66 protein-coding genes and 2 pseudogenes (2 of these 68 cut by a window edge) are annotated in these 56,165 nt (G+C 41.5%); 46 read left to right on the top strand and 22 right to left on the bottom strand.

Going from position 1 to position 56,165, the window contains the following annotated elements; all coding sequences use genetic code 11:
* From ftsH to tsf, 4 genes are all read left to right on the top strand, one after another.
* Positions 1-583, top strand: the final stretch of a protein-coding gene (ftsH, locus tag B0185_RS02840) for an ATP-dependent zinc metalloprotease FtsH (RefSeq protein WP_005706348.1). The gene continues 1,346 nt to the left of window position 1, outside the view; 583 of the gene's 1,929 nt are visible here — the last part of the coding sequence; its start codon lies beyond the left edge, outside the window; its stop codon occupies positions 581-583.
* Between the two features lie 168 nt (positions 584-751).
* Complete coding sequence (locus tag B0185_RS02835; protein WP_005706293.1) at positions 752-2,530, top strand: ABC transporter ATP-binding protein/permease; 1,779 nt, start codon at positions 752-754, stop codon at positions 2,528-2,530.
* Positions 2,531-2,790: 260 nt separating this feature from the next.
* A complete protein-coding gene (gene rpsB / locus B0185_RS02830) occupies positions 2,791-3,507 on the top strand; it encodes a 30S ribosomal protein S2 (protein ID WP_005706354.1) in 717 nt (238 codons plus the stop codon).
* 105 nt (positions 3,508-3,612) lie between these two features.
* The gene (gene tsf / locus B0185_RS02825) at positions 3,613-4,464 is read left to right on the top strand and encodes a translation elongation factor Ts (protein WP_005706306.1); all 852 of its coding nucleotides are present in this window, start codon (positions 3,613-3,615) and stop codon (positions 4,462-4,464) included.
* Positions 4,465-4,515: 51 nt separating this feature from the next.
* On the opposite strand, the gene cmoA is transcribed toward tsf, so the two are convergent.
* A complete protein-coding gene (cmoA, locus tag B0185_RS02820; protein WP_005706350.1) occupies positions 4,516-5,238 on the bottom strand; it encodes a carboxy-S-adenosyl-L-methionine synthase CmoA in 723 nt (240 codons plus the stop codon).
* 14 nt (positions 5,239-5,252) lie between these two features.
* Positions 5,253-6,041 (bottom strand): alpha/beta fold hydrolase, encoded by a 789-nt coding sequence (locus tag B0185_RS02815; protein WP_005706336.1) that lies wholly within the window; start codon positions 6,039-6,041, stop codon positions 5,253-5,255.
* A gap of 114 nt (positions 6,042-6,155) precedes the next feature.
* On the opposite strand from B0185_RS02815, the gene seqA reads away from it, so the two are divergent.
* From seqA to B0185_RS02780, 7 genes are all read left to right on the top strand, one after another.
* Positions 6,156-6,719, top strand: coding sequence for a replication initiation negative regulator SeqA (gene seqA, locus B0185_RS02810; RefSeq protein ID WP_005706304.1), 564 nt, complete (start codon positions 6,156-6,158; stop codon positions 6,717-6,719).
* 6 nt (positions 6,720-6,725) lie between these two features.
* On the top strand, positions 6,726-8,180 hold the full coding sequence (gene menE, locus B0185_RS02805) for an o-succinylbenzoate--CoA ligase (protein WP_005706298.1): 1,455 nt from the start codon (positions 6,726-6,728) through the stop codon (positions 8,178-8,180).
* Positions 8,177-11,497, top strand: coding sequence for a mechanosensitive channel MscK (gene mscK, locus B0185_RS02800; protein WP_005706267.1), 3,321 nt, complete (start codon positions 8,177-8,179; stop codon positions 11,495-11,497). The genes menE and mscK (B0185_RS02800) overlap by 4 nt, the downstream gene beginning before the upstream one ends.
* Before the next feature lie 7 nt (positions 11,498-11,504).
* Positions 11,505-14,804: a mechanosensitive channel MscK gene (mscK, locus tag B0185_RS02795; RefSeq protein WP_005706278.1), complete on the top strand. Its 3,300-nt coding sequence runs from the start codon at positions 11,505-11,507 to the stop codon at positions 14,802-14,804.
* A gap of 32 nt (positions 14,805-14,836) precedes the next feature.
* Positions 14,837-15,919 carry a chorismate synthase gene (gene aroC / locus B0185_RS02790; RefSeq protein WP_005706281.1) on the top strand — a complete coding sequence of 361 codons (1,083 nt, stop codon included), beginning with the start codon at positions 14,837-14,839 and terminating at the stop codon, positions 15,917-15,919.
* Positions 15,920-16,113: 194 nt separating this feature from the next.
* Positions 16,114-18,714: a type I DNA topoisomerase gene (topA, locus tag B0185_RS02785; RefSeq protein WP_005706314.1), complete on the top strand. Its 2,601-nt coding sequence runs from the start codon at positions 16,114-16,116 to the stop codon at positions 18,712-18,714.
* A gap of 144 nt (positions 18,715-18,858) precedes the next feature.
* On the top strand, positions 18,859-19,050 hold the full coding sequence (locus tag B0185_RS02780) for an alternative ribosome-rescue factor A (protein WP_005706305.1): 192 nt from the start codon (positions 18,859-18,861) through the stop codon (positions 19,048-19,050).
* Positions 19,051-19,103: 53 nt separating this feature from the next.
* Here B0185_RS02780 and cysZ read toward each other — a convergent pair whose 3' ends face one another.
* Entirely contained in the window at positions 19,104-19,919 is an 816-nt protein-coding gene (gene cysZ, locus B0185_RS02775) for a sulfate transporter CysZ (protein ID WP_005706272.1), read from the bottom strand.
* Between the two features lie 105 nt (positions 19,920-20,024).
* On the opposite strand from cysZ, the gene zipA reads away from it, so the two are divergent.
* Positions 20,025-20,933: a cell division protein ZipA gene (gene zipA, locus B0185_RS02770; RefSeq protein ID WP_005706265.1), complete on the top strand. Its 909-nt coding sequence runs from the start codon at positions 20,025-20,027 to the stop codon at positions 20,931-20,933.
* Positions 20,934-21,013: 80 nt separating this feature from the next.
* Complete coding sequence (ligA, locus tag B0185_RS02765) at positions 21,014-23,056, top strand: NAD-dependent DNA ligase LigA (RefSeq protein ID WP_039863176.1); 2,043 nt, start codon at positions 21,014-21,016, stop codon at positions 23,054-23,056.
* A gap of 49 nt (positions 23,057-23,105) precedes the next feature.
* On the opposite strand, the gene gyrB is transcribed toward ligA, so the two are convergent.
* Positions 23,106-25,538: a DNA topoisomerase (ATP-hydrolyzing) subunit B gene (gyrB, locus tag B0185_RS02760; RefSeq protein ID WP_005706284.1), complete on the bottom strand. Its 2,433-nt coding sequence runs from the start codon at positions 25,536-25,538 to the stop codon at positions 23,106-23,108.
* A 173-nt stretch (positions 25,539-25,711) separates the two neighbouring features.
* On the opposite strand from gyrB, the gene B0185_RS02755 reads away from it, so the two are divergent.
* Positions 25,712-26,332 carry a hypothetical protein gene (locus B0185_RS02755; protein WP_005706329.1) on the top strand — a complete coding sequence of 207 codons (621 nt, stop codon included), beginning with the start codon at positions 25,712-25,714 and terminating at the stop codon, positions 26,330-26,332.
* Entirely contained in the window at positions 26,332-27,150 is an 819-nt protein-coding gene (locus tag B0185_RS02750) for a PHP domain-containing protein (protein ID WP_005706276.1), read from the top strand. The genes B0185_RS02755 and B0185_RS02750 overlap by 1 nt, the downstream gene beginning before the upstream one ends.
* A 174-nt stretch (positions 27,151-27,324) precedes the next feature.
* Here B0185_RS02750 and moaE read toward each other — a convergent pair.
* From moaE to B0185_RS02705, 9 genes and pseudogenes are all read right to left on the bottom strand, one after another.
* Positions 27,325-27,441 (bottom strand): annotated as a pseudogene (gene moaE / locus B0185_RS10115) (molybdopterin synthase catalytic subunit MoaE); the annotation flags it as partial.
* A gap of 124 nt (positions 27,442-27,565) precedes the next feature.
* Positions 27,566-28,576, bottom strand: coding sequence for a phage integrase (locus B0185_RS02740; protein ID WP_005706307.1), 1,011 nt, complete (start codon positions 28,574-28,576; stop codon positions 27,566-27,568).
* On the bottom strand, positions 28,557-28,754 hold the full coding sequence (locus B0185_RS02735; RefSeq protein WP_005706263.1) for a hypothetical protein: 198 nt from the start codon (positions 28,752-28,754) through the stop codon (positions 28,557-28,559). The genes B0185_RS02740 and B0185_RS02735 overlap by 20 nt, the downstream gene beginning before the upstream one ends.
* 18 nt (positions 28,755-28,772) lie before the next feature.
* Positions 28,773-29,165, bottom strand: coding sequence for a hypothetical protein (locus tag B0185_RS02730; RefSeq protein ID WP_005706291.1), 393 nt, complete (start codon positions 29,163-29,165; stop codon positions 28,773-28,775).
* Positions 29,158-29,370, bottom strand: coding sequence for a hypothetical protein (locus B0185_RS02725; protein ID WP_039863178.1), 213 nt, complete (start codon positions 29,368-29,370; stop codon positions 29,158-29,160). Before B0185_RS02725 ends, B0185_RS02730 begins: the two co-directional genes overlap by 8 nt.
* Positions 29,371-29,573: 203 nt before the next feature.
* Complete coding sequence (locus tag B0185_RS02720) at positions 29,574-30,353, bottom strand: DUF6414 family protein (protein WP_005706327.1); 780 nt, start codon at positions 30,351-30,353, stop codon at positions 29,574-29,576.
* Positions 30,304-30,483 (bottom strand): hypothetical protein, encoded by a 180-nt coding sequence (locus B0185_RS02715; RefSeq protein ID WP_005706271.1) that lies wholly within the window; start codon positions 30,481-30,483, stop codon positions 30,304-30,306. The genes B0185_RS02720 and B0185_RS02715 overlap by 50 nt, the downstream gene beginning before the upstream one ends.
* A gap of 126 nt (positions 30,484-30,609) precedes the next feature.
* Complete coding sequence (locus B0185_RS02710) at positions 30,610-31,179, bottom strand: hypothetical protein (protein ID WP_005706274.1); 570 nt, start codon at positions 31,177-31,179, stop codon at positions 30,610-30,612.
* 35 nt (positions 31,180-31,214) lie between these two features.
* Entirely contained in the window at positions 31,215-31,613 is a 399-nt protein-coding gene (locus B0185_RS02705) for a helix-turn-helix domain-containing protein (RefSeq protein WP_050855314.1), read from the bottom strand.
* A gap of 88 nt (positions 31,614-31,701) precedes the next feature.
* Between B0185_RS02705 and B0185_RS10210 the strand changes: the two genes are divergently transcribed.
* Together B0185_RS10210 and B0185_RS02695 are read left to right on the top strand one after the other, a co-directional pair.
* Positions 31,702-31,932, top strand: coding sequence for a hypothetical protein (locus B0185_RS10210; protein ID WP_039863180.1), 231 nt, complete (start codon positions 31,702-31,704; stop codon positions 31,930-31,932).
* A 109-nt stretch (positions 31,933-32,041) separates the two neighbouring features.
* Positions 32,042-32,254: a hypothetical protein gene (locus tag B0185_RS02695; RefSeq protein ID WP_005706283.1), complete on the top strand. Its 213-nt coding sequence runs from the start codon at positions 32,042-32,044 to the stop codon at positions 32,252-32,254.
* Here the strand turns inward: B0185_RS02695 and B0185_RS02690 are convergent.
* Positions 32,214-32,483, bottom strand: a complete 270-nt coding sequence (locus tag B0185_RS02690; RefSeq protein ID WP_005706303.1) for a hypothetical protein — start codon at positions 32,481-32,483, stop codon at positions 32,214-32,216. The genes B0185_RS02695 and B0185_RS02690 overlap by 41 nt on opposite strands.
* 60 nt (positions 32,484-32,543) lie before the next feature.
* On the opposite strand from B0185_RS02690, the gene B0185_RS02685 reads away from it, so the two are divergent.
* The 11 genes from B0185_RS02685 to B0185_RS02650 all read left to right on the top strand — a co-directional run bounded on the left by B0185_RS02685 (position 32,544) and on the right by B0185_RS02650 (position 37,742).
* Entirely contained in the window at positions 32,544-32,741 is a 198-nt protein-coding gene (locus B0185_RS02685) for a hypothetical protein (RefSeq protein WP_005706330.1), read from the top strand.
* A gap of 131 nt (positions 32,742-32,872) precedes the next feature.
* Positions 32,873-33,037: a MerR family transcriptional regulator gene (locus B0185_RS10110; protein ID WP_114987824.1), complete on the top strand. Its 165-nt coding sequence runs from the start codon at positions 32,873-32,875 to the stop codon at positions 33,035-33,037.
* A 19-nt stretch (positions 33,038-33,056) separates the two neighbouring features.
* Positions 33,057-33,179 (top strand): hypothetical protein, encoded by a 123-nt coding sequence (locus B0185_RS10420; RefSeq protein ID WP_005706262.1) that lies wholly within the window; start codon positions 33,057-33,059, stop codon positions 33,177-33,179.
* Between the two features lie 11 nt (positions 33,180-33,190).
* Positions 33,191-33,436: a hypothetical protein gene (locus B0185_RS02680; protein ID WP_005706349.1), complete on the top strand. Its 246-nt coding sequence runs from the start codon at positions 33,191-33,193 to the stop codon at positions 33,434-33,436.
* A gap of 9 nt (positions 33,437-33,445) precedes the next feature.
* On the top strand, positions 33,446-33,754 hold the full coding sequence (locus tag B0185_RS02675; protein ID WP_005706334.1) for a hypothetical protein: 309 nt from the start codon (positions 33,446-33,448) through the stop codon (positions 33,752-33,754).
* Complete coding sequence (locus B0185_RS10205) at positions 33,732-33,896, top strand: hypothetical protein (RefSeq protein WP_005706341.1); 165 nt, start codon at positions 33,732-33,734, stop codon at positions 33,894-33,896. Before B0185_RS02675 ends, B0185_RS10205 begins: the two co-directional genes overlap by 23 nt.
* A gap of 2 nt (positions 33,897-33,898) precedes the next feature.
* Positions 33,899-34,150, top strand: coding sequence for a hypothetical protein (locus tag B0185_RS02670; RefSeq protein WP_005706342.1), 252 nt, complete (start codon positions 33,899-33,901; stop codon positions 34,148-34,150).
* Between the two features lie 9 nt (positions 34,151-34,159).
* Positions 34,160-34,393: a hypothetical protein gene (locus B0185_RS02665; RefSeq protein ID WP_005706295.1), complete on the top strand. Its 234-nt coding sequence runs from the start codon at positions 34,160-34,162 to the stop codon at positions 34,391-34,393.
* 32 nt (positions 34,394-34,425) lie between these two features.
* Positions 34,426-36,969, top strand: a complete 2,544-nt coding sequence (locus tag B0185_RS02660) for a replication endonuclease (RefSeq protein WP_005706317.1) — start codon at positions 34,426-34,428, stop codon at positions 36,967-36,969.
* A 10-nt stretch (positions 36,970-36,979) separates the two neighbouring features.
* Complete coding sequence (locus B0185_RS02655; protein ID WP_005706269.1) at positions 36,980-37,510, top strand: phage N-6-adenine-methyltransferase; 531 nt, start codon at positions 36,980-36,982, stop codon at positions 37,508-37,510.
* 10 nt (positions 37,511-37,520) lie between these two features.
* Positions 37,521-37,742, top strand: a complete 222-nt coding sequence (locus B0185_RS02650) for a hypothetical protein (RefSeq protein WP_005706351.1) — start codon at positions 37,521-37,523, stop codon at positions 37,740-37,742.
* Between the two features lie 57 nt (positions 37,743-37,799).
* Here B0185_RS02650 and B0185_RS02645 read toward each other — a convergent pair whose 3' ends face one another.
* From B0185_RS02645 to B0185_RS02610, 8 genes and pseudogenes are all read right to left on the bottom strand, one after another.
* Entirely contained in the window at positions 37,800-38,210 is a 411-nt protein-coding gene (locus tag B0185_RS02645) for a type II toxin-antitoxin system HicB family antitoxin (RefSeq protein WP_005706322.1), read from the bottom strand.
* A 26-nt stretch (positions 38,211-38,236) separates the two neighbouring features.
* Positions 38,237-38,317: pseudogene (locus tag B0185_RS02640) on the bottom strand (type II toxin-antitoxin system HicA family toxin); the annotation flags it as partial.
* A 16-nt stretch (positions 38,318-38,333) separates the two neighbouring features.
* The gene (locus B0185_RS02635; protein WP_005706311.1) at positions 38,334-38,762 is read right to left on the bottom strand and encodes a type II toxin-antitoxin system HicB family antitoxin; all 429 of its coding nucleotides are present in this window, start codon (positions 38,760-38,762) and stop codon (positions 38,334-38,336) included.
* Positions 38,763-38,792: 30 nt separating this feature from the next.
* Complete coding sequence (locus tag B0185_RS02630) at positions 38,793-38,978, bottom strand: type II toxin-antitoxin system HicA family toxin (RefSeq protein WP_039863182.1); 186 nt, start codon at positions 38,976-38,978, stop codon at positions 38,793-38,795.
* Positions 38,979-39,210: 232 nt separating this feature from the next.
* Positions 39,211-39,393 (bottom strand): hypothetical protein, encoded by a 183-nt coding sequence (locus B0185_RS02625; protein ID WP_005706302.1) that lies wholly within the window; start codon positions 39,391-39,393, stop codon positions 39,211-39,213.
* Between the two features lie 289 nt (positions 39,394-39,682).
* Positions 39,683-39,970: an ogr/Delta-like zinc finger family protein gene (locus B0185_RS02620; protein WP_005706325.1), complete on the bottom strand. Its 288-nt coding sequence runs from the start codon at positions 39,968-39,970 to the stop codon at positions 39,683-39,685.
* Positions 39,971-40,039: 69 nt separating this feature from the next.
* Positions 40,040-41,074, bottom strand: a complete 1,035-nt coding sequence (locus B0185_RS02615; RefSeq protein WP_005706288.1) for a phage portal protein — start codon at positions 41,072-41,074, stop codon at positions 40,040-40,042.
* A 17-nt stretch (positions 41,075-41,091) separates the two neighbouring features.
* On the bottom strand, positions 41,092-42,900 hold the full coding sequence (locus B0185_RS02610) for a terminase large subunit domain-containing protein (RefSeq protein WP_005706296.1): 1,809 nt from the start codon (positions 42,898-42,900) through the stop codon (positions 41,092-41,094).
* Positions 42,901-43,082: 182 nt separating this feature from the next.
* Between B0185_RS02610 and B0185_RS02605 the strand changes: the two genes are divergently transcribed.
* The 18 genes from B0185_RS02605 to B0185_RS02525 all read left to right on the top strand — a co-directional run.
* Entirely contained in the window at positions 43,083-43,982 is a 900-nt protein-coding gene (locus B0185_RS02605; protein WP_039863202.1) for a capsid scaffolding protein, read from the top strand.
* 9 nt (positions 43,983-43,991) lie between these two features.
* A complete protein-coding gene (locus tag B0185_RS02600) occupies positions 43,992-44,993 on the top strand; it encodes a phage major capsid protein, P2 family (protein WP_005706313.1) in 1,002 nt (333 codons plus the stop codon).
* A gap of 7 nt (positions 44,994-45,000) precedes the next feature.
* Positions 45,001-45,882 (top strand): phage terminase small subunit, encoded by an 882-nt coding sequence (gpM, locus tag B0185_RS02595; RefSeq protein WP_005706308.1) that lies wholly within the window; start codon positions 45,001-45,003, stop codon positions 45,880-45,882.
* The gene (locus B0185_RS02590) at positions 45,875-46,342 is read left to right on the top strand and encodes a head completion/stabilization protein (protein WP_005706289.1); all 468 of its coding nucleotides are present in this window, start codon (positions 45,875-45,877) and stop codon (positions 46,340-46,342) included. Before gpM ends, B0185_RS02590 begins: the two co-directional genes overlap by 8 nt.
* A 14-nt stretch (positions 46,343-46,356) precedes the next feature.
* A complete protein-coding gene (locus tag B0185_RS02585) occupies positions 46,357-46,884 on the top strand; it encodes a phage tail protein (RefSeq protein WP_005706294.1) in 528 nt (175 codons plus the stop codon).
* A complete protein-coding gene (locus tag B0185_RS02580; RefSeq protein WP_039863187.1) occupies positions 46,881-47,261 on the top strand; it encodes a phage virion morphogenesis family protein in 381 nt (126 codons plus the stop codon). Before B0185_RS02585 ends, B0185_RS02580 begins: the two co-directional genes overlap by 4 nt.
* Positions 47,254-47,643: a hypothetical protein gene (locus B0185_RS02575; protein ID WP_039863189.1), complete on the top strand. Its 390-nt coding sequence runs from the start codon at positions 47,254-47,256 to the stop codon at positions 47,641-47,643. Before B0185_RS02580 ends, B0185_RS02575 begins: the two co-directional genes overlap by 8 nt.
* 46 nt (positions 47,644-47,689) lie before the next feature.
* Positions 47,690-48,826, top strand: coding sequence for a DUF2586 domain-containing protein (locus B0185_RS02570; protein WP_005706287.1), 1,137 nt, complete (start codon positions 47,690-47,692; stop codon positions 48,824-48,826).
* Positions 48,827-48,835: 9 nt separating this feature from the next.
* Positions 48,836-49,288, top strand: coding sequence for a phage protein (locus B0185_RS02565; RefSeq protein ID WP_005706285.1), 453 nt, complete (start codon positions 48,836-48,838; stop codon positions 49,286-49,288).
* An 11-nt stretch (positions 49,289-49,299) separates the two neighbouring features.
* Complete coding sequence (locus B0185_RS02560) at positions 49,300-49,764, top strand: lysozyme (RefSeq protein ID WP_005706328.1); 465 nt, start codon at positions 49,300-49,302, stop codon at positions 49,762-49,764.
* A gap of 3 nt (positions 49,765-49,767) precedes the next feature.
* Positions 49,768-50,082, top strand: coding sequence for a phage holin family protein (locus tag B0185_RS02555; protein WP_005706344.1), 315 nt, complete (start codon positions 49,768-49,770; stop codon positions 50,080-50,082).
* A gap of 98 nt (positions 50,083-50,180) precedes the next feature.
* Entirely contained in the window at positions 50,181-50,495 is a 315-nt protein-coding gene (locus tag B0185_RS02550; protein ID WP_005706323.1) for a putative phage tail assembly chaperone, read from the top strand.
* Between the two features lie 50 nt (positions 50,496-50,545).
* A complete protein-coding gene (locus B0185_RS10415) occupies positions 50,546-50,680 on the top strand; it encodes a DUF6890 family protein (RefSeq protein WP_005706260.1) in 135 nt (44 codons plus the stop codon).
* Between the two features lie 59 nt (positions 50,681-50,739).
* Positions 50,740-52,797 (top strand): phage tail tape measure protein, encoded by a 2,058-nt coding sequence (locus B0185_RS02545; protein ID WP_005706268.1) that lies wholly within the window; start codon positions 50,740-50,742, stop codon positions 52,795-52,797.
* A 3-nt stretch (positions 52,798-52,800) separates the two neighbouring features.
* Positions 52,801-53,145 (top strand): DUF2590 family protein, encoded by a 345-nt coding sequence (locus B0185_RS02540; RefSeq protein ID WP_005706335.1) that lies wholly within the window; start codon positions 52,801-52,803, stop codon positions 53,143-53,145.
* A gap of 42 nt (positions 53,146-53,187) precedes the next feature.
* Complete coding sequence (locus B0185_RS02535) at positions 53,188-54,357, top strand: baseplate J/gp47 family protein (protein WP_005705520.1); 1,170 nt, start codon at positions 53,188-53,190, stop codon at positions 54,355-54,357.
* Between the two features lie 4 nt (positions 54,358-54,361).
* Positions 54,362-54,886, top strand: a complete 525-nt coding sequence (locus tag B0185_RS02530) for a hypothetical protein (protein WP_005705474.1) — start codon at positions 54,362-54,364, stop codon at positions 54,884-54,886.
* Between the two features lie 8 nt (positions 54,887-54,894).
* A protein-coding gene (locus B0185_RS02525) for a phage tail-collar fiber domain-containing protein (RefSeq protein WP_005705568.1) crosses the window boundary here: on the top strand, positions 54,895-56,165 show its 5' portion. 19 nt of this gene lie beyond the right edge of the window; the window shows 1,271 of its 1,290 coding nt (coding positions 1-1,271); its start codon is at positions 54,895-54,897; the stop codon falls past the right edge of the window.

Genomic DNA, 56,165 nt, shown 5'->3' with positions numbered 1-56,165 from the left:
AGCATTAGGCTTTGCTCAATTTTTGCCAGAAGGCGACCGTGTGAGTGAAACATTTACCAAATTAGAAAGCCAACTTTCTACCTTATTTGCTGGTCGTATTGCGGAAGGCTTGATTTTCGGTGAAGATAAAATTACCACAGGGGCTTCATCAGATATTCATCGTGCAACTCAAATTGCCCGTGCGATGGTAACACAATGGGGCTTCTCAAAAGAGCTTGGTCCAATTTTCTATCAAAATGAAGATGGAATGGGTGCAATTAAAGGTGTTTCAGAAGAGTCGCAAAAATTGATTGATACGGAAATGCGTAAAATTATTGACCGTAACTATAACCGTGCGAAACAGACGTTAGAAGACAATATCGACATTTTACACGCAATGAAAGATGCTTTATTGAAATATGAAACGCTTGATCGCAAACAGATTGATGACTTAATGGCACGTCGCCCTGTGGGCGAACCATCCGGCTGGAATGATAAACCAACACAAGGCCCATCACACAATAATAAAGAAACGACAGAAAAACCTGTTCGAACAGATTTAGAAATCGATCCAAAAGAAGGTGATATGGCGGATAATTCATAATTCTTCTTTACTTTTCTTAAGCCAGAAATAGTGATATTTCTGGTTTTCTTTTTGCCTATATGTTGGTCGCTTTTGGGGCAGTAATTGACAATCGCATTTTACCCGATAAAATAAACTACTCGGAATTGTGAATTATTCGCAATTCCGTTCTTTTATTTAGGAAGCAGAATGAATTGGCAAACAGAATTAAATAACAGCTTTTCTTGGTTAATGAGTGCGTTGGTTTTCCTTTTAGTAGGATTATTCATCGCACTCTCTTTTTTGCGTAAAACGAAATTTGGCAAGCAATTTTGGCGAGTAGCACAGCCTGCTTGGGCGGTAAGTCATAAAGGGAAAACCTTAGGGCTGATTATTTTGCTCTTGCTTTTTGTACTGCTAGAAGTACGAATTAGCGTGCTCAACACCTATTTCTACAATGGTTTGTATAAATCTTTGCAAGATAAAGCGGTCGATGCGTTCTGGTTTTTTGCAGGCATTAATGCTTTACTTGTATTGGTTAAAATTACCCATTCCATTGTGAATTATTTGATCACGCAAGCCTTTGAAATTAAATGGCTTGAAAAATTGAATGCAGAAATGTTAAATCGTTGGCTCGATCATAAAAATTATTATCTGCTTCGTTACCAAAAAGATCTACCTGACAACATCGATCAACGTATCGAACAAGACGCCTCAGCATTTATTTCGGGCACGGTTTCAGCGGTAAAAGGCGTACTCAATGCGATTGTTGCGACCATTGAATTTACTATTATTTTGTGGGGGTTGTCAGGGTTGCTAATGCTGTTTGGGTTGGAAATTCCTAAAGGTGTGGTCTTTTTTATCTATATTTTTATTCTTGTTGCAACTGCACTTTCGGTTTGGATTGGTCGTCCGCTTATTCGTTTAAACTTTAATAAAGAGAAGTTACAAGGAGATTATCGTTATTCGCTTATTCGTGTGCGTGAAAATGCGGAAAGTATTGCGTTTTATTCTGGCGAAGAGAAAGAGAGAAATCACTTGCACGAGCGGTTTAATTTCATTATTCAAAATCGCTGGGAGATTGTACGAAGAATGTTAGGGTTGGACGGCTTTAATACAGGGGTAACTCAAACAGCGATGATTTTACCGTTAATGTTACAAGCACCTCGATTTTTTGCAGGGCAGGCAACACTTGGCGATATGCATCAAACTGTGCAATCTTTTAACCGTTTGATGCGTGCCCTGTCGTTCTTCCGTTTGTTTTATGAAGAATTTACGCTCTATCAGGCAAGACTAAACCGCCTGTACGGTTTCTTTACTACACTTGATTATTTGGATAGCCTTCCTAGTCAGCCAACTTATCCTTGCACAAAAGGGTTTTACTTACGTGACTTTGGAATCAAGGATGCAAGCGGTCAGATTTTGCTTTCAAATATCAATATTGAACTGCAGGCAGGTGATGCCTTGTTAATTCAAGGTGCGTCTGGGGCAGGGAAAACAACCTTGTTAAAGGCCTTAGCGGGAATTTATCCATTTGAGACTTTTGGTGTGGCAGAACAGGCTTGTTTAGATAAACCGCTGTTTTTACCTCAACGCCCTTATATGCCAGAGGGAACATTGCGTGAGGCAATTTGTTATCCAAATTTGAAGGTCACTGATTTTGAAATTCGTCAGGCAATGGAAGTCTGTTCATTGGATAAATACACTAATGCATTAGATGTGGATATGGATTGGCAAGCTACGCTCTCACCAGGGGAGTTACAACGTGTTGCTTTTGTCCGTATTGTGTTAGCAAAACCGCAACTGATTTTTTTAGATGAAACGACATCAGCATTAGATGAACCAACGGAGGCAATGTTATATCTCACAATTAAACATTGGTTGCCAGAGAGTATTATTATCAGCGTGGGGCATCGGTGCACGCTTCAGCAGTTCCATAATAAGCAGATAACCTTAGGTAAACCACGCTTTGAATGTACTTATAGCTAATTTATTTGCAAGCGGTTAAATTTTTTTGACCGCTTGTAAATTGTGCTAGATTTTCGCCATTTTTTTTGCCATAATACCGCCCGTTTTTTGTCTATATTAGATAGAAAACAGAACTTATTTTTCAACACAAAAACACACATCTATCATCAAACTAGAAATTGGGGTGCTACTTTGTGGTCGGTTTTCTAGGATAGATGGAGGCTAAACCCCGTCTTGTCTTTCATAAGTGGCAAGGCAAACAACTTTAAAGGAAAATTCTTATGGCACAAGTTTCTATGCGCGATATGCTTAATGCAGGCGTTCACTACGGTCACCAAACTCGTTACTGGAATCCAAAAATGAAACCATTCATTTTTGGTGCTCGTAATGGTGTTCACATCGTAAACCTTGAAAAAACATTACCATTATTCAACGAAGCATTAGCAGAATTAACTCGCATTGCAAGCAACAACGGTAAAGTATTATTCGTAGGTACAAAACGTGCAGCGTCTGAAGCAGTTAAAGCCGCAGCAGTAGATTGCCAACAATTCTACGTAAACCATCGTTGGTTAGGTGGTATGTTGACTAACTGGAAAACAGTACGTCAATCAATCAAACGTTTAAAAGATTTAGAAGCTCAAACTCAAGACGGTACTTTTGACAAAATCACTAAAAAAGAAGCGTTAATGCGTACTCGTGAGTTAGAAAAATTAGAGTTAAGCTTAGGCGGTATCAAAAACATGAACGGCTTACCAGATGCGATTTTCGTAATCGGTGCTGACCATGAACACATCGCTATTAAAGAAGCAAACAACTTAGGTATCCCTGTATTTGCTATCGTTGATACTAACTCTACACCAGATGGCGTAAACTACATCATCCCAGGTAACGATGACGCAACTCGTGCGATCCAACTTTACTTAGATTCAGCAGTAGCGGCAATCAAAGAAGGCAAAGGTTCAAACGTTGAAGCTGAATTAGCAGCAGACGCAGAATAATCGTTATTTTGAAATAAGGCATAGCCCTTAAATCATCTGAGAGCAGGGGCTGAAAAGTAATCCCTGCTTTCTCTTATCTAAAATTCATTTCTGAGGAATAGTAAAATGGCTGAGATCACAGCATCATTAGTAAAAGAACTTCGTGAACGTACTGGTGCAGGTATGATGGAATGTAAAAAAGCACTAGTTGAAGCGAACGGTGATATCGAATTAGCAATCGACAACATGCGTAAATCTGGTCAAGCTAAAGCAGCTAAAAAAGCAGGTAACACTGCAGCTGAAGGCGTTATCTTAGCACGTATCGCTAATGGTTTCGGTGTTTTAGTTGAAATGAACTGCCAAACTGACTTCGTAGCAAAAGATGCAGGTTTCGTAGGTTTAGCGAACGAAGTTGCAGACTACGCAGTAGCAAACAAAGGTATCTCAATCGAAGAATTAGCAGCGAAATTCGAAGAACAACGTGTTGCATTAGTAGCGAAAATCGGTGAGAACATGACAATCCGTCGCGTTCAATTCTTAGATGGTCAAGTAATTGCTCAATACTTACACGGTGCGAAAATCGGTGTATTAGTTGCTGGTGAAGGTTCTGAAGAAGAATTACGTAAAGTAGCAATGCACGTTGCAGCTTCTAAACCTGAATTCGTAAACCCAGAAGATGTTTCAGCAGATGTGGTTGAACACGAACGTCAAATCCAAATCGACATCGCAATCAACTCAGGTAAACCAAAAGAAATTGCTGAGAAAATGGTTGAAGGTCGTATGAAGAAATTCACAGGTGAAGTTTCATTAACTGGTCAAGCATTCGTAATGGATCCTTCACAAACTGTAGGTGACTACTTAAAATCAGTAAATACTAAAGTAACTAACTTCATTCGTTTAGAAGTGGGTGAAGGTATTGAGAAGAAAGAAGAAGATTTCGCAGCAGAAGTAGCGAAAATCACTGGCGGTAACGCTTAATTCTTTCTCTTATGAGAACTAAAAAAGCAGGCTTTATGCCTGCTTTTTCGCTTATTTGATGGCAACCATCGAACCAAAATTAAAGCATTGGAACCAGAGTTCAATTTGGCTAAAGCCTGCTTCTTGTAATCGTTTTTTGTGAGTTTCAATACTATCGGTGAGCATTACATTTTCCAGTGCGGTGCGTTTTTGGCTCACTTCTAACTCGCTATAGCCATTTGCACGCTTGAAAGTATGATGTAAATCAATCAGCAATTCATTCATCGTGTCATTTCCAAAGGTAAATTTCTCCGAAAGCACCAAAATTCCATTTGGATTTAAACCTTGGTGGATCTTTTTCAATAAAGTTAAACGATCAGCACGAGGTAAAAATTGCAGAGTAAAATTGAGCACAACCATTGAAGCATTTTTAATTTCTACTTGACGAATATCATCACATAAAATTTCAACGGGTACATCAGAGTGATAGGCATTGATATGAGCTCGGCAGCGTTCTACCATTGAAGGTGAGTTATCAATTCCGATGATTTGAGCTTGCTTACCTTGAATATTTCGACGGATAGATAAAATCCCAGCACCGCGAGAGCAGCCTAAATCATAAATATTAGAATGATTGGTCACAAAACGTTGAGCCAACATTCCAATTGCGGTAATGATATTGGAATAGCCAGGCACGGAGCGTTGGATCATATCAGGGAAAACTTCTGCCACTGCTTCATCAAAAGTAAAATCGCCCAATTTTTCAATTGGTGCGGAAAAAATCGTATCTTTCATATTGTTCCTATTTTCTATGAGTTTTTTTCTAAAAATTTCTGGATTGCACGCACAACCGTTTCAGGTTTTTCAGCGTGCACCCAATGATGAGCGTTTGCAACGACAAAAGAGGTTGCTTTCGGGAATTGAGCTAAAATTGTTTCCGTATCTTTTGATTGGATATAATCGGAAGCCCCACCTTTAATAAAGAGCGTTGGTTTGTCAAAATAGACCGCTTGCCAATCCATAATGTTGAGATAATTCGCTTTAATACTTGTAAGATTAAAGCGGAAATAGTCAGGCTTTTGCGGGTCAAAGGCTTTCAGCATAAATTGTTGTTCGCCTTCATCTTTTACAAACTGACTGAGCACTTTTTTTGCCTCTTGTCGGTTGGCAGGTTTTGCCTCTTTTACTGCAAATAAACCTGCAAAATTAGCATCGTGGCGATGCGTTGGGTTTGTGGTTGGGGCAATATCAATTACCACCAATCTATCGACTAATTCAGGAGCGATATTGGCAAGCGTCATTGCTGTTTTACCACCCATCGAATGCCCGATTACAATCACATTGGATAAGTGTAATTCAATTAGTAAGTTTTTGAGATCTTCAGCCATCAACGTGTAATTCATTTCATCTGTGTGAAATGACGCACCGTGATTACGAAGATCTACGCGTAAAATATTAAATTGGTCGGCAAAATTGCGAGCAATAATACCAAGATTATTCATATCGCCAAACAAGCCGTGTAAAAATACCATTGTTTGGGCATTTGGGGTTTCGGTGGCAGGTTGGAGTTGATAATTTAAAAGTAAATTTTTATTCATAAGTTATTCTTTTCACTAAATTTGAGTGATTTTTATCTACAAAAAGATCCTGAACTTGATTATAATGCAAAACAATATTCGCTCAGTAAAATTCAAGTAAATTAAGGGGATAAGATGAAAAACATCGAAATTGATGATGAATTATATCATTACATTGCGAGCAGAACACAATCAATTGGCGAAAGTGCTTCAGATATTTTGCGTCGTCTATTGCGTTTACCTTCATCACCTCAACCATTTGCTCTAGTTCAGCAAAATGTGATTGATGAATTAAAAGCAACATCGAAGCCCAAAGCAAAACCTAATGAGGGAGTTGATACTAAAGAGCAACATTTTCAAAAGATTGAGAATGTATTGGTTTCAGAAATTTTTAATCAACCATCGAAAGGTGTGGTGCGTTTTTTAACATTGCTTGAGGCTTTATATCAACACAATCCTAATGCTTTTGCCAAAGCGACGGAAATGGTAACAGGAAATTCAAGAACCTATTTTGCCAAAGATGAAGCATCATTATTAGCACACGGAAATAGCGTAAAAGCGAAACAAATTCCAAGCTCGCCATTTTGGGTGGTGACTAATAACAACACTAATCGCAAAGGTTTAATTGTAACCAATGTGATGAGAGAAATGGGGTTGCCTAAAAAATTGATTAAACGCGTGCAAGGCTTATTTGTTTAAACTACCATGGTGAAATCTTCGTGTTTTTTGACTGCTTGCTGGGGGAATAAAGCAGGCAGTAAAGCAAGTGATAAGGTGAATGTGGAACAACGCACCGCTATTGTTTGGGAAAAAGGGGAAAGTCGCTTTTTCCCTTTTTTACCTGAGCAAATTTGTTGGCAAGATTTTCACTATCTTATGGCTCAAGTGGCTAATTTTCTCTCTTCACTGCCTTCCTTTTCACAAGCTCAATTGATTGGCTATCAAGGTTCACATCGTTTAATCGGTTTGCTCAGTTATTGTGCAGTGATGGCATTAAATAAAAAGATCTTAATGCTTAATCCTGCATTTTCATCAGAAAAAACAACGCAACTTTGCGAGCAATATGGCACTCAATTTTTGATTACCGATCAGCTTTTTACAAATTTTGATGAAAATCTTACCGCTTGTGAATTGCCTACTTTAGATTATGCCTCTCCTGCTACTTTAACGCTCACTTCTGGCTCATCAGGTTCGCCAAAAGCCGTGGTGCATAGTATCAAAAACCATCTAGCGAATGCAGAAGGTGTGTGTGAATTACTCAATTTTAAACAAGGCAATAGCTGGCTATTGAGTTTGCCGTTGTTTCACGTTTCAGGGCAGGGGATTGTGTGGCGTTGGCTTTCACAAGGGGCAACGCTCTATGTGAATGAAGATAAAGCAGATTTTTTTAAGCTACTTTCTCAAGTTTCGCACGCCTCCCTTGTGCCCACCCAACTGCAACGTTATTTGGCATCAGAGGAACTTCACAAGCGGTCGAAAAAGCAAACTGTTTTGCTTGGCGGAGCTGCTATTCCTGCGGAATTAGTTCAACAAGCGAAAGTGCAGGGCATTACCACTTTCTCAGGCTATGGAATGACTGAGATGGCGTCCACTATTTGTGCCGTGAAAGATGAGTTAGACAATGTTGGCAAACCATTAGCTGGACGGGAAATTCGTTTGGTGGAAAATGAAATTTGGGTGAAAGGTAATTGTTTAGCTCTTGGTTATTGGCAAAAAAATGGCGAAATTCGACCGCTTACCAATGCACAAGGTTGGTTGCAAACGAAAGATCTTGGGCAGTGGAATGCACAAGGTCATTTAATCGTCAAGGGGCGGTTAGACAATATGTTTATTTCGGGTGGGGAGAATATTCAGCCCGAAGAGGTAGAAAAAGTGTTGTTCGCTTCAGGTTTACTCAGGCAGATTTTTATTGTACCAATTGCAGATGTTGAGTTTGGCGAACGCCCTGTGGCGGTGGTGGATTTGCTCGAACCATTCTCAACACAAGCGATCGAAAAACTACAAAATTTTGCGACACAGCATTTAGAAAGATTTAAACACCCGATTTGCTACTTGCCGTTAGATGAAAATTTACAACAAGGTGGCATTAAAATTTCCAGACAACAACTAAAATCTGAGGTTGCTGTTAAACTAGGGCTCACCCGTAAGGATAATTTATGATGAAGAAATATTTTTTCGTTTTTGCTACGATGATTTTTGGTATTTCAATCGCACAGGCTGATTTACCGAATGAAAAAGCATTGCAGGCACAGATTGCAACGTTGCAAAAAGCGGAGCAAACCGATGTAACGAAAGCAACATTAAAAACCTTGCAAGATACTCAATCGTTGTTGGCTCAAATTGCGAAGCAGAAAGCGGATAATGAAGCGTTAAATAGTGAGATTGAACATTCCAAAGCGAGTCTAAAAAAGAGCCAAGATAATCTTACCAAATTAAAAAATAGTACGGTAACAGTGCCGTCATTTGAACATATTTCGCTAGATGATTTGCAGGGGTTGCTTTCAGCTAAGCAAGAGGCATTGAATAATGTACAAACAGAAATGGCATCGCTAAATGGAAAATTAGTCACCCAAAATGCAGTGCCCGATAAAGCACAAACTGCTTTAAGTAACAATGTCACGCATAAGCAAGCGATTAATTCTGCTTTGTTAGGGGCAAACATCAGTGATGAGCAAAAAGTGAATTTCACCACAGAGTTGGCGTTGTTAGATTTACAAAATAGCTACAACCAAACATTATTGCGAGGCAACGAAGATCTTTCGGCACTCTATAATAGTCAGTTGGAAGAGAAAAAATTACAACAGCAACAATTGCAAAATGAACTTGCTGCTATTCAGCAAGCGATTAGTGAAAAATTGATGCAGGCTTCTAAAGTAAAAGTGGAGCAAGCAACGCAAACGCTTGAAAAAAATGTAAATGCGGAGAGCAATCCTGTGATTGTTCGTGCATTGGATTTTAATGCCAAAATGTCACAAGAATTGCTTGATCAAACCACCAAAATGAATGAGCTTTCGCAAGAAAATTTGCGTATTAAAGGTGTGTTGGATAACTTAGAGCAAACTCAACGTAACTTGGATGAGCAGATTAGTTCTTTACATGGCTCGCTTGTGCTTTCCCGTATTATCAATAAGCAGCGTGCGGCTTTGCCACAAGATGAGATGATCAAAGGTTTGGCAGAACGTATTAATGAACTCCGTGTGAATATTTTTGATATGACTGAGTTCAAAGATAAAATTGCGGATCCTAAAAGTTATATTGCGAAGCTTGAAAAAGAGGAGAAAAACACTTTTACAGATGCTGAAAAGAAGCAGCTAACGGAGATTTTATCAGCTCGTACAAAAACTTTTGTGGAATTGATTAAATCGATGAATACTCAGTTGAATTTGGCGATCAACATTGAACTAACCCAGAAACAAGTGCAAACCATCAGCGATGAGTTGCAACAAAAATTGCAACAGCAAAGCTTTTGGGTAAAAAGTAATAATGCGATTGATTTGGCGTGGTTTGCGAAACTTGGTTCGACGCTGGGGTTTCAATTAGAAGAAATTAGCAAGCAATTCGATTTTTCAAATTGGCGTGACAATGTTATTCCTGCAACGCTTTTAATTGGTGGTTTATTGTTGCTGATTGGTTTGATTTTGCGTCAAAAAGAGAACATTAAACGCCAATTAACCGAGATCAATAACAGAATGAAATCGGTAGAAACTGATAGCCAATGGAATACACCTAAAGCGATTCTTTTAACCACGATTTTATGCTTGCCAAGCACCTTTATGTTTTTAACGGTGTTTATTTTGGTGACTTACATCTGTTTCCAAGACCCACTTCCGATCTGGCCGTGGGGCTTGAAAATGGCGGGTTATTGGTTCTGCTTTGCCTTTATGATGGCAATTCTTCGTCCAAATGGCATTGGTTATCAGCATTTTGATATGCCACAAAAAAGTAATGAGTTGTTCTATAACATTCTAAAACGCTCCGTTTGGGTGATTGGATTATTGCTTAACACTTCCATTTTTGCCAATGTGGAAACGGGCATTACGTATGATGTATTGGGCGAAATTATGACCATTACTGTTCTGGTAATGACCGTCTTTATTATCGCACCAGGATTTAGAAAAGCGATTTCAACGTATCAAAATACAGCAGAGGATATTCACGCACCCAAAGGGGCATTAAGTTTTGTGCGTTTGGTCTTGTTGCTGGCACCGATTGCGTTGATTGTGTTGATTGTGATGGGGTATTACTACACATCATTGGTTATCATTGAACATCTGATTTCAACTTATTTTGTGGTAACCACTTGGATTATCGTGCGAAATGTATGTTATCGTGGCTTTACGGTTTCTTCCCGTCGTTTAGCACATCGCCGTTTGCTTGAGAAAAAAGAGTCTTTAGCGAAACAGGCAAGCAATGAACAAGCACATAACTTCGGCGAAGAGGATGTACCATTCGAAATCAAAGCAGATGAAATGGCTGTGAGTGAGATCAAAAATCAGATGCTGAAAGTAACTGATTTTGTGCTCTGGGTTGGCTTGTTTGCAGCACTTTATTGGGTTTGGTCTGATCTTATTACTGTTGCGTATTACTTAAAAGGCGTAACACTCTGGCAACAAAGTGTGACAACTGATGCGGGCGTGGTGATGGAATCGATTACCTTGCTCAATCTATTGGTTGCGATAGTGATTATTGTAGTGACCTATGTGTTGATTAAGAACTTAAATGGTTTGTTGGAAACTTTTGTTTTCCCACATCTTTCGCTTTCTCAAGGTACTCCTTATACCATCAGCACCTTATTAACCTATTTATTAGTGGTGTTAGGGGCGGCTTTTGCCTTCTCAACCTTGGGAATGTCGTGGTCTAAGCTACAATGGCTCTTTACAGCATTATCGGTTGGCTTGGGGTTCGGTATGCAGGAAATTTTTGGAAACTTTGTTTCAGGCATTATCATCTTATTTGAACGCCCTGTTCGTGTTGGCGATATGATCACCATCGATTCATTTAATGGAACAGTGTCGAAAATCCGTATTCGAGCAACTACTTTAATTGACAATGACAAAAAAGAAGTGATTGTGCCAAATAAAGCTTTTATTACTGAACGTGTGGTGAACTGGGCATTAACCAACTCAATGACTCGTTTAGTGATTAGTATTGGTGTGGCATATGGTTCAGATTTAGAGTTAGTGAAGAAATTATTGCTTCAAGCTGCCGAAGAAACTACTACAGTAGTGAAAGATCCTGCACCTATGGCATATTTCCTCTCATTTGGGGCAAGCACATTAGATCACGAGTTGCGTGTTTATGTGGGGCAATTAAGCGAACGTATTCGTACCATTGACCAACTAAACCGCCGTATTAACGAACTTTTCGAACAATACGGAATTGAAATTGCCTTTAATCAGTTGGATATTTTTATCAAAAATCAAAACACTAATGAAGAAGTGAAATGGGCAACGGAAGATTTAACTGCAAGAAATTAGGATAAGAATGTTTAAGAACACCGCAAGTATACTTTTTTCCTGCTTATTCAGCCTCACTCTTTTTTCCCATGATGTTTGGGCAGAAGTTTCTCAAAACAGAGCAGAAGAGAGTATAAGGCAGCAGCTTAGTGCATTAAGATCGGGCACATTAGAGTCAGCGGAAACGAATGCTCAAGCTCAAAACCTGGAATTAACCAAGCGTTTTAATGAGCAAACCTTAAAGCAAAAGGCAGATATTGCGGCATTAGAAAAGCAGCTGCAAGCCTTGCCGCAAGATCTTGCACAGGTGCAAAAACGTACTGCAGAGAATAAAAAAGAAGCGGATGCGGTTTCAGAAAATAGCTTTAATGCACTCTCATTAGCAGATCTGATTAAGCAGCAAGAAAGAATTGAAGCAGATTTGCAGAGTGTGCAGTCTCAATTGTTAGCATTAGATGCTCAAATTTCGAACGATCGCAATTTGCTTAAAAATAACCAACGTTTATTGAATGAAAATAGCGTACGGTTACAAGAGATTAACCGTGTAAAAAGCTTGCCGCCACAGAGCCAATTACCGAATGCGATAGAGCGCTGGGATGCTGAAATCCGTTTTATTGAAGAGAGCAATCGTTATAACAATTTACTCAGCAATAATGCAGAGCGATTGATTGCTTTTGATGAGGCAAAACGAAGCGAGGCGGCAGCACGTCAAGCATTAATGCAAAAGCAGTTATCGGTGTTGCAAGAGGTGCTTAATACTAAGCGTTTAGAAGATTCCGAGCAAAAGGCAAAAGATGTCGCTAGTCAACGCATTGCAAGTAGCATTGAGAATTTCTTAATTACAGATGAACTAGATCATAACAAAGAATTAAGCCAATTTTTGGTGCAACAAACTAAGAAATTAAACACACTTTCGCACGACGATTTACGGATGCGAAATGTGTTGGAAAGCCTTACTCAAACGCAACGCAATATTGACGAACAAATCAGTGCATTGCAGGGTACACTTGTGCTTTCAAAGGTGATTAATAAGCAGAAACAAACGCTACCTACTGAAAAAATCAACAACGATTTAGCGAAATCAATTTCAAATGTGCGGGTTAATCTGTTTGAATATTCGCAACAACGCGATGAGCTTTATAATATTGATGATTATGTCCGCAATCTGACACATAACTTGGAAGAACCTTTAACGAATGAAGAGAATAGTGCGTTAAATAATATTCTCAAAGAGCGTCAAAAATTGTTGGATGAGATTATTAAGTCGTTAAACAGCCAGCTTAATCTTTCGATTACGATTGAAAATAACCAACGCCAAGCCTTGGCGATCGGCGATGCCTTGCAACGTAAACTCCAACAGCAAAGTTTCTGGGTAAACAGCAATAATCCGATTGATTTTGCGTGGCTTAAGGCTTTTCCTGCGTTAGCATTTGCAGAAGTAGGTGTTTTGACCGATTATGTTGGGATTGAAAACGTACAGCCGAATTTATTATCTACGGTGTTGTTTACCTCTATTTCCTTGTTGATTGCATTACTTATCAATTGGAAAAAATCGGCAATAAAAGACCGCTTGGCAAGCCTTGCTTCACGAGTAAACACGCTGACTAACGATAGTCATTGGTTGACGCCAGAAGCGATGTTTTGGACAATATTGTTGGCTTTACCAAGTACACTGATATTTTTCACCGCTTATAATGCGATAGGGTTTCTTTTCTTTAACGACCCGATTGCAATTGGGCGTTGGGGTGTGCGAGTAACGCTTTATTGGTGGTTCTTTGCGACGATGCTTTCATTACTTCGTCCAAATGGTTTAGCATTCCGCCATTTTGGCATGCCGCAAGAGAGTAACCGTATTTTCCAACGTATTATCAAGCAATCAATTTGGATTGTCGGTTTATTATTGGTGTCGTCTATTCCATCGCAAATTGATGAGATTGGCTATCTCAACGATGCGATTGGACAGGTGATGTCAATTATTGCGTTGGCACTTTGCCTTTTTGTGGTTCGCCCATTGCTTAACCGAGCGATTCGTGAATACCAAAAAGCTAAGAAAGAAGAGGGTACAACGAACACAAGTATTAGCTTATTCCGTCTATTACGACTGATTTTAGTGATTGTGCCTATCTCATTGATTATCCTCATTATTTTAGGCTATTACTATACCGCAGTTTATCTCATTACCCACTTGCTCAATAGCTATTTTGTGATTTTGCTTTGGGTTTTTGGGCGCTATTTTGCATATCGTTTTGTGGCAATCTCCGCCCGTCGTTTAGCATATCGTCGTTTGCAAGATAAACGTCGTAAATTGCGTGAACAAGTGTTAGAAAACGGCACAAAAGAAGATGAAACTATCAAGCTCTCGGTAGTAAACCAACAGATTTATCGTGTCACCGATTTGATTGGCTGGGTGGTGCTGTTTGTATCACTTTATGTAATTTGGTCGGATCTGATTAGTGTCGCCTACTACCTTGATGGCGTGATTTTATGGGAGAGCAACGAAGGCAATCAGGTTGAGTCGGTTACGTTACTCAACTTAATGCGAGCCTCGCTTTATGTGGTAATCACCTATGTGTTGATTAAAAATATTACGGGTATTTTGGAAGTGACTGTTTTCTCAAAAATACCTCTCTCCAAAGGGATGCCACAGACGATTATTACGATGTTGACTTACGTTATCGTGACGTTTGGCAGCGTATCTGCATTTTCAGCACTGGGGATTTCGTGGACAAAAATCCAATGGATCTTTACCGCCCTTTCAGTCGGTTTGGGTTTCGGGGTGCGAGAGATTTTTGGCAGTTTCGTATCAGGCTCTATCTTGCTGTTTGAACGTCCAATTCGAGTTGGCGACAAAGTGACAGTAGGGCAGTACACGGGGATTATCACAAAGATTCGTTTACGTTCTACTACTTTGCTAAATTCGGATCATATGGAAGTGGTATTACCAAACCAAGCCTTCGTGACGGATCGTTTTATCAACTGGACGCTGAATAATACTATCACTCGCTTACAAATTTTCTTTAAAGTGAGTTATGATACCGACCTTGATTTGATGCAGCGATTACTTCTACAGGCAGTTAACGAAGCACCAAAAGTGTTGAGTGAGCCAAAAGTGGAAATCAATATGCTTCATTTTGGCGATAATGCATTAGAGCACGAGTTGCTCGTGTTTGTGGGCGAATTGGGTGATCGCATAGAGACAATGAACTTCTTGCAATATCGCATCAATCAACTCTTTAGAGAAAATGGCATCCGTTTTGCACTCAATCAGCTTGATGTTCACTTGCATTCTGAAGATAATCTGGCAGCACAAGCGGGTAAAATCGCATAGAATTTTGCAAATAACAATAAAAGGAAAGCAATATGGCAGGCAACAGCATTGGACAATTATTTAAGGTAACCACTTTTGGCGAATCGCACGGTATTGCATTGGGCTGTATCGTGGATGGTGTACCGCCGAATATAGAATTAAGTGAGGCAGATCTTCAACCCGATTTAGACCGACGTAAACCTGGGACATCTCGTTATACTACTCCTCGTCGTGAAGATGATAAAGTACAGATTTTATCGGGCGTATTTGAGGGGAAAACTACTGGCACGAGTATCGGGTTAATCATCAAAAATGGTGACCAGCGCTCCAAAGATTACGGTGATATTATGGATAAATTCCGTCCAGGTCACGCTGATTATACTTACCAACAAAAATATGGTATTCGTGACTATCGTGGTGGCGGTCGTTCTTCCGCTCGTGAAACTGCAATGCGTGTGGCTGCAGGGGCGATTGCAAAAAAATATCTGCGTGAACAATTTGGTATTGAAGTACGAGGCTATTTATCGCAAATTGGCTCGGTTAAAATTGATCCTGAAAAAGTGACAGATATCAGCAAAATTGATTGGAATGAAGTGAATAGCAATCCATTTTTCTGCCCAGATCCTGTGGCGGTCGAGCAGTTTGATGAGCTCATTCGTGAACTCAAAAAAGAGGGTGATTCTATCGGAGCGAAACTCACGGTGATAGCTGAAAATGTACCTGTTGGTTTAGGTGAACCCGTGTTTGATCGCCTAGATGCTGATTTAGCCCACGCCTTAATGTCCATCAATGCTGTGAAAGCGGTCGAAATTGGCGATGGTTTTATAGTGGTCGAACAAAAAGGCAGCCAACACCGCGATGAAATGACCCCAGAAGGCTTTTTATCGAACCACGCAGGCGGCATTTTAGGTGGTATTAGCTCAGGTCAGCCGATTATTGCTAATATTGCATTAAAACCAACTTCTAGCATTACCGTACCAGGTAAAAGCGTGAATTTAAACAACGAAACAGTGGAAGTTGTTACCAAAGGCAGACACGATCCTTGCGTAGGCATTCGAGCCGTGCCAATTGCAGAAGCGATGATGGCAATTGTGCTGCTTGACCACCTACTTCGCTTTAAAGCACAATGTAGATAAATTTTAGCCTATTAAGTGTATGCTTAATAGGCTTTATTACGTTTTAGCTCTTATTATTTAAGGTAAGTTGAATTTGTTTTAAACAATCGCCATTTTATTTAGTGTGTTTATGTTGTAATTTGCTTGTAGCCTTGTTATTGTAAAAATAATAAGCGGAAAAGCATCTTTATCTTTTTAATTATTAGGAAATAGCAATGGGTAAGTCATTAGTTATTGTTGAGTCACCAGCCAAAGCGAAAACAATCAATAAATACTTAGGCAGTGACTATGTAGTGAAATCAAGCGTAGGGCATATTCGAGATTTGCCAAAAAGTGGCTCAGAAGAGAAAACAGAACGAGCGAAACCAATTTCCACTAAAGGAATGAGTGCCGAAGAAAAAGCAAAAGTGAAAGCGGAAAAAGAGCGTAATGCGTTGGTAAAACGTATGGGGATCGACCCTTATCACGGTTGGAAAGCAAATTACCAAATTATGCCTGATAAACTGAAAGTGGTTTCAGAGCTTAAAACGTTAGCGAAAAAAGCCGACCATATCTATCTTGCCACCGACTTGGATAGAGAAGGGGAAGCGATTGCCTGGCATTTACGTGAAGTGATTGGCGGCGATGATAGCCGCTTTAGTCGTGTGGTGTTTAACGAAATTACCAAAAATGCGATTAAAAAAGCGTTTGAAAAGCCAGAACATCTGAATATCGACCGTGTAAACGCACAGCAAACTCGTCGCTTTTTAGACCGTGTGGTGGGCTTTATGGTGTCGCCATTGCTATGGAAAAAAGTGGCACGTGGTTTATCGGCTGGTCGTGTGCAATCGGTTGCTGTGAAATTATTGGTTGAACGTGAGCGTGAAATCAAAGCTTTCCAGCCCGAAGAATTCTGGGAAATTGTGGCGGATACGCAATCAAATGGCAGAAAACTACCGCTTGATCTGACAAATTATCTCGGCAAAAAATGGCAAGCAAAGAACGAAGCAGAAGCAATGCAAGCGGTGAAAAACTTGCAACAATCTGCGTTTATCGTTACCGACATTGAGAAAAAGCCGACCAGCTCAAAAGCAAGTCCGCCATTCATCACTTCAACGCTTCAACAAACGGCAAGCACCCGTTTGGGCTTTGGCGTGAAGAAAACGATGATGTTGGCTCAACGCTTATATGAAGCGGGCTATATTACCTATATGCGTACTGACTCAACTAACTTGAGCCAAGATGCGTTGAATATGGCTCGTAGTTATATCGATAAACAATTCGGCTCGCAATATTTACCCGAAAAACCAAATTTCTACTCTAGCCGTGAGAATGCTCAAGAGGCTCACGAAGCAATTCGCCCATCAGATATAAATGTCACAATGGCGGATTTATCGGGTATGGAGAAAGATGCTGAACGTTTATACGACTTGATTTGGCGTCGTTTCTTAGCCTGCCAAATGCTTCCAGCACAATATGATTCAACTAGTTTAACTGTTGGTGCTGGCGATTATGAATTAAAAGCGAAAGGTCGCGTCTTACGTTTTGATGGTTGGACGAAAGTGTTACCTGTGCAAGGTAAAACGGCGGAAGACCAGGAGTTACCAAATGTTGCTTTAAATGAAGAATTAGCGTTACAAGCGGTTAATCCTAGCCAACATTTTACCAAACCGCCTGCACGCTACTCGGAAGCGGCATTAGTGCGTGAGTTGGAAAAACGTGGTATTGGTCGCCCTTCAACTTATGCCTCGATTATTTCGACCATTCAAGAGCGTGGTTATGTACACGTGGAAAATCGCCGTTTCTACGCAGAAAAAATGGGTGAAATTGTGACTGATCGCCTTAATGAATCTTTCGGTGATTTAATGAACTATGATTTCACTGCGAATATGGAAGAAACGCTCGACCAAATCGCAGAAGGCAATAAAAACTGGATTGATGCGTTAAATGCCTTCTTTAAAGATTTTTCCGAGCAATTAACCCAAGCCGAATTGGACGAATTACAAGGCGGAATGAAGCCGAACAGCATTGTGCCAACCAATATTGATTGTCCAACTTGTGGACGCAAAATGGCAATTCGCACCGCCTCAACAGGAGTATTTTTGGGTTGTACAGGTTATGCATTACCACCGAAAGAGCGTTGCAAAACCACAATGAATTTAATTCCTGAAGAGGAGTTGATTAACGTATTAGATGAAGATTCAGAAACTAAGGCGTTAATGGCACGTAAACGTTGTCCGAAATGCGATTCGGCGATGGATAGCTACATTATCGATCCTCATCGTAAATTACACGTTTGTGGTAACAATCCAAATTGCGATGGGTATTTGGTTGAAGAAGGCACATTCAAAATTAAAGGCTATGATGGCCCTATCGTGGAATGTGATAAATGTGGTGCGGATATGCACTTAAAACTGGGGCGTTTCGGTAAATATATGGGCTGTACGAACTGCGATAACACCCGCAAAATTCTGAAAAACGGTGAAGTTGCGCCGCCGCGTGAAGAGCCAATCCCATTCCCAGAATTAAGATGTGAAAAAGCAGATGCCTATTTTGTATTGCGTGATAGTGCGGTTGGGGTGTTTATGTCGGCACATAACTTCCCGAAAGTGCGTGAAAGCCGCCCTGCAAAAGTGAGCGAATTAGCTCAATATCGCGACCGCTTGCCAGAAAAATTGCAATATTTAGCAGATGCACCATTAACAGACCCAGATGGTAATCCTGCGATTATTAGTTTCAGCCGTAAAGAGAAACGTCAATATGTGACCTCTGAAAAGAACGGCAAGAAAACCAAATGGATTATGGATTATGTTGATGGGAAGTGGGTAATGCGTTAATTTCATTTTAAATTCAGGCAGATTGAATAAAATCTGCCTTATTTTTTTAGTAAGAACGAGAGGCTTATGTACAAACTGTATCAAATTTGTCACAATAGCAACTGCGTAAAACGCAAAATACATCAACTTAATAAGGAAACCAATATGACAAAAAATCAGTATGCCCATCAACGGGGTAAGATTAACGATAGTGCAGTTAAAGCATTAGTCACCGATCCCCTTTTCCGTACGCGAGTGGAACGCAATAAAAAAGGCAAAGGTAGCTACCAGCGTCACGAAAAACATAAGGGTGCAAACCGAGGCGAAAGCCCATTTAAAATAAACCGATTATTTTAAATGGGCTTTTCCTTTGGTTTGTTATTTCACTTCATAATTTTCAGAATGAGTGGTTAGATCTTTTTTCTTGCTGTAGAGAAAGTATAATTTTTTCGTTCAAACTCACCTGTTGCATTATCTAAAAAGAATTGTCGATACTCTTCCACCCACATTGCCGTTGCACCACAAACGGCAACAGGCATTACCACAAAATTCACAAACGGAATCATAGTAAATAGGCTTACTAAGGTGCCAAATGTGTAATTCATCCATTTATTTTGGCTTAAGGCATTACGCATACGCGGGAAGCTGATTTTATGATTATCAAACGGGTAGTCGCAATATTGAATGGCAATCATCCAAGCCCCGAAAATAAAAGCAAGCACAGGTACGGCTGTTTGCCCTAAAACAGGTACAAAACCAAGGAAAAACAAAGCAATTAAACGTGGCACACTATACATCATTTTTTGCCATTCACGTTTGAACATTCGTGGAATATCTTTGAGCATGCCAAATAATGATGCATCATCCAGCGGTTGATGAGTAAGTTGTAACTCCACTTTTTCGGATAATAGTGCATTAAATGGGGCGGCAATAAAGTTTGCCAGTGTAGTAAAGGCAAAGTAAAAGCCGACCAGCAATAATACGAAAACCAGTGGAATAAGGATAAACGAGATCCAATCTAACCAAGATGGAAGTAGGAGTTCGACCCAATGGTTCATGCTACTTAAGAAAAACCAAGAAAGCCCAATAATCAGTAATACATTAATGATTAAGGGGATGATGACGAATGGTAAGAATTTTTTCTGTGCCAACAAGCTCCAGCCTTTGACGAAATAATGGAAACCCGCTGAAATTTGATTTTGTGGAGATGAAAATAACAATGACATAAAAACCTTAGATGCTCAAAATTTTGTTTGAAATATGGTAAGCTATACCATCTTTTTTCGCAAATAGTGAATCTTAAATTTTTAGATGATTTTCTGAGAGGATTTATGGAACTTCATATTATTTTCTTTATTCTGGCAGGATTGCTGATTGCAATTTTGATAGGGTCAAGTTTTTTGTCTAATCGTCGTGAAAAATCGCGTCTTTTTTCTAACTCTTTTTCACAACGTCAACCTTCAACACCTATAAATAATGTGCCGCCAGAAGCTCATTCTCATTTTGATACATCGCTACATTCACAAGTAGAAAATGTAGCAACGCCAGAGGTAGAAGTACAGTCTTCAGCAGAAATTCAACGTGATGTACAAAACTCACTTAGCGGAATTAAAATCCGTTTACCAGGACAAGAAGAAAATAATGTAGTAAGGGAATTAGAGCGAGAAAGTGCCACGCCAATTTATGGTCAATCTATGTTCAGTCCAATTTATAGTAGCCAATTGGTAGAGCAGAATGTCGCACAATATGTAGAACAAGTGGTAGAGCCAGCAGTATCGGTAACGATAGAGGAGTCTATTTCAGTTACTCAAGAATCTATTGAGTCCAAGCCAGAAATCCCTGCTGATATGATCACGTTTTATGTGGTGTCGGCAGAAGGGTATCAATTTGAAGGTGAACACGTGGTACAATGCTTAGAAGCATTAGGTTTTGAATATGGAGAATATAATATTTTTCATCGCCATAAACATTTGGGGAATAGCAATTCGCCTGTGATTTTTAGTGTTGCAAATATGATGCAACCTGGCGTGTTTGATCTTAACAATTTAAAAGATTTTTCAACCATTGGTTTAGTGCTTTTTATGCACTTACCAACCGACGGTAATCTGCAAACTAATTTAAGATTGATGTTACAATGTACGGAACGCTTAGCTAGTGCATTAAATGGCTTTGTTTTAAACGATCGCCACGAAATCTTTGATGAAAATGCTCGCATTGAATATTTAAAACGCGTGAGCTAATCATCTGCACACTTTTTGGGAAAACAGACCGCTTGCAAGCGGTCTTTTTTATCGATCCTTTTACTAAATTCGAGTTTACTATGCCTTTATTTGCAAATACTTTAAATCAACAAGCAATTTCATCATTAGAGTTGGAACAACTTCGCCAAACATTACGCAAATATGAATATCACTACCACGTGTTAGATAATCCGCTCGTGCCTGATACGGAATATGACCGCTTAATGAACGAACTCAAAGCGATTGAAAAAGCCCATCCTGAACTGGTTACTCCTGACTCGCCAACGCAACGAGTAGGGGCAAAACCGTTATCAGGCTTCATCCAAATTACCCACGAGTTACCTATGCTTTCGCTTGATAATGCTTTCTCTCATGAAGAGTTATTAGGTTTTTTGCGTCGTATTGAAGGGCAAATTCATCGCAATCCTGAAACGATGGTATTTTGTTGTGAGCCTAAATTAGATGGTTTAGCAGTCAGTATTTTGTATGTGAATGGTATTCTTACCCAAGCTGCAACCCGTGGCGATGGTACAACGGGCGAAGATATTACTGCCAACGTCCGCACTATTCGCAATGTACCGCTGCGTTTAAATATGGATAATCCGCCAGCTAGACTTGAAGTGCGTGGTGAGGTATTTATGCCTCAAAAGGGATTTAATGCGTTAAATGAAAGAGCGTTAGAGCACGGCGAGAAAACCTTTGCGAACCCGCGTAATGCGGCGGCTGGGTCTCTCCGTCAGTTAGATCCTAAAATTACCGCACAACGCCCGCTTACACTGAATGCATACGGTATCGGTATTTATGAGGCTGAGCAGCCTTTACCAAACACGCATTTCGACCGTTTGCAATGGTTAAAATCAATTGGTATTCCTGTTAATAACGAAATTCGTCTTGCCAAAGGGGTAGAACAATTAGCTGAATTTTATGCGGATATTCAAGCCAAACGCCCTAAATTAGGTTATGACATTGATGGCACGGTGTTAAAAGTTAACGATATCGCTTTACAAGAGCAGCTTGGCTTTATTTCTCGTTCGCCGCGCTGGGCGATTGCCTATAAATTCCCTGCACAAGAAGAGATGACTGTGCTTAATGATGTGGAATTTCAAGTGGGGCGAACAGGGGCGATTACGCCTGTAGCGAAGCTTGAACCTGTATTTGTGGCAGGGGTTACGGTCAGCAATGCGACGTTACACAATGGTGATGAAATTGAACGTCTTGGTATTGCGATTGGGGATACCGTGATCATTCGTCGTGCGGGAGATGTGATTCCGCAAATTATTGGCGTGGTGGCAGAACGTCGCCCTACTAATGCAAAAAAAATTGTATTTCCGACCACTTGTCCTGTGTGTGAATCGGCAGTGGTTCGCGTAGATGGCGAAGCGGTGGCTCGTTGTACAGGTGGGCTGTTCTGCGAAGCCCAACGCAAAGAGGCGTTAAAACACTTCGTTTCTCGCAAAGCAATGGATATTGAAGGCGTGGGCGAGAAGTTGATCGAGCAATTAATGGCAAGTGAATTGATTAAAACGCCTGCAGATCTGTTTAAGCTTGATAAGACTATCTTGATGCGATTAGAGCGAATGGGCGAAAAATCGGCTCAAAATGTCCTAAATAGCTTAGAAAAAGCGAAACAAACCACCTTGCCTCGTTTCCTTTTTGCATTGGGTATTCGTGATGTAGGTGAATCAACTGCGTTGAATTTGGCTAACCATTTTGGCACGCTTGAGGCAATCCAAGTGGCAACCTTTGAGCAACTGCAAGAGGTGCAAGATGTGGGCGAAGTGGTGGCAAATCGTATCGTTTCATTCTGGAAAGAGCCGCATAATGTCGCTGTCGTAGAAGATTTACAAGCCCAAGGTATCCATTGGCAAGCGGTCGAAAAAGTAGAAATTGCAGACAATCCACTCAAAGATAAAAATGTGGTATTAACGGGTACATTAAGTCAATTAACCCGTGATCAAGCCAAAGCGTTATTGCAAGGCTTAGGTTGTAAGGTTTCTGGTTCAGTTTCAAGTAAAACGGATTACCTGATTGCAGGTGAAAAAGCAGGTTCGAAATTGGTCAAAGCACAAGAGTTGGGGGTGAAAGTGTTATCTGAACAAGAGTTTATTGATTTAATGAAATGATATGAAAAAAGCTCATTTCGTTTGAAATGAGCTTTTCTTTTGCAGTTTGTTAGATATCTAATTCTGCATATAATGCATTCGCCTCAATGAAATCACGACGAGGCTCAACTTCATCACCCATTAGCGTGCTAAAGAGTTTATCAGCTGCAATGGCATCGGTAATGGTCACTTGAAGCATTTTACGAGCAACAGGATCCATAGTGGTTTCCCATAATTGCTCTGGATTCATCTCACCTAATCCTTTATAACGCTGGATAGTCAAGCCCTTACGAGACTCTTTAATTAGCCACTCTAAAGCTTCTGCAAATGAGTTAACTGCTTGCTGACGTTCACCTCGTTTTACATAAGCCGTTGGTGTCAGTAAACATTTTAGCACTTGCATTAATGCAACGATACGAGAATATTCGTTGCTGGTGATAAAGTTAAAATCGAAACGATAAGTTGTATCAATACCATGTGTGGTAACAATAATTTCTGGTTCATAGAAATGACGTTCTGTGTTAAAGAATACGTTACCACGATAGAAACTTCCATCTGTTTCTTTTTCTGATAATTGATTTACAAAGTTTTCTACCCAAGCGGTAATATTAGCTTCTTCTTTTGCAAATTCAGTAGAAAGAGCAGGAGAGTAAATTAACTCATTTAATAAAGCAGAAGGATAACGATGCGTTAAGCGTTCAATCAATTTTTGTACTTGACTGTATTGTGCAATTAAGTTTTCTAATGCCATTCCGTTTAATGCGGGCGCATCGCTGCTTACAAATAAGTTAGCATCTTCAAGAGCGATAGAAATTTCATACTGTGCCATTTCATCATTATCTTGGATATAACGTTCTTGTTTACCTTTTTTCACTTTATAAAGTGGTGGTTGTGCGATGTAGATGTAGCCGTTTTCGATAAGCTCTGGCATTTGACGGTAGAAGAACGTCAATAAGAGCGTACGAATGTGAGCACCATCCACGTCTGCATCGGTCATAATAATGATTTTGTGGTAGCGTAATTTCTCGATGTCAAAGTGGTCTCGACCAATTCCGGTTCTTAATGCAGAAATTAAATTAGTAACTTCTTTAGAAGAAAGCATTTTGTCAAAGCGAGCTTTTTCTACGTTTAGGATTTTACCTTTTAATGGCAAAATAGCTTGGTAGTCTGAGTTACGACCAGATTTTGCTGAACCACCCGCAGAATCCCCCTCCACAAGATAGATTTCTGAATGGGCAGGATCTTTTTCGTGGCAATCAGCGAGTTTGTCTGGACGTTTGATGCTTGAACCGCTTTTGTTATAGCTGGCTTCACGTGCTTTTCGTGCTGCTTCACGTGCACGAGCCGCAGAAATAATCTTCTCTACAATCAATTTTGCATCAGCAGGGTTAAGCTCTAAATAGCTCTCCAATGCTTCATACATTGAACTTTCTACAGCAGAACGTACTTCTGACGAAACTAATTTATCTTTAGTTTGAGATGAAAATTTAGGATCTGGCACTTTTACTGAGATCACCGCAACTAAACCCTCACGAGCATCTTCACCTGATGGATCTACTTTTGCATCATTTTTTTTCAGTAATTTGCTTGAATATTTATCAATGTAATTTTTCAATGCTCGCGTTAATGCACCGCGAAAGCCAGATAAGTGTGTGCCGCCATCACGTTGAGGAATGTTATTGGTGAAACAGTAAACATTTTCATTGTAAGAATCATTCCACTGCAGTGAAATTTCTACGCCAATATCATCTTTTTCAGTAGAAAGATAGAATGGGGTGTTGTGAATCGTCGTTTTGCCTTCGTTTAAAAATTCAACGTAAGCTTTAATACCACCTTCGTAGTGGAAGTGTTCTTCTTTGCCATCACGCTCATCAACTAAACGAATAGAAACGCCTGAATTTAGGAATGAAAGCTCTCGTAAACGTTTAGAAAGAATGCTGTATTTGAACGTTGTTTCATATTTGAAAATATCAAGGCTTGGCCAAAAACGCACAGTTGTACCTGTCTTTTCTGTTTCGCCAATAATCGCAAGGGGAGCATCTGGCTCGCCTAGACTATAAAATTGCTCGTGTACATGTCCTTCACGACGGATGGTAAGTTGTAATTTGGTTGAAAGAGCGTTTACCACAGATACGCCTACTCCATGTAAACCACCTGAAACCTTATAAGAATTATCATCGAATTTACCTCCAGCGTGAAGTACGGTCATAATTACTTCTGCCGCAGAAACCCCTTCTTCTGGGTGAATACCAACAGGAATACCACGACCATCATCTTGCACAGAAACGGAATTATCTGAGTGAATCGTCACGATAATATCTTTACAGTGGCCTGCTAATGCTTCATCGATAGCGTTATCTACCACTTCAAACACCATATGGTGTAAGCCAGAACCATCATCGGTATCCCCGATATACATCCCAGGTCGAGTACGTACAGCTTCCAAACCACGAAGTACTCGAATGCTTGAAGAGTCATAAGTTTGTTGGTTTTGTTCAGACATTCTTTGTTCCTATGTTTAACAAATATGGATGGCTATTTTGTTAGCCAAAAAATTGAATGGATTATATCAGAAATTAAGGGGAATTGCGAAAAATAGGCAAAAAGACACCGCTTGTGAGCGGTTAAATTTGCTAGACAAACGGCAATTTCCCCGCTAGGATTGAGCCATTTTTAATGGCTATTGTTAATTTTATGTTACCCGAAACCGAATACCCTTTAGAGCATCATCCTTTCAATCCTATTTTACCGCCTCAAGCCAAAGTGGTGATGATGGGCACATTTCCGCCTACAGATGAAAAACGCTGTATGGAATTTCACTATCCGAATTTTCAAAACGATATGTGGCGAATTATGGGCGAGGTGTTTTATGGCGATAAAGATCATTTTCGCGTAGGTGATGAAAAGCGGTTCGACCCTGTGCGAATTGAGGCATTTTTGCAAGAGAAGGGGATTGCACTTTGTTCTTCGGCGAAAACGGCAATTCGGTTGAGGGGTAATGCGGCAGATAAAGATTTGAAAATTGTTGAGCCTGTTGATATGGACGAGCTTCTGATTGATTTGCCAAAAGTGGAATGGCTTTTTACCACAGGTGGATTAGCGACGGAAACCTTGCTCGGTTTATTGCCTGAAAAAGTAAAATCACCGAAAACGAATGAGTGGATTGATTACCCTTATTCTGTAAATCGTTCGCTCAAATTATACCGCTTGCCATCCACTTCTCGAGCTTATCCGCTTAAATTTGAGAAAAAAGTGGATGCCTATCAAACCTTTTTCAAAATGGTGGGACTGATTTAATGAAATACGATTTACACTCACACAGCACCGCTTCAGATGGTTTATTAACCCCAACTGAATTGGTCAATCGAGCTGTTGAGCAAGGCGTGGAAATGCTGGCTTTAACCGACCACGATACCGTGGCAGGCATTACAGAAGCGAAGCTTGCGGCTCAAAATCAACCGATTCGTTTTATCAGCGGTGTGGAAGTTTCGATTGTTTGGCAAGAGAAGAGCATTCATCTTGCCGCACTGAATGTGGATGAAACACATCCTGAATTAGTGGCGTTATTGGATAATCAGGCAGCATTGCGTGAACAACGAGCGGTCGAAATTGGCGAAAAACTTGCAAAGGCGGGCATTCTAGATGCCTACGAAGGGGCAAAAAAATTAGCTAGTGGCGAAGTGACTCGAGCTCATTATGGACGCTTTTTGCTTGAGCAAGAATATGTACGCAATATTGAACACGCATTCAAAAAATATTTGGGGCAGGGTAAACTCGCTTATGTAAAGCCGAAGTGGTGCGAGATGCAAGAGGCAATTGAGATCGTACATCAAGCAGGCGGTGTGATTTCGATTGCACATCCACTTCGCTATAAAATGACGGGACGTTGGGTGCGTCGTTTGATTGAAGATTTCAAACAAGCAGGTGGAGATGGCATTGAGGTCGCAGGCTGTGGACAAACACCAGATCAACGCCAATTGATTACCCGCTGGGCGAAAGAGTTTGATTTGTATGCCTCTGGCGGCTCAGACTTTCATTATCCAACAGGTTGGGTTGAACTCGGCAGAGGTTTAACTCTCCCGCAAGAGTGCAAGCCTATTTGGGGGTTGTTTTAGATAAAAAGGCAGATCATCACAATCTGCCTTTATCTTTATGCGTTAGCCCATCACATTTTGAAAATGATGAGTAAAATCAGATTGATCTTTGGTATAGAAGGGTAAGCCAATTAAACGATAATGAGGTGTATCTTTTCTTAAGATATGTTCCTTACCATATACATTATTTGCAAATTACAGCCACTTTTCAGCTGCTTGCTGATCGCTCTCACGCCCTTCAATCCAGCGTTCACCGTGTGTTGTGGTTTCTCTTTTCCAGAACGGAGCTTTGGTTTTGAGGTAGTCCATAACTATCACTCTAATATAATAAAAACAATAACTTACGTTAAAACAATTACTTACAACGGCATATAAACGCACGCAACAACATACAGCAAAATAAAACAGCCACCAAACAGCCACCAAAGAGGTGTAATTATTTAAGATTAGAAAGCGGATTCAACGTCACGGCGGTTTCTAAGTAAGAGGGGGCGAAGTGGGCGTAACGCATTGTCATCTGAATGTCGGAATGCCCGAGAATATCCCGTAAGACTAAAATATTCCCCCCATTCATCATAAAGTGGCTGGCGAAAGTATGGCGAAAAACCTGAGTTGCTCGCCCTTTAGGAAATCGAATTCCGCTACCTTCAATTACCTTGTGTAAATTCGAGCGTATAATGTAGGGAGGATTAAACACCTTGCCCGAGCGTTTTGGAATCATTTCAAACAGTTCTTGACTGATTGGCACTGTTCTGTTTTTTTTATTTTTCGTATTTGTAAACGTGAGTTTAAACGGCACAATCTGAGAGGCTTGCAGATTTTCCACTTCTCCCCACCTTGCTCCCGTAGCCAAACAAATTCGAGCCATCACACCCGCATCATAATCTAGTGCATCAATTTCACGCAAAAGCGGTGCAATCTGTTCACTACGTAAAAAGAAAATTTCTGATTCTGGCACCCGTAATTTTGTTAAGGCTGAGACAGGATTATCACCTTCAAATTTTCCCAGTTTTGCCAGTGTGTTAAACATTGCCCGAAGATGTGCCAAGTCGGTATTAATGGATTTAGGCTTAGCCGCAACGCCAGCGATACGCCCGACTTTACCCGCAAGCCGATTGCTACGATATTCAGCCAGCAAGAGCGGAGAAACTTTACTTGCAGTCGGATTGCCTAAATCAGAAGCCATACGCTTGAGCGACTTAAAAACGTGCTCACCGCTTTTAATGCCACGCCCGTGTAATTGATACCAATCCTCAACCAAATCTAACAAAGGACGAGCATTTACACGGCTAGAACGTGGCTCTACTTCAATGAGTGGATTTCTTGCAGCATTAAAAAAGCGAGTTGCTTCAGCCTTAGTGTCAAACCAACGGCGAATGCGTTTACCGTCTTTATAAAATTCAGCCAGCCACTTACCATTCTTTTTTTCATCCTTCCTTACACCCATAAATCACCATCAAATCAGAAAAATCAACCGTCACGTGATCGAATTCACGCACAGCAGGCAAAACCCACTCTTTGCGGAACTTTTCGCCGTTACTTACAGGATTTTCAGAGGCATCACGCCCCCAAGGGTCATCAGAAAAATTGAGTACTTTAATTGTTGTTGCGTGCTTTTTTGCCATTTACTTACCTTTTTGCACCTAAATCAAATACTTCACCGCTGCAAGTGTCAGCCCCACAAGCGTAATCATTGTTGCCATCAGCCACTTTGTTTGCGTATGAATGGCATTGTGTAGTTCAGCTTTTGTTGCATAAATTTTGTCAGCATCATCTAATTTTGTATTGATTTTAACTAAAGTGAAATCAATCTCTTTTAAATGTTCATCTATTTTATCTAAGCGAGTATCTAACCGATCTACACGTTTAGTTAAATCATCTACGCTAGTTTTTACTTGTTCAAGCCCTAGTTCGACTTTCATTACACGCTTTTCTAAATTACTCATAGGCGGTTCGCCTCCATTATTGTTAGAGCCTGAATTAGCCCCGACTAATTTTAACGAATTTTTGCCATCTTTGCGTTTTGTATTACTCATCGCTTAGGATTACCTCTTCATTTTTTGCCCAATCATCATCGACAAATTCACGATCATAATGACGAATAAAACCGCAATGTTGACAAGTCAGCCAATAAGTATCGGGCAAAGCCCTAAATTTCCATAAGGCACTTTGATGGCAACTTTCACACGTACTTTCTATATTTTTCCAATTGAGATAAGTCTCAAGTTCTAATTTTTCCACTTACTCCCCCCATCAACGAGCTTCTGCAATTCAGGTGAAACAATCAAATTTTTCAGGTTGGCAATATCCTGAAAGAGGGCAAGTGAACTTAAAAGCGACTCCATAATGTAGCACCCTAATTTCTATTTTTGATTAACATTAAAATCCCTACCCACATTCATTACTTATTTTCCGCTTCTAATTTTCTTACGCCCATTACTTACCTACTTCCCAATCTTTCTAAAAATCAAGAGAGGCGTAACGGCATAGCTTGAACCCTTACGACCAATCAATTCTTGAATATGGTCGTAAATAGATAAAACATCTGTTTTTTCATCTTGGAATTTATAAGGGTGATGCCCTTTTTTCGCTTTTGCATCAGGTAAATTTTCCAGAATACCTAAAACAAACCACTTATCACGATTAGTAATGCCATTAGAAAGCAGAACATCATCCACATTGATCCACATATCTTCTTTTTTCAATGCTAACCAATAGAAATTTCCTCTATCATCTCGAATATCCACTTGTAAGCTTTTTGGGAAAAGGTCAAAGAGCTTGTCTATGCCATCAGGTAAAGGATTCTCATTCTCTACAGCATTTAAGAATGGCATTGCTTTTTCAATTAATGAAAGGTCAAATAAGCGATATTCGCCCGAAATCAGAACCAAATTACCCACTTGAGCATCATCAATATTATTTTTAATAAAGCCATTTTGCCCCAAGAAGTCTAAAAGCAAAGAGGGCAAGGAATGGGACGCATCATATTCACGCACATAACGCTCTGAGTTCTGAATATTGCCAGTTTTCTTTCCTGTAATGATGGAGCTAAACCCTAGTTCCCCTGTGGAGCTATCTGTATTGCCTATTTCTTCTTTATAGCTAGAAAGCACCCCTTCAGTCACTAACTGAGCAAGAAACTGTTTAGCACGTTTTTCATCTACATAAAGAAAATCAGTAAGAAAATCTATAGTCGGTAAGTCTTGCACCTGTTCGTTTGACACGTTTTAGTTCCTCTTCTTTTTGTAAACGTCTTTCTTCTGTTTGCTCAATATGCAAAGCCACATTTTCAACAAAACTTTGTTTTTCTGTTTCGTTAAATACTTTTGCTAAAGTGTTTAGATTTTTTTTCATAGAGCCTCCGATTTTGCTTTGCTTATCATAAACAATAGCGATAAAAATTCACTACTATTTTTGATTAACATTAAAATCCCTACCCACATTCATTACTTATTTCCCGCTTTTAATTTTCCATGCCTATTATTTACTCTTCTCATCATCTGGATATAACTTATCTAAGAATTTATCTTTTTTATCGTCTACCTTATCCATTGCTTCATCACCAAAAGCAGCAGAGAAAAAACAATCCCATAAATCAAATTCTTGACCATTCCAAGTAATATTTCCTTCAATGCCAAAATAAGGATCAATGATGTATTCTTCGTCTGTAATATCAGTAACAAAAATCCAATCATCTCCCTTGTTTCTATCTAAAGCCCAACGATGAAATTTGTAATCTCTAGAAGGCTCATCTTCATCTTCTTTGAAATTGATAATCATATCTTCACATTCCCAAAGGGTGTAATATTCATTACGTTTTTTATTTTTAAATAATTCTTTGGGTTTAGCTTCCTTTTTTGGGGTTGATACTACTTCTATATATTTTTCTTCTTTATTTATATGATTGAGCGTTCTCTTTTTATAAACTGAGTTAAGCCATAAACCAAGGAAAAGAAGAAGCGTTACTATTCCAATAGTATTACCAAACGTTCCTCCGACTAAGTCAATAATCCACACTGCAAGAAAAAATTTTAAAAATCCAGTTAGCATTTAAGTGATCCCATCAACAACATAGATACAAATCTCTATTTTTGATTAAAGTTAAAATCCCCGCCCACATTGTAGGCATTTTCGCCAGCGTGTTGGGAAATGTTTGCCGTAGGTGAGCTCGTGCCGCCTTGTGCAAGATTGCCCACAAAAACCACCGCTTGTAATTGTTGTTTGTCGTCCAATTCATTAAAGGCAGTGAGTAGCATTTTTTCCGTTGCTTTTAATGCTTGAGTTTTTTCTTTGCCAGTAATTAACCAGTGCAGGTCGCAGTTAAAGCGTTCTGCAAAATTAGATAGCATTTCTGCAGAAAAACTATTGTTCTTTTTAGCATAAGAAAAAGAGGCTTTAGATAAGCCAAAAATTTCTGCTAGAGCTTGATCTTCCTTTACATCTGCAACTTTTTTTAATCTTTCTACAAATTCAATGCTGTTCACTTTTTCCTCACTTAGCATCTGGTTTTATATTTTTGTATTGTAGTCAAAGAAATTTTGACTATAATTAAAAACATTAAGACGCAGGGCGTTGCAAAAAGAAGCAAGCCCGAGCAAAGAGCAACATAACACAAAGCGAGGAGTTTTAAAAGTGAGTGAAATCAACGAAAAATTAGAGAAGCAGACAGGAAAAGAATTTCAGACGAGAATTCCTGCAGATCTTACAGAAAGAACAAAAGATTTAGCCACAAAAGAGAGACGCAAGATGGCGCCAATGATTGCGATTTTGTTAGAAGAAGCACTGGAAGCAAGAGGGGTGTAGGAATGAGTGAACAAGAACTCAAACAACTCTCAGACGTCGCAGAATGCGGAAGTTATGAGGCGTATTTGCTCCGTGTGAAAAACGAAAACAAACCCAGTGAGGTAAGTCAATGAGTGAACAAGAAAAAAGCTCAGCAGTATGGGAATTAAAACAACTTGCAGAATTTGATCACCAAGCCGCAAGAGAAATCTTTACACCGCAAGATGTAAAGATGATGAGCTATGCACTAGCATATATTAAAAAAGCGGGCATAGCCCAGTTTGAAAAAGAACTTGATCAGATTAAGCAGGCTGTTCAAACAGAGAATCATAGCCTTGTTTAGCTTCAAGCTTGGTTAAGCCAAGCGAAAATAGAAAGTTATCACAGCCCACCCATTCGGTTAAGCCTTCTGCAGTGAGGCGACGATATAAAACCCCGTTGTGATAGATGCCAATATAGCAATCTGTTGAGCCGTAAGGGTCAGCCCCTTTCTCTTCAACATATTGCGTGATTTGAGCATCAAATGCAGGTAGTTCAAAGGTGGTTGGGTCTACAAGATATTTAGATTTCATTTTAAGTTCCTTTTTGGTTAAACGGAAAGGAAATATAAACAAATACAGAGAGGTAAGTCAATGAGTGAGCAGGAAAAACCAAGCCAAGCAAAATGCTTGACATGGCTTAAAAAACAGAAAGGCAACTTTCTATTTTGGTTAATCGTTGTTTTATGCGGTTTTGCCGTGGTTTATATGGCAATGTATGAGCCCCTAAATTTAGTGGTTTCAGTCTTATTCGGTTGGTTGTTGTGGATTGGTACGCAAGAACCGAGGTAGATGTAATACACCGAGCAATTTCATCACGTTCCTTTTTGAGTTAAACGAAAAGGAAATATAACACAAAACGAATTGAAGAAGACACCCAAGGTGACGATGCGAGAAATCACTAAGGGGTGAGGAGAAAGCGAATGACCTATGAAGACTATGAAATTTACAGCGTCAGCGAATATGCAGAAATCAAAAAAGTAAGCACAGAGACTATTCGCAGATGGATTAAACAAAGCCTTGTTAAATCTTACAGAGTAGGGAAGGGCAAGAAGAGAGCACATTTCTATGTCCTTGTCCCACGCTAAAACATTTACGGAGAACTCAATGAAAAACAAACGTAAAGCACTTAAAGCTTTAGTGTTAGATGTGATTGAAATAGTCGTCGTGTTCGGTGGCTTGTTTATGTTCGTTGCGGGCATTCTTTCGCTCGCTGAAAGTATCAAGTAAGGAGGTAGGCAATGAACTTAGATACAAAACGCCAGACTCTTTCTCAAATGGTCGATGAGGTGTACGACATTACCGAAAAAATGGGCTGGCTCAAAAGCGAGTTGATTTACGACGACTTAAGCCCCGCTCAAGAGTTGGACGTGCTATATCGCCTGAAAGACGAATATATCAATCTGGTAATAGAGTTGAATCAGTTTACCGAAAGCGATTTTAATTTCTTGATTGAAGCGGCAACGGCGGAAATGGAAAGACCATAGGCGGGCAAGATGAACGATAACGCATTATTGCACCCGTTAATTCAAGCGGGGTTAGAAAAAGGACGCAAACGTATTGCCCGATATAAACAAGACGGCACGATTGACTATTCACGCCCTGCAGGTGAAAACCTAAATCGCCTCATCGTTCGTCAAGCCGCTGATTTTAAACAATACCAAGAACGCCAAGGTTTACGAGACGCAGAAATTGCCAGACGCAAACAGCGTGAAGCTGAAGAAGCCGAGCAACAAAAGCAGGCGTTAGCATATAAAGCCAAGTTATTACAAGGAGTGAACCATGCTCAACATCAAACAGATTAAGCTGAAATGGAATCAAGCCCGCATTAACGCCAATTTAGCGGAGATTCAATGGGTAAGAACGGGGAATCTTGAGGCACTTGCCCGCAGAAACCGAGAAAACAAAAAAGCCCATTATTACCTCACTCAGCTTTACGGAATATAAAAATGCAACCACTGAAAAACTTTACCACCTTATTAGAAAGCCCAGAGGCGTATAACGCCCGTGTTCGTGCCGTTCATCTTGAAAAAATGGCAGCACGTGAAGAGAAAGATAAACCCCGTCGCCATAAGCTCTACACTGAAGCGGCAGAGTTATGGGAAAAAGCCAAAGCGTTAAAACAATGTGCAGATTTGATGGCTTACTGTGAAAGACGTAAGGCGTATTGCTTATCTACTGCCGCACTTGCTAGCAAATAGGAGAAAAATATGGCACTCATTTCAGTCTCTGAATTTACGATTGAGCCGATTATTTCAGAAGCCCCCGATGCTCTTCTGAATTATGCACTGGTTAAAGACGGGAAAGTTGAAAAAATCTGCCCCGATTTAAACGCCGTCTTTGATGCACTTTTCGGGATTAGCCGAAAATTGGGCGAGCAGGCAATGCGCCGCACCCCGATTAACCGAGCAAAATTAAAAGTTACTTTTAGCATTCGACATTAACCCCTTAAACCTTAACACCAAAGAGCACCACAATGAGCCACTTAGCGTTAAATCTTAACTTTGAAGAGCAGGCAAAAGCTCAGATTGCCCCTGTGCAAGCAGAGACGCAAAGCCAAGATTTAGCCCTCAGTGGCTTATTTATGGATGATGCCACGTTAGACTACCTAGAAAATGAAATCTTAAGCCCAGCCGAACGAATCGAACTGGGCTTGTCTGCCTTTCCTGAAATAGCGGTGCAAGCGGTCGAAAACGTGCCAGAAGTTGCAGAAACCCCCGACCCGTTAGGCTTACTGAAAGAGAAAAGCCCAAGCCAATTAGAACTGTTTGCCAAAGTGCCGAAAAGCATTTACTACGCTGTAGAAGACTTGCTCAAGCACTTGCCCGATTTTGCACAAAACTACTACCGCCGCATTTATCTAAAAAACCTTAAAGCACTGAAAGATGATGGCTCAATCGCCTTTCTTGCGGGCAATGTGCAACGCACACACGCTTGGGAAAAACTGAACGAAGCACTGAACACGGAGCTGAAAAAAGTCCTCGATCATCATAACGTGGACTTGTTTCTGCTTTCCGACAACTTCCACGATAAAGCCGAATGGGCAAAAGCCTATTTGGGTAGAAACAGCCGTTTGTTTGAATACGATTTCAGCCAAGAGCACAATGAAACCTTATTCACCCGTGAAAATCCATTCAAGGAGTATTGGGAGAAAGAGGCAGAAAAACGCTACAGCAAAAACCACGAAAACCGCATTCCGTTTTATCTTATCCCGCCGAGCCGTTTTTTAGGCATTGCGAAAGAAGTGGCACGCTTGTTTGAGCATATTCAAGTGGGCTTTTTCACAGACCTTGCCGACAGTGGCAAAACCTTTACCGATGCAGAAATTGAACAGGCGTTAGAGCGTATCTACACGCAATGCGGTGAGCTATGCGAGCAGATGGGCTTTGCAGCGCCTTATTGGCAAAGCTACAAGGCACGCACGGAAGAAGGCAAGAGCGTGAACGATAAAGAGATGATGAAAAGCCTGAATCGGATTGCTGCCGAAAAATATTGGCTGAAGCTCTTTTTAAAACGCCAAGAGCAGATGATGGAACATTTACGCATTGCGTGCGGGGAAGTGTTCGCTAAACGTTCGCCTTATGTCTCGCAAGCGGCATATAAGCGTGCGGAAGAGAAGCATCGCAAAATGGAAGCGTTCATTAAAAACAGCATTCTCATCAACGTGGAAAACGAAGAAGAGCAAGTGGATTTATACGAATTGTGGTTTAAATCCAATTCCAACCCAACTATTCGCCGCTATGAAATGATGACCCGTTTGCGTGGCGTGGAAGAGTGGGCAGAAGAAAACGGCTGGCAAGCGTTATTCTTAACCTTGACCGCACCGAGTGCTTACCACGCTATGCATTCACACGGTAGACGTAATCGCAAATGGCAAGGGGCAGACCCTCGCACAACACAAGCTTACTTAAATAAGGTGTGGGCACAATTCCGTGCGTTACTGGCTAAACGCAAAATTGACTTTAAGGGAATGCGAGTCACCGAACCACACCACGACGGCACGCCACACTGGCATCTGCTTTTCTATGTGAAGAAAGAACACATAGACGAAGTAGAAATGCTGTTCAAACGCAAAGCGTTAGAAATTGACGGCGATGAAGCAGGGGCAAGCGAGCACCGCTGCAAAGTGGAACGTTGCGATAAAGAAAAAGGCAGTGCAACGGCTTACATTGTGAAATACGTTTCGAAAAATATCGGCGGATTCGGTATCGATGCAGAGGGTGCGGATACCGTTTCAGACGAAGCACCACAGCTTAAAACCAACGAAAACGCTCGCCGTGTGCGTGCGTGGGCGGGCTTGTGGTGCTTGCGTCAGTTCCAATTCTACGGCATCGGTTCTGTGACTGTTTGGCGTGAGCTGAGACGTTGCACAGAAGAGCAGGTTGCAGGCGATCAACTTCTGCTGAACCTACAAGCGATTACCGATGTGAGCTGCTACGCTTCCTTTATTGATATTCAAGCGAATAAAGACAAAAGCGACAAAGCCCCCGTAAAAACCTACTACGTGGAAACCAGCAACAACAGCTACGGGGAAATGCAACGCAAAGTCATGGGCGTTTTTAACCGCTTGAGCGATCGTACTGTGATTAGTCGTTTGAAATCTTACCGTATCGAGAAGAAGAAAGATGAGCAAACCGAATTTAAAACCTTGACCGCTTTAGCGGTCGAGGTTCAAAAAAACACGGGACGCAGTCCCGCTTGGACTTGTGTCAATAACTGTAACCCTATAAAGGAGGTTAAAAAACCAACAAAAGCAGAACCAGAAGAAACGTACATACAAAAAACTGTGCGAAATTTCATCAATGAACATGAGCACGAATACAACCGTCTCGATCACGCTCTCAAAATGCGGGGAATTGACGACAATTTAATCAGCGATTTCGACAAAATGAACCTGATAAAAGGAGCGGAATATACCGTCCACGGCTTAACACGCCTGAAATACGTGAAAGGCTACAACGGGTTCAATTTGTGGATGAAATACGTTAGAGACCAGAATGCAGATTGGGAGCTGGCGTAGAGGAAAAACAATGGCAATACACAAAACCACCACAGCCAAAGAAGATAAAGACAAGTGGGCGACACCTTGGTGGGCGTTTCACTTTGCTCAACATTGGTTCAGATTCCCGCAGTTTGATATTGACTGTGCAGCCTCTGCACACAATACCAAATGCGAGAAGTTTATCAGCGAGGAACAAAACGCCCTCGAAGGCGATTGGAACGGCATTTATTGCTGGCTTAACCCGCCTTATTCTAACCCTTTGCAGTTTGTGCATAAAGCTATTGAGCAGAGCCGAAAAGGGCGTAAGGTGGCAATGTTGCTGAATGTGGACAATAGCACGCAATGGTTCGCCCTTTGCGTGCAATGTGCCACTAGCATTGTCATGATTACCGACGGGCGTATCCCCTTTATTCACAACGCCACGGGTAAAGAAGTCAAAGGCAACAGCAAGCCGCAGATGTTTGTGTTGTTTGATTATGAAAAATGGGTAAAACGAGACAGAAAGGTGCGAACCTACTATGTCTCAATTAACCGAGTAAAACAATTAGGCACAGTATAAGGAGTAAAAAATGCAAATGCCAAGTAACGAAGTTATTTTATGGATACTGTTAGTAGGCTCAGTCATTTTTAATATTGCCCTCACTTATGACAGCAAGCAGTTGTTTAAAAAAATAAAAGCGGAAGAAGCCAGAAGTAAAGCTTATAAAGAAGAAGCAGATTTAAGTTGGAGAGAGTTCCGTAAAAGAACGTCTGTTCTCCAACAAATTAAAGCATTGGTTAAAGACCAGTAAAAAATAACCGCTTGCGTGAAGGCAAGCGGTTTTTTATTGAGGAGCAAAGGGCAAAGATTAAGTTGTTGCGAAAATGCGATCTGTAGCGACTTTTGCTAAAAAACCACTACGGCTTTTATATTGAGGATATTCAGCAACAAATGCATCAATGCGGCGAATTAAACGGCTTGGTAAAGTGATATTGATTTTTTCTGATTTTCCCAAAAGGTGAGATAAGTCTACATCAACAACACCCCAAATCATCCCTTCATATTCTGGGTTTTCTTGAAGCGTGCGAATATCTGAAGGTTGTGGGATTTCTTCGCCATCTTCTACAAGTAATTCAATATGACCTGTAATGGCTTCAATCGCATTCGCATAAACATCTTGAAATTCATCCGCTGCAGAAAAGCACCCTGGAATATCTGGTACAAAAACACCATGAGCGTGTTTTTCATCGCCTAAAGCAATCGCAATGGGATATAACATAATTTTCCTCTTTTTTAATAGCAGGGCTATTTAAGCCCCGCTTGTTTTAATATTGATTGTGCTGTTTTGGGATGCATATCCTTTTCAGGATGGGGAATTGTTACATTGCAACAAGCGGTTTTTTTATTGTCTTAACTCTTTTTGTGAAGCCACTGCTAAAAAGTGGCTGCGGTCTTTGTAAATCGGGTTGCTTGCGACACGGCTATCAATGCGTTTGATGAGGTATTCAGGCAAGCTGATGTTAATGCGGTGACGTTTACCTTGATAAGCGGAAATGTCAACATCAAGCAGAAGCCAAGTATCGCAATAGTTGAAATCTTCAAGCGTTTGATAGTGGCGATAGCCTTTATCTTGTAGTTCATTGATATCTAAGCCGTCTTCAAACATCATTTCTAAGATGGAATGAATGGCATCAGTGGCTTGGGTTGGAATTTCTTCAAGGGTATCTGCAGCACTAAAGCAATCATATTTTTCAGTAGAAAGTGCTGGCACGGCAATGCCGTAGGCTTCGTTTTCGTTTGCTGGGGTTTCAATGCCGATAGTAAATAACATAGTCGCTCCTTTGGGTTAAGCTCGGCAGAGCTATAAAAGCCCTGCCGATTTTTTGATGGATCTTAATGTGCCGATTGGAACGTGTTGCTTTGGGTGTGGCACGGGGAACGTCTTCCCTGTGATGGGCGATTTCCAAATTTGGTGGTCTCCCTTACCGTGTCGCTCAAACGTGCAACCTGCTTTTTTAAGCTCCTTGATTAAGTCGCTGGATCGCATGCTTATCTCCTTATGTCTTAATCGGGAATAATTATACACAAGCATACACACAGAAGCAACCAAGCAAAGCAGAAAAAAGCAAAAAAATAACCGCTTGTATTGCGACAAGCGGTTAGATGTTATTTAGGCTGTTTAACAGCATGCTGTAGGCTTAATGCTAGAATAATAGAAAGTAAAGCAAAAATACCTAAACCAATTGTAAGTGCCATAGTGCCTCCTTATTGAGTGAAGTTTATTGATTATGTGCCTTAAATTCCTCAAAGGCTTTAATAATCAGTTGGTTTTGCGGAATATTAAGCACCTTGCTTAATTCTTCAATCTCTTCAATGATTTCAATCGGAAGTTTAAAGCCTTTGATTTTTACGCCCCGCTTGGCATCACTTTTTGCTTGAATTTCTTGTCTTGACAACGCCATAATGAAACCTCATAATAGTTTTAAGTGAAGAGCTAGGGAGTTGCAGCTCCCTAGCAAGCTATTTCAGCTAGATGTTTTTGCTAAACATCACTAACGCTAAAATAACTAGGATAACTAAGATAATCATAGTTCTTATCCTCTTCATTCAGCGTGAGGATTAAGCCTCACACTCGCTTTCGCTCCTGTGTCCTACCACCTGCGAAAGCAAAATCATCATAATATAGATTAACCTATAAAGCAAATAAAAAAACAACAAAAAGCCGATATTTCTATCGGCTTTTTTTATGCGTTACAACAATGCCATCTGTTTTTCTTCGGCTTCCAGCACAAAGTTTTTAATCTCTTTCAGCTCTGCCAGCGGTAAGCGGTTGAGTACCGCTTTTAAAATCCCGTTTTTGAGTAAGTGGCTTTCGTGGGTAGTATGAGAGAACGTTTGATCAGCCACCCAGCGATGATTACATTGCTTATTTTTACACACGAAGTAAATTTTTAAATAATCATCGTGCTGGCGTTCCGATTTAATCGCAATCGCAGGCGAGTGACACACGTTGCAGTAGTTTTTGATTGTTCTTCCCATCTTCTCAACCTTGTTTATAAAATCAGTGTAATAATATTCACGTATTTTATAAAATAGCCTTCTGGATGTCTAGAAGTCTGTTTTAAATCTTACCCGTAATGTGTCGGTTAAGTCGGGATCGTGGTTGATGGCATCCATAATCATTTCTTGCATGGGTAAGACCTCATCTAAGCGGTAGGCGTTGCGGATTTTTTCCACATCGCCAAAAGAGCCACCATGCGAAATAATCCCCGCAAGGCTTGCTGGGTAGCGGTGTGCGGTCAAAATATCTTGTGCCGATACATCTTTAATCGTGCCGAATTCGTCCTTTTTGCCCGTGTCACCGATGGGAATGACTTTCAAGCCGTCAGGGTGTCCGCCTGCAATGTTCACAAACATAGATTTGAAATTGCCCACGCCTTTTGAATTGGCGATAGATTCACGGATTTGTTCTTCCATTTCATCGTCCATATCAGGATCGGTCGAATAAAGAATAAAGCCTAAATGCGAACCGTTGGCAAAATAGCGACGACGGAAGCGGGTCGCTTCACTGTTGAGCAATGCCGCTTGAATTCCCCCGATATAGTCTGGCGTGCCGTAGACTTGTTGCATGGGGTCGTAGAGCTTGATAAAAATCACATCCTCTTCAGCGTAATCTACTACCGTTTGTGCTTGGTTATCATATAAATCACGGCGAATAATATAGCGGTATCCCCCTTCTTTTTTGCGACGAAGATAGAGCGAAGAGAGCACCTCAAGCCCCACCACCTCGCCAAACATATTACGCAACTTCAGCACGCCTACATCGCCAAACTGGATCAGGTTTAAAGCCAGGGCACGCATCGCCATTTTAGAAAGCCCGCCCGATTGGTAACCGTTGGCAATCATAATCGCACGGCTATTTAATATTCCGCAGTGTTGCGCATTCTGGTGTGTCAATTTCGCCAACGCCCAGCGGTTTAACGGCGGTTCATAGATCCGATATTTATCGGAGAAATTCAGCCCCACATAATCCAACGCAGGGGCAACCGTGTAGCCATCTTCAAAACTTGAAGAGGGCATAGGGAGGGCGGAAAAAGATTTTTTATTGCTAGAAGCGGTCAATTTTGGTTTATTTTTTGCCATTTTCTTTACTCATCTTGTTACTGATTCACAAACCAACGGGCTTTCTTTTTCCGTTGGTCGTTAAGTTCTCGTTTGTTGATAGCGTGTGCTATTGCCCAGAAGACGTCTGCGTGTTGGTTGCTTACGGTGCGATCGGCAATGAACGTGCTAGATTTTCCGCTGTTGGTCGTGGTTTGTTTAATCATCAAGAACGACGCAATAATGTCTTTCTCTTCCTCGTTCCACTCTAACAAGCCACGCTCTACAAGGTCGTGTACTTTCAGCACCAACGCTGATTTACTTTCTGCCGTGTAAAGAATCGGCACGGCTTTACGTCCTGCAAATTCTTTGATCATTTCATACACACCAACGCCCACCCCGTTTGTATCGATACCGATATACGAGAAGTTATATTTTGCAAAAAGTTCACGGATTCTATCCGCTTGATAGCGATAACTGAGCCCGTGCCATTGATGACGTTCTAATAAGCGGTATTTTTCGCCCTCAAACAGCGGGGGTGCAATCACGACAAAAGATGCCCCATCACGAGAATGAGCAGGATCAAACCCGCCCCATACTTCCCGATGACCGAATGGTTCGGAGGATTTTGGGTCGTAATCCTTCCATTTGCTCGCATCAATCGCACATTTCATCAATTGCGAAATCGTGAAAATAGAATCGCTATCATCCACCCACTCGCACATAAATAACTGCTTGAAAGCGTGCGAGCTGTATTTCTCTTTCAGTGCCTCAATGTCAAATAGTACGCCTGCACCGCCTTTTACTGCATCTTCAATCGTCACCACATAACGCCACGCTCCATCGGGGCAAATCATCCCGCCGTTTCTGAGTTGTTCCGTCGTCGGGAAGCTCACAAGCTGGCGTTTGCGGTCGTTGCCTTTCCACATATCGCCCGACCAGAATTGATAAGCCTCGTGAAACTTCGACGAGGGCGTAGAGAAATACGTTTCACGCCATTTTTTATGCGTTGCCATTGCTGAAGAGACGGTGTAGAACTCTTCAAAATTACGCAGCCACGCAAATTCATCACCGTACACGTGCCCGTGATAACCTTGAGCCGTATTTTTGTTGGTCGATAAAAAATGCAATTCAGCCCCGTTGCTAAGCACAATCGGATCGCCTTTTAATTCCACATCAAAATATTCTTTTGCCATTTTGATAATGTAGGTTTTAAATATTTGTGCTTGTCGTTTTGAGGCTGATAAAAATATTTGATTATCGCCCGTTTTAATTGCTTGTTCTAAACCTTCAAACGCAAAATAATAAGTTGCCCCGATTTGACGACTTTTTAATAACATTCGCACTTTCTGCTTATCTATCGCATTGCGTAAGCAGTGCTGATAGTCAAATAGCGTGGCAAGAAACGGCTCAAACATTTCATTGGTAACGTGTGAAATATCGTTTTTTATCGTGCCTTTCTTTTTCGTCTTACTTTGTTTTTGTTCTTTCTGATATTCATCAGTTGAAATACTTTCTGTTGTTCCATCGTTTTTCTGTTTAGCTGCTTGTTTTGCTCGTTGGGCTTTATATTGAAGATCACGCTCAATTAACGCATCTAATTCTTTTAACTCTTGTTCTGTTTTATTTTCACGGTCAACCAACGCCAGAATGCGAAGCCCGATTATTTCTTCAATACCTTGCTCACCAATTAAATTACGCCAGTTGTATTTTTCTGCCCAGTAATACACAGGGCGAGCAGAATTAAGCCCCAATTCACGGGCAATTTCTGCAGGCGTGTATTTTTTCAAATATAAGTAACGTGCTTCAAAAATGACTTCATCGGAATAGCCACTTTTGCGTTTTTTTAATGTTTTTGGTTCGTTCATACGGCTATTTTTTAATAAATATGCACCGCTTTCACGCCTGAAAAATTGGCTATTTTCGGATATTCGGAAATTAAGCTTAATTTCTGGAAATTAGCGGAAATTTCCAAAATGAAAAGGCGAAAAAAATGGGGCAAAATTATTCCACATTACGCAACCGAATAGGAAAAGGCGGAAAGAAAAAAATGAAGACAAAACTCACCACAGATTGGATTTGCATCGCGATGAGCGGAAAAACTGCAGACGGGCGAGAAATCAAAGCTGAACATTTAGAACAGATGGCGAAAGCCTATGATAAGAACTTATATACAGCTCAAATTTGGTTGGAGCATTATCGCTATATTGGTAGTAATTACGGCATTGTTGAGGAATTAGAAGCGAGAACAGAAGGCGATAAAGTCAAGTTATTCGCCAAAATTTCACCAAGTAAAGAGTTATTAGGGCTTAATGCAAGGGGCATTGGTTTATTTACCAGTATTGAAATCAACCCTAAATTTGCGGATACCAAAGCAGCGTATTTAGTGGGATTAGCGATTACCGATAGCCCCGCAAGTCTTGGCACAACACAATTACAATTTAACCAACGTACAGGCGTTCAGGGCGTAATTGTCAGTGATCCGCTTCAATTCTCTTTCACTATTGGCACAGCAGATCGAAGTGAACATGAAGAAAACGAAGAGCAAGCCAAAGATGAAGCCAGAAAACATCTTTTCTCATGGATGTTTAACCGTGGGAAAAAAGGCGAAAAGCCTAGCACAGAAAGTGCACCAGAACAGAATGAGGATACTCAAGAAATGACAAATGAACAAATGCAAGCCTTTGCACAAATGGTTGTAGCAAGCGTAACGGCAGGAGTAGCAAATGCTTTTAAACAAGAGCAAGAGAAGCCAGAAGAAAAGGTAACAATCACCAAATCAGAATATAACGCTCTAAAAGCAGGTAAATCAGAAAGTGAAGAGCAAAAGCCTGATCTAGAAAGCCGTGTAGCAGAGATTGAAAAGCAATTCTCCGCTTTACGCACGCAAGCGGTCACCACTGTGCCAGTAGGGGCAACGAATAGTTTTGCTATCAATACGGCAATTTAAGGGGGCGTAATGAATAAACCCGCATTTTATTCTTTTTTAACCGCTGTAGCGAATTACTACGGTGTCGATCCGCAGACAGTATTACGTGGTGAAAGTTTTAACCTGGAAATTCCGAAAGCGGCGTTATTAGGTAAAAACATTCAGCAACGTAGCAACTTCTTAAAACAGATAAACGTGCAAAACGTGCTGAATGTGAAAGGTAATAAATTATTCGGTGCAGCTGAAGCAGCCATTACAGGTCGTCACCAAGACAAACGCCACTTAGTCAATCTTTCGCATACGCAAAGCACCTATGAATTATTCAAAACCGATTCGGGTGTGATTATTCCGTGGGAGATGTTCGACCATTTCGCCGCACTTAACCAAAACGGGGAGCTAGGCGATTTATATGCGGAATATGTGCAAAATCAAATTGCACTAGACCAATTACAAATTGGCTGGCACGGTAAAACGGTCGCAGATAACACCACAGCGACAGATTTATCTGATGTGAATATCGGTTGGCTTGCCCTACTTGAGCGTGATAAGCCTGCGAATGTGCTTACCGATGCGGTAAATATTTTCGGCGATGGGGGCGATTATGCCAACTTAGACGAATTAGCACTTGAGCTTAAACAAGGCTTAGATTATCGCCATCAAAACCGCACCGATTTAGTGTTTTTAGTCGGGGCAGATTTAGCCAATGCAGAATCCCGTTTCTTAAGTAAAGCGGCAAAATTAAAAGCGACGGAACACGTAGCCTTAGGTTCAACAGAATTAACGGGTTCATTCGGTGGGATGACAGCCATCACGCCACCGAATTTCCCAGCAAAAGGGGCAGCGGTTACCACACTTAAAAACTTAAGTATTTATACACAAGGCGCAAGTGTTCGCCGTCGTTTTGAGTCCAACGAAGACCGTATGGGCATCATTGACAGCTATTACCGAATGGAAGGCTACGTTGTGGAAGATAACGGGTTGATGACTGCGATTAAAGCGGAGTCAGTCACGATTGGCGAACCGACAGTGTAGGTGAATGATGGCAGGATTTAGAGAACATCGGGAGCGTTTAAAACTGCAACAACAGCAAGCGGAGATTGTACAGGGCAAGGCGGTGCAACTTACCGCACCCACACAATACGACAGCCTAATGATTGTAGTCCACAATGAGCTTGAGAAAATCAAAGCCTTGCCAACCTTTGAACAGCGTGCAGAGTACAAGCGGTTGTATTTCTTACCGAAATTCTTACCGCTTGTTGAGGAGTATTTTGTCAAAAATGAGCACTATCAAAATGATCTGGTGGGCTATTGCGTCGTGTTTCTGTTTGATGTGGGCGACTTTAACCAAGCCATTACCCTTACCGACAGAGCCATTGGCGATCAGCAGAAAATGCCCGCAACCATTTTGCGAAGTTTTGCCCATTTTGCCGCAGACCAACTGTTCGACTTTACCGAGCGAGCGACCAACAGCGGACAGAGTGCCGAGCCATATTTCAGCCAGATTTTGGACAAGATCACGATGTCAGACTGGTTGGTCTCAGAAATGGTCATGGCAAAATGGTACAAACTTTTAGCAAAACTCTTACTTTTAGCCCGTGAATTAAACGGAAAAGTAAAAACTGCACTGGTGAATGAGCCACGCCGCTTAGAACTGGCGATTTTGGCTGCTGCGAGTGCAAACCAATACAACCATAAAATCGGGGTAAACAACCTGATCGAGCGTTGTTTTATGCGATTGAGTGCGTTAAGTAACCTGAATTTATATACAGAAGAAAAGCTGAACGCCTTTAACAAATCCCTCCAAGAGGGGCGAGCAAAAGGCTTAACCGAAGCAGAAATAGCAGAGGTGAAAGCTTATTTGCGAAACCCCTCGCTTTCACTTGAAGAAGTTGCCGAGCAATTAGGGGTAGCCGATGTTTAACGGACGCAACCAGCCTGAATTAAGCGATGCCGTGTTAGGCAGTAATGGCTTCTGGGGTGAAATTAAAGTAGGCGACTTTCAGAAACAGCGAAGCATTCCGCTGCAGATTCCGCTGGATTTAGTCGAAAACGCCTTAGTCTACGCTATTGATAGCGTAGAACTGGATTTACTGCAGGTAGAAGAATTTTACAGGGAAAAAGGCTATCAATTCGTGGAGCAATTGCCGAGCATTTTACACAGCAACAGCACAGGCACGGCAAGCCGAATGCACAGGTTGTTTGAAAAAGCCGTGTTTGCTCGAGCTAAAGCCGAGCTACTCCCCGAATTTACGACCCTCTCCGCCCGTGAAATTCACGAAGGGCGAGAGGCAACCAGTGAGCAACGCACGCTTGAGAAAGAAGCCACCATGGCAATTCGTGCCATCAAAGGTAAAAAGCGAAGCAGTGCAGCATTGATTTAACAAGCGGTAGAAAAATGAAATTACTTTACCAGAAACTGACAGAACACTTACTCAACTATTTACCGTTGAACTATCAGCCTAATTTTTACAGCTGGATGAGCAAAGTGAAAATTATCAACGAAGGGCAAACCCTGGTAGAACAGGGTGAGTTTTTAACCGAAAGCGTGCAAGTGTGCGAGATTGAATACGATGCCGTATTGTGGTTTGAAGCTTTGCCGTTTAGACAGGTTGATCCGCTCAAATTGATGGTACTGCTGAATACGTGGGTGCAGGATTGTGCAGAGGGTAAAGATGAAGAAGGGGGCTACCCTTACAACCACAATCAACAAATCGAAGGCGAATTGACCCCGATTGATGATGAAACCACCGATTTAGATTTTACGCTCACATTCAGAGAGCCCGTCTATTTAGTGCGTGATGAAAAAGGCGATATTCCGCTCAATGGCAAGCGTTATCGCTTGCAGAATGTGGAAATTTTTACCCTTGAAAATGTGCCCATCCGTGCCCGTTATGTGGAACGCAAACGGAACTTCAGCCGATGAAAACAGGCTTTAGTGCACAATCCAAGCGACAGTATCGAAGGGATTTTAAGATCTTGACCTTAGATAGCAAAACGAAAAAGACTATTTTGAAAAATGTTGTTCTAGAAAATAAAAAAGATGCCAAAAACAACAATATTAAAGAGCAAAAAACACCTACAGGGGTAGCTTGGAAACCACGTAAGAAACCGAAATTTAAAGTGAGCAAGAGAGGCGATAAAGCGACGTTGCCAATGTTGAAAAAAATTCTGAATAACTCACGAGCCTTTGCCGATAGTAATACAGGGCGATTAGGTTATCGGAGCCCAGTTTCTGCACGTATTGCAGCGGAACATCAATACGGAGCAAGAATACCAATAAAGGGACGGAAAAATGAGTGAACAATATAGAGGGCCCGCAACCGAAGAGCAGGCACAGATATTGCTACAACTTGGCTTTAATGAACCGAAAAGACCGATTTCGGAACATAGAGGAAAAAAGCCAATGACAAGAAAAGATGTAATGGATAAATGGGCAGAGCGAATTATTCGAGCCGATAGAAACCACCGAAAAGCGTCTAGTGTAGCGTATATAACAAGCCACTTAACTTTTGGACAGGCGGGGGCATTGATCGGTTTATTAAAAAAACAGCTAGGTATTAAAGGTCGCAAAAGTAGCGTAATGGAACTCCCAGCCCGTCCATTCTTAGATGAGAGCCAAGAACAAGTAGATCGGCTTTTTACCCACGAATTAGACAAAGCCGTCACAAACAAATTGAAATAGCCGTAAGCGAGCCCGCAAGCGGTCAGATTTGAAAGGAAATGAACAAATGACAATGCCAAGCGTGGTAATTAACGCCCTTAACCGCAATCAGAGCAAACCGAATGCGGTGGAGAAAACCGCTCTGTTTGTGGGCGTGGGCGCTACCAATGTAAACAACGTCCTCTTAGTGTCGGGCGGTAGCAATTTAGATCAGTTATTGGGTGCCGCCGACAGCGAATTGAAAAAAGCCGTGCAAACGGCAAAAGCGAACAGCGGAGACAGTGCCAACTGGTTCGCCTATGTCTACCCGATGGCACAAGATGGCTACGATTTCCAGAAAGCCGTGCATGCGGTCATGGAGCAAGTGAACGTAGAATTTGCGGTTAATACCAACACTGCCGATGCCACCTCAGCCAATTTGAACAAATGGCAGCTACTTTATAGCGACTTATTAGGCAAATATAGCCGCAGAGTGTTTTTTGTTCAAGCTGTTGCGGGCATTGACACGACAGAAACGTGGGCTGTTTATTTAGCCAAATTAAAAAAATTAACCGATAACATTGTCGCAGAGCACGTGATGGCAGTGCCAAACCTTTTCGGCAATGATGTAGGCGTGCTTGCGGGCAGATTGTGCCACAGTGCAACATCCATTGCCGATACTCCCGCACGGGTGAAGACGGGTGTGCTTTACGGTTTAGGTTCAACCCTGCTACCTAAAGACAAAGATGATGCCATTTTAACCACGGCACATTTAAAACAGATTGATGCTTACCGCTTAAGCAGTGCGATGTGGTATGCAGACAAAGAGGGCTTTTACTGGGGCGACGGTAACACGCTAGACAGTGCAACAGGCGATTACAAAGTGATTGAGAACGTGCGTGTCGTAGATAAAGCGTGCCGTGCGGTGCGATTGCTTGCCATCAATAAGGTTGGTGACCGTTCGTTTAATTCGACGGCGGGTAGCATTGAAGTGCATCAAACTTACTTTGCCCAGCCATTGCGAGAGATGGCAGCAGCGATCACGGTTAACGGGGAAATTTTCCCAGGCGAAATTATGCCACCGAATGATGAGGCGATCATCATTCAATGGATAAACAAAACCACCGTACAAATTTACATTACCGTGCAGCCGATGGATTGCCCGAAAAATATCACCGTGAGCATTATGCTCGACCTTGATTTAAACCGTACACAAGCAGCGTAAGGGGAATAAATGAGCAGAGAATTTACCAGTGGTAATAGTTTTAATGTGTATATCTGGAATATGCCGATCCACGTGGAAAGTGCAAGCCTTTCAATTACCGATAACACCGCAATGGTGACTACCCACGGCGTGCCAGATGGTTATGTTTTTGGTGATGTAGAAGCAAGCGGTGAAATGGAATTAGATTGGCGACAATTCAAACGTATTGAAGGCGTTGCCAGTGCGGCGGGTTCATACCGTGATATTCCTACCTTTGATATGGTTTTTTATGCGAACCGTGGGGGCAGCCGTGTGAAAGTGGAAGCCTTTGGCTGTAAGCTCAAAATCAGCGACGTGTTGGATATTGACCCGAAAGGGGGCGAGAAATCGAAAGTGAAAATCGAATATATGGTGACGTGTAAAAACTTCGTGCGTATCAATGGCATTCCGTATTTATCGCCAGATGAAACTAATTTCTTATAGTAAGGAGATATATGTATAAATTATCAGGAAAGGCGTTTGAATTATTAAAACGTTTAGAAGGTTGCAAATTAACCGCTTATCAAGATAGTGCGAAAGTGTGGACGATTGGCTACGGGCACACGCACAACGTGAAAGCAGGGATGAACATTACCCAAGCCCAGGCGGACGCATTTTTACAAGAAGATGTCGCTAAATTTGAACAAGGCATTTCGCAAACCTTGCGAGAATTGGGCACGAAGGTAACACAAAATCAATTTGATGCCCTTGTGATTTTTAGCTTTAACGTAGGCTTGCGAGCCTTCCAGAAGTCCACGATGGCGAAAAAACTTTACTTAATGGACAACAAAGACCAGTTAAGCGTGAATGCCGTTGCCGACCAGTTCCCACGTTGGAACAAAGCAGGCGGGCAAGTGTTACCTGGTTTAGTGAAACGTCGTGCAATTGAGCGCCTTTTATTCTTAGGCGTGGAGGCGTAAGCCATGCCGTTTAGCGATCCAAAAAATCAGCCAAGTTTATGGTTTTGGCTGTTGATGATTTTGCTTTCGGTAACGGGTGGCGTAACAAAATACGTTACAGACGCACAAGAGAAAAACAATGTGGTGAACTGGATTAACGCAGGCATTTCAGGCTTTATCGGCGGATTTGCGGGCGTGGTTTCCACCTTTTACATGTTAGAGCAAGATTTCTCCATGTATATGATCGCCTTTGGGGCATCGTTATCTGGCTTCTTGGGCGTGATCGCCTTAAGAGGTTTTACCAAATTTATTTTAAAAATCACGGAAAACATGAAGTAATTCATGACGGGCGGGGATAAATTCACGCCAAATAACAAAAATCGTAGGGGAGGGGTTTACCCCCTCCCCAAATATCAACCAACACAAAGGAAAAACACATGACAAAATCACAAAGCATAGCACAAAGCATTTTAGAACGTATGGGCATTGCGATTGCTAATCAAATCACGTTAACCGTGCAGGGCGTGCCCTTCACCTTCAACCGCAATGATGAAGCCTATGCTGAATTGCAAACGATGGTAGGCAAAGGCGAATCAGCGGTAGGCTTGAAACAATACTTACTGGATATTGTGGCAGAAGAAGATCGTGAAAACTTGCTTGAGGTCGTCAACGTGCCGGGCTTTCTGGATGCGATTATTCCTGTAATCCGTGAAAAATTTATCCCTCAATTTGAAGTAACCGTAAAAAACTAAATGCACGGGTAAAGGCGATTGAAGAAAACACGTTAGAGCAAGCCTATGCGTTGCGGGAACACTATTTACCGCACGCAGATAACAGTGAAAAGAGCCTTGCCCGTGCTATCTGGTTACACAAAAATCATTTTGAATGCCTTGCCGTGGCAGTCAATAACGGCATCGCAACTGCCTTTAAAGGTTAAAGGCAAGGGATAAGCCCCCGCATTCTGCAAACGCTCGCACTTTGAGGACGCATTCAGCAATGGCAAGCCGTCAACTTGAATATATCGTCAGCCTCCGAGACCAACTTACCCCCGAAATTAGCAAAATTTCCCGTGAAATGGACCGCTTGGGTGGTCAGGGTCAGAAAGCCATTGGACGTATTGCCCTTGGGGCTGCAGGGCTTTACGGCATTGGTGCAAGCGTGATGAGTGGCTTGCAACCTGCCATAGAGATGAATAACGAGCTAGGCAAGATTAAAGGCTTGGGCGAAAGTGCCGAGGGCTTGGAATTACTGCAAAAACGGGCGTTATCTTTCTCTACCCAGTGGGGCGAGAGTGCCGCCGAATTTGTTGACGCAAGCTACGATATTAAATCTGCTATTGATGGCTTAAGTGCGGAAGAGCTCGTGAGCTTTACGGAGATTTCCGCCGTTACAGGTAAGGCAACGCAAACCAGCGGCAAGATTATGACCGACTATTTGGGCACGATGTATTCTGTACTGGGTGCCTCTAAAGAAGCGGATAAAATCAGCTGGGCAAAAACCTTAATGGCTCAAACCGCTTACACAGCAAACAAATTCAAATCCGACGGGGCGAAAATTGCACAATCCTTTAAAACGTTGGGTAATACCGCTGTAGAGGCTGGATTTAAAATATCAGAACAATTTGCCACTTTAGGCTTATTACATAATGAAATGGATGCAGGTGTAGCGGCGACAAAATATCGAGCGTTCATCATGAACGCTGGTAAAGCTGGTAGAAAATTAGGACTGCAATTTACAGACAGCAACAACCGCTTGCTTTCTTTGCCCGATATTTTGGACAAAATCAAAGGTAAATTTGGCGATCTAATTGATGATAAAGAAGGCTACCTCATTGGAAAGGCTTTTGGCACAACAGAAGCAATAGGATTAGTGACGACGCTCATTGGGAAAACGGACGAATTACGCAAATCTGAAAAAGAATTAGCTGCACAAAATGGACTAGGCGAAGTGCTTGAAGGAGCAACAGCCAATATTGATGTCTTCAAACGGCTGCAAGAAGTCGTAAAAGGGATAAAGATTGCCATCGGTGATCAGTTGCTTAAAGTGCTTGATCCTTTTTTGCAAAAAATCGCTGATGTGGGGTCGTATTTAGTGGATTGGTTTACAGCGAATAAGTACATATCACGGTTAATCGGGCTGGTGTTAGGGGGCGTTGCTGCCGTGGCTGCATTGGCTTCAGCGGTTACCCTGCTCACAGGCTTGTTTGCGTTAGTGAAAGTAGGGATTGTGATTTTCGGGGCGTTAGCCGTTCCCGTCGCCATTTTAGCGTTAAAAATTGGTGCGGTGATGGGATTCATTTACTTGTTCCGTGCTCAGATTGAGAAATTTGTCAGCGGGTTTATGGCTGGTTTTAATGCGATTGGCGTTTCTTTTGAACCATTGAAACAAGCCTTTTCGACCCTGTTTGGTGTGATTGGTGGCATTATCAGCCGTTTTACTGGAATAAAATCAACATCGGCTGTATGGAGCGATTTAGGCGAGGCGGTGGGGTTATTTATTGCCGGTGGCTTAAATATTTTAATTCACGGCTTGGAATTTGTGATCCAGCTTGCCAGTTTAGTACTGGATGTGTTTTCTGGTGCCTTTTTCGGCATTGCGGAAATTTGGGATAACGCAGCCGCTGCATTTACGAATGGCAATATTTTGTTGGGATTTGTTGAGATTGGGCAAGGCATTATCAAAATCATCACGGACGCCTTCGGTAAAATTTGGTTAGCCTTTAAAAAGGGAGTGAATACCCTTGTGGGGTGGTTGAATAATATCCCAGGGGTAAATCTGCCGACCTTTGATATTCCGATTGCCTTTCAGCATGCGGAGAGCACAGCCACAGGCGTGGCAAATTCTGCCGTCGGTGTTGCAAATAGTGCGTTGAAAGTGGAAGGTACAAACGCCAAAGCCTTAACGCAACCGAAAAGCGGAAAAGGGGTCGCGGGTCAGATTACCCAAAATAAAACCGCCCATATTGTTAACCATATCAATATTCATGGTGCAGACGCAGGCACTCAGGCAAATAATTATGTGAACGCTCAAGAACGGGCACAACTTGGAGCGTAGAAAATGGATGAATTAAAACCCAGCCCGTTGTATTGGGATTTACTGGTCACCGACGAGGATTTAAGCCTTGATGTGGCAGGTATGGCGATGCGTTGCAACAATCAAGACAGCATTGCGCAGGATATGAAGCACTGTTTGCTAGAAAGTGGCTTGGTTACCGATTTGATCGGGGCACGTTCCCGCATTTTACGCAACGATATTTATCTGCAGATGATGTTGCTGCTTGAAGAAGATGAGCGATTAGTTGCGGGGTCGATTGATATTGTTGAAGAAAAAATCGACCGCTTGCGTATTAGTGCGGACACGGTGGAATGGGGCAAGGTGCAAATTGCTTTAAACATTACGTAGGGGCGGGGTTTATCCCCGCCCGCAGAAATAAGCAGATGAATTATGAGCGAAAATTTTAAACAACTTCTTGAAGAGAGCCGAATCCCCACCACAGAAACGGGCATTAAACAAGAATTTGAAAACCTAACCGCAAAAGAAAATTTTATTACCAACACGTCGCCCTACTCACCGTTTTGGCGATTGGTCACGGCGGTTGCGGTGAAGCCTGTGAAATGGCTTACCGATTATTTAATTGATGAAGTGTTACCCAATTTATTTGTGAAAACGGCAAAAGGGAAATGGCTACAAATTCAGGCGTGGAGCGTGGGGCTTGATTTTAAAGAGGCAAGCAAAACGCAAGGATTTGTGACTTTTACTAAAGCAGATGCCAATATGGTTGTCACCGTGAAACAAGGCACGATTGTGCAAACTGAGCGGATTAATAACAAAGTCTATCGTTTGATTGTGGATAAAGACACAGCCATTGAACGGGGAAAATTGAGCGGCAAAGTCCCTGTTACCGCAGAAGAGGCGGGGGCAGGTTACAACCTTGCCAACGGCTATTACTGCATTTTACCTGAAGCGATTTCAGGGATTAAAGAGGCAAGAAACGAAGAAGATTGGTTAAGCGTGGCAGGTGCCGATCGGGAAAGTGACGAAGAGTTGCGAAATCGCTACCGAGCGAAATTCTCCAGTGTCGGCAAGCACCACATTGACAGCGTGTATAAGTCGCTCGTGGCTGAAATTGCAGGCATCAGCATTGACCGCATTTACATCTTACACGATGCACCCCGTGGGCCTGGCACGGCAAATATTTATTTACTGCTCGACAAAGGCGTAAACAGTCAGCCGTTTATTGATTTAGTCAATCGTTATTTAAATGAGCAAGGTTATCACGGGCATGGCGATGATATTCGGGCGTTCAAAATGCCAGAAGTGGTGCATAACATTGGGGTGGCATTGTATTTCCGCTCAGCGGATGGGATCAGCCAGTTACGCAAGGCGGAAATTAAAAAAGAAGTAGAGCAGATGATCCGTTGTGCTTTCCGTGAAAATGCGACTTATCCAGTTACGAAAACGCACCCTTATCAACGCTTTTCATTTTCGAAGTTAGGCGAGGAAATTCACGAGCAATTCCCCGAAATTAAATCTATTGTGTGGGAACAAGGCGATATTGTGAACGCCTTGAATATTCCAACCATTGGCACGCTAAATTTAACACTGGCAGAGTAAAACGATGATTGAGATTAAATTACCTTTTTGGTTTAACAACAAGGAAGTGAGCAAAGTCAAAAGCCTCTTCGAAAAATGGTGGGCGGTGGGGTTGAACTTGGTGAAATTCCCGCTACAGATATTTGATGTATTGACCGCTCCTGAATGGCTGGTGCATCTCATCGCTTATCAGCGTGATATTGAACGCTTTAAAGACGAACCGTTGGACTTATTCCGTAAGCGGGTGCATTACGCCTACATTAACGCCGAAGATGCGGGCAGTGTCGCAGGCTTTAAGAAAATTTTTGAGCGACTAGGAATCGGACAGGTTGAACTGATTGAGCGATTTGACGAAGTGAATTGGGATGTGATACGGCTTAAATTAACGGATGAGCAAGTTTCGGGCAATTCAGCACTACTCACCTCCATTGTACGCAAGTATGGCAGAACCTGCAGACGTTACGAATATGTGCTTGTGTCTGGTGTGGATTTTGAAGTCGCAAGCGGTTCAATTCAACATATTTATTACTACAACACAGCGAAAGTTTAGAGGAACAAATGGCAAGCACAAGAGCAACCAACGCATTAAAAAGTTACGTTGCCCAATCGGTGGCACGCAATGAAACCGTGACTTTTGACAAGATTATTTTTGCCCACATTAGCGGCTTAAATGATGCCACGTTGGCAAATATTAACAATATGCCAACCGTTGATCAGATTAAACACACGGCAAACATTCAACAAACGGGCTACATCGCAGACGATCAAGTGGTGTATAGCGTAACACTTGGCTCAGAAATTGGCGATTTCACTTTTAACTTTGTGGGGCTAGTCAATTCGGCTAAAAACGTGCTAGGTGTGGCAATTTATACAGGTGATATTGTCAAAACTCGCACCAAAGCGGAAGAGCAGGGCAACGCCTTAACTCGCAATATTATTCTGCAGGTTAACAATGCGAAAACGCTTACCAACATTCAAACACAGGCGAAAGCGTGGCAATTTGATTTTACGGATAAGTTTTTACAGATGAAGCCGAAAAAAATTACCGCAACGACAACCAATACCGCAGATAGCTCAGGGCACACGCACGAGATTGACAAGGCAAGCACCACGCAATCAGGCGTGGTGCAATTGGTCGATGACTGGACAACCCACGACAACAGCAAAGCACTGACTGCGAGCGTAGGTAAACGACTCTATGACACGCTGAAAGGCTTAATTGATAGCTTAAGCGGTCGCACCACGACAGCACAAAATACTGCCGCAAATGCACTAAGCAAAACCACGCCAAAGAAAATTACGGCAAGCACGAGCAACGTGACAGATCAGAATGGACACACGCACGAAATTGACAAAGCAAGCACCAGCATAGCGGGCGTAGTAAAGTTGAATGATAGTTTAACTTCAAATGCGACAGATGAGGCGTTAACGGCAAGACAGGGGAAGGCACTTTCTGAAAAAGTAGAACAAGCGGTAAGAAAGGTAGAGAGTATAAAAACAGATATTTCAGCACAATTTACGCAAGGCATACAGAGTATGAGAACTGAAACAACATCAATATTTGAATGGTATGAAGGAAAGTTAACCGTTAATAAAAGCAAAAGCTCAAGAAGTGAAGAAGACTATGTAGATACCAGCACGTTTGACTTCAGAATTAATATTCCTGCAAAACCATATAGAAGACGATTTTTGTTGGGTGGAGAAGGAAATAAGCAAATCATTGAAGCAAACAAAGTATTTAACCTGGAGCTATCTGGCTATAATTTCGAACGTTTCAATGAAAATTTACCTTCCTCAGATTATCAGCGAGCCCAGAAATATGTGTATGT

This window comes from Haemophilus parahaemolyticus, assembly GCF_002015035.1.
GTDB classification, from domain to species: Bacteria; Pseudomonadota; Gammaproteobacteria; order Enterobacterales; family Pasteurellaceae; genus Haemophilus_A; species Haemophilus_A parahaemolyticus.
The sequence above is the reverse complement of the archived record's forward strand: the minus strand, read 5'-3'. Positions and strand labels throughout refer to the sequence as shown.

Excerpts from the sequence above, each read along its gene's own strand:
- mscK (WP_005706278.1), top strand. The coding sequence starts at position 11,505 with ATGTTTAAGAACACCGCAAGTATACTTTTTTCCTGCTTATTCAGCCTC.
- B0185_RS02545 (WP_005706268.1), top strand. The coding sequence starts at position 50,740 with ATGGCAAGCCGTCAACTTGAATATATCGTCAGCCTCCGAGACCAACTT.
- rpsB (WP_005706354.1), top strand. The coding sequence starts at position 2,791 with ATGGCACAAGTTTCTATGCGCGATATGCTTAATGCAGGCGTTCACTAC.
- seqA (WP_005706304.1), top strand. The coding sequence starts at position 6,156 with ATGAAAAACATCGAAATTGATGATGAATTATATCATTACATTGCGAGC.
- B0185_RS02735 (WP_005706263.1), bottom strand. The coding sequence starts at position 28,754 with ATGGCAAAAAAGCACGCAACAACAATTAAAGTACTCAATTTTTCTGAT.
- B0185_RS02580 (WP_039863187.1), top strand. The coding sequence starts at position 46,881 with ATGAAAACAGGCTTTAGTGCACAATCCAAGCGACAGTATCGAAGGGAT.
- B0185_RS02635 (WP_005706311.1), bottom strand. The coding sequence starts at position 38,762 with ATGTTATTTACTATCGGCATTGAAACCCCAGCAAACGAAAACGAAGCC.
- B0185_RS02740 (WP_005706307.1), bottom strand. The coding sequence starts at position 28,576 with ATGGGTGTAAGGAAGGATGAAAAAAAGAATGGTAAGTGGCTGGCTGAA.
- tsf (WP_005706306.1), top strand. The coding sequence starts at position 3,613 with ATGGCTGAGATCACAGCATCATTAGTAAAAGAACTTCGTGAACGTACT.
- B0185_RS02550 (WP_005706323.1), top strand. The coding sequence starts at position 50,181 with ATGACAAAATCACAAAGCATAGCACAAAGCATTTTAGAACGTATGGGC.
- B0185_RS02730 (WP_005706291.1), bottom strand. The coding sequence starts at position 29,165 with ATGAGTAATACAAAACGCAAAGATGGCAAAAATTCGTTAAAATTAGTC.
- B0185_RS10420 (WP_005706262.1), top strand. The coding sequence starts at position 33,057 with ATGAAAAACAAACGTAAAGCACTTAAAGCTTTAGTGTTAGATGTGATT.
- aroC (WP_005706281.1), top strand. The coding sequence starts at position 14,837 with ATGGCAGGCAACAGCATTGGACAATTATTTAAGGTAACCACTTTTGGC.
- B0185_RS02675 (WP_005706334.1), top strand. The coding sequence starts at position 33,446 with ATGAACGATAACGCATTATTGCACCCGTTAATTCAAGCGGGGTTAGAA.
- B0185_RS02625 (WP_005706302.1), bottom strand. The coding sequence starts at position 39,393 with ATGGCGTTGTCAAGACAAGAAATTCAAGCAAAAAGTGATGCCAAGCGG.
- cmoA (WP_005706350.1), bottom strand. The coding sequence starts at position 5,238 with ATGAAAGATACGATTTTTTCCGCACCAATTGAAAAATTGGGCGATTTT.
- mscK (WP_005706267.1), top strand. The coding sequence starts at position 8,177 with ATGATGAAGAAATATTTTTTCGTTTTTGCTACGATGATTTTTGGTATT.
- B0185_RS02605 (WP_039863202.1), top strand. The coding sequence starts at position 43,083 with ATGAAGACAAAACTCACCACAGATTGGATTTGCATCGCGATGAGCGGA.
- B0185_RS02835 (WP_005706293.1), top strand. The coding sequence starts at position 752 with ATGAATTGGCAAACAGAATTAAATAACAGCTTTTCTTGGTTAATGAGT.
- topA (WP_005706314.1), top strand. The coding sequence starts at position 16,114 with ATGGGTAAGTCATTAGTTATTGTTGAGTCACCAGCCAAAGCGAAAACA.
- B0185_RS02585 (WP_005706294.1), top strand. The coding sequence starts at position 46,357 with ATGAAATTACTTTACCAGAAACTGACAGAACACTTACTCAACTATTTA.
- B0185_RS02555 (WP_005706344.1), top strand. The coding sequence starts at position 49,768 with ATGCCGTTTAGCGATCCAAAAAATCAGCCAAGTTTATGGTTTTGGCTG.
- B0185_RS02620 (WP_005706325.1), bottom strand. The coding sequence starts at position 39,970 with ATGGGAAGAACAATCAAAAACTACTGCAACGTGTGTCACTCGCCTGCG.
- B0185_RS02670 (WP_005706342.1), top strand. The coding sequence starts at position 33,899 with ATGCAACCACTGAAAAACTTTACCACCTTATTAGAAAGCCCAGAGGCG.
- B0185_RS02575 (WP_039863189.1), top strand. The coding sequence starts at position 47,254 with ATGAGTGAACAATATAGAGGGCCCGCAACCGAAGAGCAGGCACAGATA.
- B0185_RS02780 (WP_005706305.1), top strand. The coding sequence starts at position 18,859 with ATGACAAAAAATCAGTATGCCCATCAACGGGGTAAGATTAACGATAGT.
- B0185_RS02685 (WP_005706330.1), top strand. The coding sequence starts at position 32,544 with ATGAGTGAGCAGGAAAAACCAAGCCAAGCAAAATGCTTGACATGGCTT.
- B0185_RS10205 (WP_005706341.1), top strand. The coding sequence starts at position 33,732 with ATGCTCAACATCAAACAGATTAAGCTGAAATGGAATCAAGCCCGCATT.
- B0185_RS02630 (WP_039863182.1), bottom strand. The coding sequence starts at position 38,978 with ATGCGATCCAGCGACTTAATCAAGGAGCTTAAAAAAGCAGGTTGCACG.
- B0185_RS02615 (WP_005706288.1), bottom strand. The coding sequence starts at position 41,074 with ATGGCAAAAAATAAACCAAAATTGACCGCTTCTAGCAATAAAAAATCT.
- B0185_RS02755 (WP_005706329.1), top strand. The coding sequence starts at position 25,712 with ATGGCTATTGTTAATTTTATGTTACCCGAAACCGAATACCCTTTAGAG.
- ligA (WP_039863176.1), top strand. The coding sequence starts at position 21,014 with ATGCCTTTATTTGCAAATACTTTAAATCAACAAGCAATTTCATCATTA.
- zipA (WP_005706265.1), top strand. The coding sequence starts at position 20,025 with ATGGAACTTCATATTATTTTCTTTATTCTGGCAGGATTGCTGATTGCA.
- B0185_RS02645 (WP_005706322.1), bottom strand. The coding sequence starts at position 38,210 with ATGTTATATCCCATTGCGATTGCTTTAGGCGATGAAAAACACGCTCAT.
- B0185_RS02680 (WP_005706349.1), top strand. The coding sequence starts at position 33,191 with ATGAACTTAGATACAAAACGCCAGACTCTTTCTCAAATGGTCGATGAG.
- gpM (WP_005706308.1), top strand. The coding sequence starts at position 45,001 with ATGGCAGGATTTAGAGAACATCGGGAGCGTTTAAAACTGCAACAACAG.
- B0185_RS02650 (WP_005706351.1), top strand. The coding sequence starts at position 37,521 with ATGCAAATGCCAAGTAACGAAGTTATTTTATGGATACTGTTAGTAGGC.
- B0185_RS02695 (WP_005706283.1), top strand. The coding sequence starts at position 32,042 with ATGAGTGAACAAGAAAAAAGCTCAGCAGTATGGGAATTAAAACAACTT.
- B0185_RS02660 (WP_005706317.1), top strand. The coding sequence starts at position 34,426 with ATGAGCCACTTAGCGTTAAATCTTAACTTTGAAGAGCAGGCAAAAGCT.
- B0185_RS10110 (WP_114987824.1), top strand. The coding sequence starts at position 32,873 with ATGACCTATGAAGACTATGAAATTTACAGCGTCAGCGAATATGCAGAA.
- B0185_RS02690 (WP_005706303.1), bottom strand. The coding sequence starts at position 32,483 with ATGAAATCTAAATATCTTGTAGACCCAACCACCTTTGAACTACCTGCA.
- B0185_RS02530 (WP_005705474.1), top strand. The coding sequence starts at position 54,362 with ATGATTGAGATTAAATTACCTTTTTGGTTTAACAACAAGGAAGTGAGC.
- B0185_RS02560 (WP_005706328.1), top strand. The coding sequence starts at position 49,300 with ATGTATAAATTATCAGGAAAGGCGTTTGAATTATTAAAACGTTTAGAA.
- B0185_RS02715 (WP_005706271.1), bottom strand. The coding sequence starts at position 30,483 with ATGAAAAAAAATCTAAACACTTTAGCAAAAGTATTTAACGAAACAGAA.
- B0185_RS02590 (WP_005706289.1), top strand. The coding sequence starts at position 45,875 with ATGTTTAACGGACGCAACCAGCCTGAATTAAGCGATGCCGTGTTAGGC.
- menE (WP_005706298.1), top strand. The coding sequence starts at position 6,726 with ATGGTGAAATCTTCGTGTTTTTTGACTGCTTGCTGGGGGAATAAAGCA.
- B0185_RS02565 (WP_005706285.1), top strand. The coding sequence starts at position 48,836 with ATGAGCAGAGAATTTACCAGTGGTAATAGTTTTAATGTGTATATCTGG.
- B0185_RS02600 (WP_005706313.1), top strand. The coding sequence starts at position 43,992 with ATGAATAAACCCGCATTTTATTCTTTTTTAACCGCTGTAGCGAATTAC.
- B0185_RS02710 (WP_005706274.1), bottom strand. The coding sequence starts at position 31,179 with ATGCTAACTGGATTTTTAAAATTTTTTCTTGCAGTGTGGATTATTGAC.
- B0185_RS02665 (WP_005706295.1), top strand. The coding sequence starts at position 34,160 with ATGGCACTCATTTCAGTCTCTGAATTTACGATTGAGCCGATTATTTCA.
- B0185_RS02535 (WP_005705520.1), top strand. The coding sequence starts at position 53,188 with ATGAGCGAAAATTTTAAACAACTTCTTGAAGAGAGCCGAATCCCCACC.
- cysZ (WP_005706272.1), bottom strand. The coding sequence starts at position 19,919 with ATGTCATTGTTATTTTCATCTCCACAAAATCAAATTTCAGCGGGTTTC.
- B0185_RS02610 (WP_005706296.1), bottom strand. The coding sequence starts at position 42,900 with ATGAACGAACCAAAAACATTAAAAAAACGCAAAAGTGGCTATTCCGAT.
- B0185_RS02655 (WP_005706269.1), top strand. The coding sequence starts at position 36,980 with ATGGCAATACACAAAACCACCACAGCCAAAGAAGATAAAGACAAGTGG.
- B0185_RS02570 (WP_005706287.1), top strand. The coding sequence starts at position 47,690 with ATGACAATGCCAAGCGTGGTAATTAACGCCCTTAACCGCAATCAGAGC.
- B0185_RS02815 (WP_005706336.1), bottom strand. The coding sequence starts at position 6,041 with ATGAATAAAAATTTACTTTTAAATTATCAACTCCAACCTGCCACCGAA.
- gyrB (WP_005706284.1), bottom strand. The coding sequence starts at position 25,538 with ATGTCTGAACAAAACCAACAAACTTATGACTCTTCAAGCATTCGAGTA.
- B0185_RS02750 (WP_005706276.1), top strand. The coding sequence starts at position 26,332 with ATGAAATACGATTTACACTCACACAGCACCGCTTCAGATGGTTTATTA.
- B0185_RS02540 (WP_005706335.1), top strand. The coding sequence starts at position 52,801 with ATGGATGAATTAAAACCCAGCCCGTTGTATTGGGATTTACTGGTCACC.